At 68.4% G+C, this 56,498-nt stretch carries 52 protein-coding genes and 2 tRNA genes (1 of these 54 running past the window's edge); 28 read left to right on the forward strand and 26 right to left on the reverse strand.

Features of this window, described 5'->3' with window-relative positions:
* Positions 1-1,567: 1,567 nt before the first annotated feature.
* From OXU32_02205 to OXU32_02215, 3 genes are all read right to left on the reverse strand, one after another.
* Entirely contained in the window at positions 1,568-2,209 is a 642-nt protein-coding gene (locus tag OXU32_02205) for a hypothetical protein (GenBank protein ID MDE0072781.1), read from the reverse strand.
* 240 nt (positions 2,210-2,449) lie between these two features.
* On the reverse strand, positions 2,450-4,564 hold the full coding sequence (locus OXU32_02210; GenBank protein MDE0072782.1) for a PBP1A family penicillin-binding protein: 2,115 nt from the start codon (positions 4,562-4,564) through the stop codon (positions 2,450-2,452).
* Positions 4,565-5,247: 683 nt separating this feature from the next.
* On the reverse strand, positions 5,248-5,418 hold the full coding sequence (locus OXU32_02215) for a hypothetical protein (GenBank protein ID MDE0072783.1): 171 nt from the start codon (positions 5,416-5,418) through the stop codon (positions 5,248-5,250).
* 500 nt (positions 5,419-5,918) lie between these two features.
* Between OXU32_02215 and OXU32_02220 the strand changes: the two genes are divergently transcribed.
* The gene (locus OXU32_02220) at positions 5,919-6,503 is read left to right on the forward strand and encodes an IS1595 family transposase (protein ID MDE0072784.1); all 585 of its coding nucleotides are present in this window, start codon (positions 5,919-5,921) and stop codon (positions 6,501-6,503) included.
* Positions 6,504-7,121: 618 nt separating this feature from the next.
* Here OXU32_02220 and OXU32_02225 read toward each other — a convergent pair.
* The 3 genes from OXU32_02225 to OXU32_02235 all read right to left on the reverse strand — a co-directional run bounded on the left by OXU32_02225 (position 7,122) and on the right by OXU32_02235 (position 7,950).
* Positions 7,122-7,373 (reverse strand): hypothetical protein, encoded by a 252-nt coding sequence (locus OXU32_02225; protein ID MDE0072785.1) that lies wholly within the window; start codon positions 7,371-7,373, stop codon positions 7,122-7,124.
* 179 nt (positions 7,374-7,552) lie between these two features.
* A complete protein-coding gene (locus OXU32_02230; GenBank protein ID MDE0072786.1) occupies positions 7,553-7,750 on the reverse strand; it encodes a hypothetical protein in 198 nt (65 codons plus the stop codon).
* 29 nt (positions 7,751-7,779) lie between these two features.
* Positions 7,780-7,950: a hypothetical protein gene (locus tag OXU32_02235; GenBank protein MDE0072787.1), complete on the reverse strand. Its 171-nt coding sequence runs from the start codon at positions 7,948-7,950 to the stop codon at positions 7,780-7,782.
* 185 nt (positions 7,951-8,135) lie between these two features.
* Between OXU32_02235 and OXU32_02240 the strand changes: the two genes are divergently transcribed.
* Positions 8,136-8,873, forward strand: coding sequence for a hypothetical protein (locus tag OXU32_02240; GenBank protein MDE0072788.1), 738 nt, complete (start codon positions 8,136-8,138; stop codon positions 8,871-8,873).
* A 198-nt stretch (positions 8,874-9,071) separates the two neighbouring features.
* Here the strand turns inward: OXU32_02240 and OXU32_02245 are convergent, their stop codons facing one another.
* Both OXU32_02245 and OXU32_02250 read right to left on the reverse strand, forming a co-directional pair.
* A complete protein-coding gene (locus OXU32_02245; protein ID MDE0072789.1) occupies positions 9,072-9,572 on the reverse strand; it encodes a hypothetical protein in 501 nt (166 codons plus the stop codon).
* Between the two features lie 205 nt (positions 9,573-9,777).
* Complete coding sequence (locus OXU32_02250) at positions 9,778-10,662, reverse strand: AraC family transcriptional regulator (protein ID MDE0072790.1); 885 nt, start codon at positions 10,660-10,662, stop codon at positions 9,778-9,780.
* A gap of 302 nt (positions 10,663-10,964) precedes the next feature.
* Here OXU32_02250 and OXU32_02255 point away from each other — a divergent pair, with 302 nt between their 5' ends.
* Positions 10,965-11,852, forward strand: coding sequence for a cyanophycinase (locus tag OXU32_02255; GenBank protein MDE0072791.1), 888 nt, complete (start codon positions 10,965-10,967; stop codon positions 11,850-11,852).
* Between the two features lie 9 nt (positions 11,853-11,861).
* Here the strand turns inward: OXU32_02255 and OXU32_02260 are convergent, their stop codons facing one another.
* Together OXU32_02260 and OXU32_02265 are read right to left on the reverse strand one after the other, a co-directional pair.
* Positions 11,862-12,629: a thioredoxin domain-containing protein gene (locus tag OXU32_02260; protein ID MDE0072792.1), complete on the reverse strand. Its 768-nt coding sequence runs from the start codon at positions 12,627-12,629 to the stop codon at positions 11,862-11,864.
* A 47-nt stretch (positions 12,630-12,676) separates the two neighbouring features.
* Complete coding sequence (locus tag OXU32_02265) at positions 12,677-13,075, reverse strand: hypothetical protein (GenBank protein MDE0072793.1); 399 nt, start codon at positions 13,073-13,075, stop codon at positions 12,677-12,679.
* A 92-nt stretch (positions 13,076-13,167) separates the two neighbouring features.
* Here OXU32_02265 and OXU32_02270 point away from each other — a divergent pair, with 92 nt between their 5' ends.
* Positions 13,168-13,845: an alpha/beta hydrolase gene (locus tag OXU32_02270; GenBank protein MDE0072794.1), complete on the forward strand. Its 678-nt coding sequence runs from the start codon at positions 13,168-13,170 to the stop codon at positions 13,843-13,845.
* Positions 13,842-14,093 carry a hypothetical protein gene (locus OXU32_02275; protein ID MDE0072795.1) on the forward strand — a complete coding sequence of 84 codons (252 nt, stop codon included), beginning with the start codon at positions 13,842-13,844 and terminating at the stop codon, positions 14,091-14,093. The genes OXU32_02270 and OXU32_02275 overlap by 4 nt, the downstream gene beginning before the upstream one ends.
* Here the strand turns inward: OXU32_02275 and OXU32_02280 are convergent.
* A complete protein-coding gene (locus OXU32_02280; protein ID MDE0072796.1) occupies positions 14,080-14,631 on the reverse strand; it encodes a GNAT family N-acetyltransferase in 552 nt (183 codons plus the stop codon). The two genes, OXU32_02275 and OXU32_02280, sit on opposite strands and share 14 nt — an antisense overlap.
* Positions 14,632-14,750: 119 nt before the next feature.
* On the opposite strand from OXU32_02280, the gene OXU32_02285 reads away from it, so the two are divergent.
* From OXU32_02285 to rocF, 5 genes are all read left to right on the forward strand, one after another.
* Entirely contained in the window at positions 14,751-15,302 is a 552-nt protein-coding gene (locus OXU32_02285; protein MDE0072797.1) for a cob(I)yrinic acid a,c-diamide adenosyltransferase, read from the forward strand.
* Positions 15,303-15,498: 196 nt separating this feature from the next.
* The gene (locus OXU32_02290; GenBank protein MDE0072798.1) at positions 15,499-15,732 is read left to right on the forward strand and encodes a ferredoxin family protein; all 234 of its coding nucleotides are present in this window, start codon (positions 15,499-15,501) and stop codon (positions 15,730-15,732) included.
* A 484-nt stretch (positions 15,733-16,216) separates the two neighbouring features.
* Positions 16,217-17,392, forward strand: a complete 1,176-nt coding sequence (locus OXU32_02295) for an ArgE/DapE family deacylase (protein ID MDE0072799.1) — start codon at positions 16,217-16,219, stop codon at positions 17,390-17,392.
* Positions 17,393-18,106 carry a DUF1707 domain-containing protein gene (locus OXU32_02300; GenBank protein MDE0072800.1) on the forward strand — a complete coding sequence of 238 codons (714 nt, stop codon included), beginning with the start codon at positions 17,393-17,395 and terminating at the stop codon, positions 18,104-18,106.
* The gene (gene rocF, locus OXU32_02305) at positions 18,103-19,011 is read left to right on the forward strand and encodes an arginase (protein ID MDE0072801.1); all 909 of its coding nucleotides are present in this window, start codon (positions 18,103-18,105) and stop codon (positions 19,009-19,011) included. The genes OXU32_02300 and rocF overlap by 4 nt, the downstream gene beginning before the upstream one ends.
* 9 nt (positions 19,012-19,020) lie before the next feature.
* Here rocF and OXU32_02310 read toward each other — a convergent pair whose 3' ends face one another.
* Positions 19,021-19,440, reverse strand: coding sequence for a BrxA/BrxB family bacilliredoxin (locus OXU32_02310; protein MDE0072802.1), 420 nt, complete (start codon positions 19,438-19,440; stop codon positions 19,021-19,023).
* A 185-nt stretch (positions 19,441-19,625) separates the two neighbouring features.
* On the opposite strand from OXU32_02310, the gene OXU32_02315 reads away from it, so the two are divergent.
* The 5 genes from OXU32_02315 to OXU32_02335 are packed head-to-tail and all read left to right on the forward strand — an operon-like array spanning position 19,626 to position 25,929.
* Positions 19,626-20,135: a (2Fe-2S)-binding protein gene (locus OXU32_02315; GenBank protein MDE0072803.1), complete on the forward strand. Its 510-nt coding sequence runs from the start codon at positions 19,626-19,628 to the stop codon at positions 20,133-20,135.
* Positions 20,132-22,666: a xanthine dehydrogenase family protein molybdopterin-binding subunit gene (locus OXU32_02320; protein ID MDE0072804.1), complete on the forward strand. Its 2,535-nt coding sequence runs from the start codon at positions 20,132-20,134 to the stop codon at positions 22,664-22,666. The genes OXU32_02315 and OXU32_02320 overlap by 4 nt, the downstream gene beginning before the upstream one ends.
* A gap of 41 nt (positions 22,667-22,707) precedes the next feature.
* The gene (locus OXU32_02325; protein MDE0072805.1) at positions 22,708-23,634 is read left to right on the forward strand and encodes a DUF1460 domain-containing protein; all 927 of its coding nucleotides are present in this window, start codon (positions 22,708-22,710) and stop codon (positions 23,632-23,634) included.
* On the forward strand, positions 23,635-24,636 hold the full coding sequence (locus OXU32_02330) for an FAD binding domain-containing protein (GenBank protein ID MDE0072806.1): 1,002 nt from the start codon (positions 23,635-23,637) through the stop codon (positions 24,634-24,636).
* Between the two features lie 48 nt (positions 24,637-24,684).
* Positions 24,685-25,929, forward strand: a complete 1,245-nt coding sequence (locus OXU32_02335; protein MDE0072807.1) for an alcohol dehydrogenase catalytic domain-containing protein — start codon at positions 24,685-24,687, stop codon at positions 25,927-25,929.
* Between the two features lie 43 nt (positions 25,930-25,972).
* Here OXU32_02335 and OXU32_02340 read toward each other — a convergent pair whose 3' ends face one another.
* From OXU32_02340 to OXU32_02390, 11 genes are all read right to left on the reverse strand, one after another.
* Positions 25,973-26,440 (reverse strand): SUF system NifU family Fe-S cluster assembly protein, encoded by a 468-nt coding sequence (locus OXU32_02340; GenBank protein ID MDE0072808.1) that lies wholly within the window; start codon positions 26,438-26,440, stop codon positions 25,973-25,975.
* Between the two features lie 25 nt (positions 26,441-26,465).
* Positions 26,466-27,743, reverse strand: a complete 1,278-nt coding sequence (locus OXU32_02345) for a cysteine desulfurase (GenBank protein ID MDE0072809.1) — start codon at positions 27,741-27,743, stop codon at positions 26,466-26,468.
* Positions 27,740-28,066 (reverse strand): non-heme iron oxygenase ferredoxin subunit, encoded by a 327-nt coding sequence (locus OXU32_02350; GenBank protein MDE0072810.1) that lies wholly within the window; start codon positions 28,064-28,066, stop codon positions 27,740-27,742. Before OXU32_02350 ends, OXU32_02345 begins: the two co-directional genes overlap by 4 nt.
* 185 nt (positions 28,067-28,251) lie before the next feature.
* On the reverse strand, positions 28,252-29,616 hold the full coding sequence (gene sufD, locus OXU32_02355; GenBank protein MDE0072811.1) for a Fe-S cluster assembly protein SufD: 1,365 nt from the start codon (positions 29,614-29,616) through the stop codon (positions 28,252-28,254).
* A 66-nt stretch (positions 29,617-29,682) separates the two neighbouring features.
* Complete coding sequence (sufB, locus tag OXU32_02360) at positions 29,683-31,098, reverse strand: Fe-S cluster assembly protein SufB (GenBank protein MDE0072812.1); 1,416 nt, start codon at positions 31,096-31,098, stop codon at positions 29,683-29,685.
* Positions 31,099-31,126: 28 nt separating this feature from the next.
* Positions 31,127-31,912, reverse strand: a complete 786-nt coding sequence (gene sufC, locus OXU32_02365) for a Fe-S cluster assembly ATPase SufC (GenBank protein ID MDE0072813.1) — start codon at positions 31,910-31,912, stop codon at positions 31,127-31,129.
* Between the two features lie 159 nt (positions 31,913-32,071).
* Positions 32,072-33,070, reverse strand: coding sequence for a hypothetical protein (locus tag OXU32_02370; protein MDE0072814.1), 999 nt, complete (start codon positions 33,068-33,070; stop codon positions 32,072-32,074).
* A 37-nt stretch (positions 33,071-33,107) separates the two neighbouring features.
* Positions 33,108-34,325: an aminotransferase class V-fold PLP-dependent enzyme gene (locus OXU32_02375; GenBank protein MDE0072815.1), complete on the reverse strand. Its 1,218-nt coding sequence runs from the start codon at positions 34,323-34,325 to the stop codon at positions 33,108-33,110.
* A gap of 41 nt (positions 34,326-34,366) precedes the next feature.
* The gene (locus OXU32_02380) at positions 34,367-36,022 is read right to left on the reverse strand and encodes an amidohydrolase (GenBank protein MDE0072816.1); all 1,656 of its coding nucleotides are present in this window, start codon (positions 36,020-36,022) and stop codon (positions 34,367-34,369) included.
* 218 nt (positions 36,023-36,240) lie between these two features.
* Positions 36,241-36,402 carry a hypothetical protein gene (locus OXU32_02385; protein ID MDE0072817.1) on the reverse strand — a complete coding sequence of 54 codons (162 nt, stop codon included), beginning with the start codon at positions 36,400-36,402 and terminating at the stop codon, positions 36,241-36,243.
* 37 nt (positions 36,403-36,439) lie between these two features.
* Positions 36,440-37,357: an RNA ligase family protein gene (locus tag OXU32_02390; protein ID MDE0072818.1), complete on the reverse strand. Its 918-nt coding sequence runs from the start codon at positions 37,355-37,357 to the stop codon at positions 36,440-36,442.
* A gap of 335 nt (positions 37,358-37,692) precedes the next feature.
* Between OXU32_02390 and ligA the strand changes: the two genes are divergently transcribed.
* The 5 genes from ligA to OXU32_02415 all read left to right on the forward strand — a co-directional run bounded on the left by ligA (position 37,693) and on the right by OXU32_02415 (position 44,295).
* Complete coding sequence (gene ligA, locus OXU32_02395) at positions 37,693-39,753, forward strand: NAD-dependent DNA ligase LigA (protein MDE0072819.1); 2,061 nt, start codon at positions 37,693-37,695, stop codon at positions 39,751-39,753.
* 182 nt (positions 39,754-39,935) lie between these two features.
* Positions 39,936-40,898 carry a calcium/sodium antiporter gene (locus tag OXU32_02400; GenBank protein ID MDE0072820.1) on the forward strand — a complete coding sequence of 321 codons (963 nt, stop codon included), beginning with the start codon at positions 39,936-39,938 and terminating at the stop codon, positions 40,896-40,898.
* A complete protein-coding gene (locus tag OXU32_02405) occupies positions 40,895-42,028 on the forward strand; it encodes a DUF2157 domain-containing protein (GenBank protein ID MDE0072821.1) in 1,134 nt (377 codons plus the stop codon). Before OXU32_02400 ends, OXU32_02405 begins: the two co-directional genes overlap by 4 nt.
* A 1-nt stretch (position 42,029) precedes the next feature.
* Complete coding sequence (locus OXU32_02410) at positions 42,030-42,920, forward strand: enoyl-[acyl-carrier-protein] reductase (protein ID MDE0072822.1); 891 nt, start codon at positions 42,030-42,032, stop codon at positions 42,918-42,920.
* A gap of 4 nt (positions 42,921-42,924) precedes the next feature.
* A complete protein-coding gene (locus OXU32_02415; protein ID MDE0072823.1) occupies positions 42,925-44,295 on the forward strand; it encodes an aspartate aminotransferase family protein in 1,371 nt (456 codons plus the stop codon).
* Here the strand turns inward: OXU32_02415 and OXU32_02420 are convergent.
* Positions 44,284-45,201, reverse strand: coding sequence for an alpha/beta hydrolase (locus OXU32_02420; GenBank protein ID MDE0072824.1), 918 nt, complete (start codon positions 45,199-45,201; stop codon positions 44,284-44,286). The two genes, OXU32_02415 and OXU32_02420, sit on opposite strands and share 12 nt — an antisense overlap.
* Positions 45,202-45,270: 69 nt before the next feature.
* Between OXU32_02420 and OXU32_02425 the strand changes: the two genes are divergently transcribed.
* Positions 45,271-45,343, forward strand: a tRNA-Glu gene (locus OXU32_02425).
* A 47-nt stretch (positions 45,344-45,390) separates the two neighbouring features.
* Positions 45,391-45,463 (forward strand) — tRNA-Val (locus OXU32_02430).
* A gap of 10 nt (positions 45,464-45,473) precedes the next feature.
* On the opposite strand, the gene OXU32_02435 is transcribed toward OXU32_02430, so the two are convergent.
* Together OXU32_02435 and OXU32_02440 are read right to left on the reverse strand one after the other, a co-directional pair.
* Positions 45,474-47,570 (reverse strand): aconitase family protein, encoded by a 2,097-nt coding sequence (locus OXU32_02435; GenBank protein MDE0072825.1) that lies wholly within the window; start codon positions 47,568-47,570, stop codon positions 45,474-45,476.
* Between the two features lie 7 nt (positions 47,571-47,577).
* Positions 47,578-49,011 (reverse strand): sodium-dependent transporter, encoded by a 1,434-nt coding sequence (locus tag OXU32_02440; GenBank protein MDE0072826.1) that lies wholly within the window; start codon positions 49,009-49,011, stop codon positions 47,578-47,580.
* A gap of 180 nt (positions 49,012-49,191) precedes the next feature.
* Here OXU32_02440 and OXU32_02445 point away from each other — a divergent pair, with 180 nt between their 5' ends.
* The 6 genes from OXU32_02445 to OXU32_02470 form a co-directional block, all read left to right on the forward strand.
* Positions 49,192-50,235, forward strand: coding sequence for a BMP family protein (locus OXU32_02445; protein MDE0072827.1), 1,044 nt, complete (start codon positions 49,192-49,194; stop codon positions 50,233-50,235).
* A 5-nt stretch (positions 50,236-50,240) separates the two neighbouring features.
* A complete protein-coding gene (locus OXU32_02450; GenBank protein ID MDE0072828.1) occupies positions 50,241-51,761 on the forward strand; it encodes an ABC transporter ATP-binding protein in 1,521 nt (506 codons plus the stop codon).
* 28 nt (positions 51,762-51,789) lie between these two features.
* A complete protein-coding gene (locus OXU32_02455; protein MDE0072829.1) occupies positions 51,790-52,857 on the forward strand; it encodes an ABC transporter permease in 1,068 nt (355 codons plus the stop codon).
* A gap of 2 nt (positions 52,858-52,859) precedes the next feature.
* Entirely contained in the window at positions 52,860-53,792 is a 933-nt protein-coding gene (locus OXU32_02460) for an ABC transporter permease (protein MDE0072830.1), read from the forward strand.
* A gap of 120 nt (positions 53,793-53,912) precedes the next feature.
* Complete coding sequence (locus tag OXU32_02465) at positions 53,913-55,055, forward strand: asparaginase (protein ID MDE0072831.1); 1,143 nt, start codon at positions 53,913-53,915, stop codon at positions 55,053-55,055.
* Between the two features lie 112 nt (positions 55,056-55,167).
* Positions 55,168-56,498: the beginning of a PIG-L family deacetylase gene (locus tag OXU32_02470; protein MDE0072832.1), read on the forward strand. The gene runs 1,420 nt beyond the window's last position; 1,331 of the gene's 2,751 nt are visible here — the first part of the coding sequence; it begins with the start codon at positions 55,168-55,170; its stop codon lies beyond the right edge, outside the window.

Raw genomic sequence — 56,498 nt, forward strand, 5'->3', positions numbered from 1 at the left:
CCAGCCTCCGCAGGGGACTCACGGAGTGTGGCCCCAAGGAGTAAGCTGGCTGAACAACGAAACGGGCGTCAGAGAAGCCCGTCGGCGCCGCGTCCGAGACCCGGCGGCGACCGCCGCCGATGCGGTGGCGGCGCAACTCCGCGAGCGCTTCGGGGAACCCGTTCAGACAGACCTCGTGAAGCGCGGCTGGCAGCCGGACAGAGGCCAGCGGTGCCGGGCCGTCCATGCACTCCCAAAGCCCGAGCAATGACTGATGCCGCGAGCGTCCGCGTCGATGGACACGGGCACCAGTTCGGCCGTGGGGTGGATCAACCTGACTACGGTTCTCCTCCGGCGTTTCGCCTCGTTTGGTCGTGCTGCCCTTCATGGGCCGGTGACCCGAAAGGCGGCACCCTACGGATTCCATCCGCAACGGGTTTCACTCCAGCCGTCGGGGACGGGCCGCCGAAGCCGATCCGCGCCCATCCTCAAGGGAGTCTTTGGGGACGGGGACTGGCCCCGGAATCCAGATCGGAGGGGTCATCACGAATGACGGCGGGGATGGTGCGGGCGTGTCCCCGAGGGAAGTGTCGGCCCGCGGGCTGAACTGGTGCTTCGGCGTCTGCATGCTGGGACGCTCAAGGGTCGCCTGTAAGGGGTCAACCCTTGGGAAACGTCCTAATGTCTCACAACTTTTTCGGGATGTCTCGGAACGTATCCGGGATGTCGGCAGTCGTCGCCAGCCGCTTGTCGAACCGCTCCAGGCGGGTTCCGGCGAGGTCCAGTAGAGAGCTAGTAAAGAGCACCTGGGGTAAGGTTGGCGGAGCCGTTGTGAGCGCCCTCGCCGGTGCGCGGCGCGGACGGCCCCGGCGAGTGACTTACGGGATCGTCAGCGACTCCATCCCTCGTCGGCACGACGGGTGCGGTTCAACTCCTCGGCCGGTAGGCGCCACTGGGCATCACGCGCCCAGAATTGCTTGCCGGCCCCTGCGGGGAAGCGCTCGCGGAGACGGGCCAGGTATCACGGCGTACAGCATCGCCTTGTGGGCGTCGCGACCGGTCGCTGAGCGGACCCGGCATTCGATCCAGGCGTTGCCCCACGGGAGCACGCCCGTCGAACCGGAAGACTCGATCACGTCCAAGCCGGTGGCGCCGCTGCCTCGAAGTAGTGGCTCCTCGCCGTACACGAACTCACGGCGGGACTCGCGCGCCTGCCTCAGGAAACCGTGTCGCTTCCGCCGAATCCACGCTAGTAGGCCGCGAGGGTCGCTGCCAGCCGCACCGCCTCCTCGTCGGGGCGCGCGGCAACGCGCAGTAGTCCCTTTTTGCGGGGGTAGACGCCGAGATGCATGTGCTTGATTGCCTTGCGAACGACGACCTCGACGGAGATGCCGCCGACGTCCAGAAGGAAAGCCGAGATCGATCCGGGCTTCCGCCGGTTCCGACTCAGTGCCCCTTTAGGGAGTTGCATTACCGTGCGAGGCCCTTCTGGCCCGCTACCAGCCGGAGCGACAACAGTTTGCTGGGTCCGGGGGCGCACCCACCAAGCGAGCGGTGCCTTTCCACGGCGTACCAGAAGTCTCTGTCGCTAGTTCAGAGGCGCTTGGAACTCCAATTCCACTGCGCTGATGTCGTACCAGTCGATTCCCCGATCCGGGTAGCCGTCCGGATCGTCTGGACCGACCGGGCGTTCCACCAGAACTGCAAGCCTCGACCGCAATACGTCGAAGCCCACGGCCCTGTGGCGCACGCGAACCGAGCCGACGAGCTCGGTGGCGGCGTAGATATCCAAGTACGAGAATTCCTCCCGGTCCCGATTGGTGAGGACCCAAAGGCGGTCTTGGTCATCCACCCAGTAGTGTACGCCGTAGCGTTCCGGTGTGCTGCGAAATCTCTCAGGCTCGCACGGCATCTGAAAAAACGTGGCGGCTGGGGATCGACAGCGCTCGAGGTATCGCTCCACATCCTCTGGGCTAGGATACTCGGGCGCGAACAACGGACGTTGTACCACAACCCCGCTCTCGTCGTCGGGATCCGCCAAGAAAAACATCTGCCCCCGGCAAAGAGTAGTAAAGACCATGCTTCCCGACGCAAACCTGAGTGCGCCACCCAAGTCGGTAGAAAGCCTCCTACCCGATGGTGCCACCGGAGGCGGGCAATCGGCCTCGGCGGCCATCGATCCTGAATAAACTCTCTCCCAGAGAATCTCTCCCGTTCTTACGTCAATCACCTACGGCCTCCGCAAGTCCAGATCTAGCGAAACCAGCCGTCCTACCTTCCACAAGACCCGGCTCACGCCCGTCGCAGTCAGAGTCCGCCGCAAGCCCTGACTCAACGGCAAGCTCGGCTTCCTGCGCGTAGATCCCTAACCGCTGAATGATGGGGCTAAATCTCGAACGCGAGCGAGAGACCCATTAGACGACATGAAACCGTGAAATCGGCCCGGAACTGCGATGCCGAGGGCGCTTGTCTACCTTCTCGATCGCGGCTGTAACGTGATCATCGTAGTTGCACGACTCCCGCCAAAGATGCCGGAGGCGTCACAGGGCTCGGTAGGCTCCGTGCCCGGAATGAAGATCTCCGTGTAACGCTGGGTTTCCGGGCACCATTCGGAGGCGAGGAGCCCGGTCTTGTCGTCCACCGCGAGCCTGATCAGCTTCTCGGGCAGCGGCCAGGGGTCGGGGATCTCCCTGAGTGCCGGAATGACCGGCTCGTCCTCCTCCCCTTCCCATCCGTAATAGACGCTCCGCATGAAGTTGCCCCACACGGGAGCGGCGTCTCCCCCCCCTGTAGAGCCGGGACGGATCTCCTCGGGTTGGTCCATCCCGAACCAGACGATCGCGTGAAGGTCGGGGGTGAACCCGTTGAACCACGCATCCGTCGAGTTGTTGGTCGTCCCGGTCTTGCCGGCAGCCGGGACTTCGTACGGCAACCCCGCGACCAGCCGAATCGCCCTGTAGCCGGTACCTCTCGCGACCACGTCCTCCAGCATGTGGACCATAACCCGCGCCTCCAGACTGTCGAGCACGGCCGTCTTCTCCGGCTGGGGCTCCCATAACACCTCGCCCTCGGCGTTCTCCACACGCACGATGCCGTGGGGCTCGACACGGGTGCCCAGGGTGGCGAAGGAGGCGTAGGCCTTGGCCATGTCGATGGGGAGGACTTCCGCCGCCCCGATGGTGGTCGACGGGAAACGCGGAATCTCGGTGCTCAGGCCCAGCCGGGTGGCCATCTGGGCGACGGTCTCAATGCCCACGTCGTCCCAACCGAGCCTGATGGCGATCATGTTGCGGGACTCCCTCAGGCCTTGGCGGATGGTCATGCCTCCCTTGAAGGTCTCGTCGAAGTTCTGCGGAAGCCACGGCTCGCCGCTCACCTGCATGTAGGCAAAAGGCGCGTCAACCACGATGTGCGAAGGCGGAATTCCACTCTCGACCGCCGCAGCGTAAACGAACGGCTTGAACGACGAACCCGGCTGGCGCAGGGCTTGGGTGGCGCGATTGAATTTGGAGTGGACGAAGTCGCGGCCACCGACCATCGCCAGCACTTCTCCGGTTACCGGATCCAGCACGACCATCGCCCCTTGGACGTACGGGGTCTGGAGGGCTTCGGTGGCTTCCGCGAACTCCCCGTAGCGCGGGTGTTTGAATCCGGGCCGAACTTCGATGCTCCGGAACCCCTCTTCCATGGCCCGCTCGGCGAGGAACTGCATGTCGAGGTCCAGCGTGGTCTGGATTTCAAGGCCGGCGGTGTACAGTTGACTGCCATAACGATCGTCCAAGATCTGCCGGATCCATTCCGCGAAGTACGGAGCCGCCGGTGTCCGGTCGGGGGTCGCTGGCGTCGGGAGGGGAACGGCGGCCCACCGCTCCAAGTCGGCCGCGCTGATATAGCCCTGCTCGGCCATGCGGCGCAGCACTAGGTTGCGTCTGGATCGTGCCTGTTGGGGATTCAGGAAGGGGTTGTAGCGGCGGGGACGGTTGGGGATCGCCGCCAGGAGAGCCGCTTCTGCGGGATTGACCTGAGTGGTGGGCTTGCCGAAGTACTTCAGCGAGGCGGCTTCGATGCCGTACACCCCATCGTAGTTCACCTGATTCATGTAGGCTTCGAGAATCTGTTCCTTCGAGTAGGCACGCTCCAGCTCCAGCGCCACTTGGGCCTCCTTGAGCTTGCGCAGAAGTCGCTTCTCGTAGCCGATGTCCTCCTCCCAGATGTTGCGCGCCAGCTGCTGGGTGAGCGTGCTGCCCCCGCCGTGCTCCAGGGATCGGGTGAGAATAAGGTCGCGGGCCGCGCGCGCGATCCCGATCGGGTCCAGGCCACCGTGGTTGTAGAAGCGCTTGTCCTCCACCGCGACGAAGGCTCCCGGGACGTACGCGGGCAGAGAGCCGATCGCCACCGGCGTCCTGCGCTGGATGCCGAACTCTTGGATGAGCCGACCGTCACGGGCGAGGAGCTTGGAAGTCGTGCGCGGCTCCCAGTTGTAGATCTGGGCGATGGAGGGGCAATCGTTGCAGAGGTTTCGCCAAGAACCCCACATGAAACCCAGAACGAGCCCCGCAGTGGCCAAAAGGGTCGGGGCTATCACTGGAATTGCGAACGTCCGAAGCGTTGAACTCAAGGATTTCATCTTTTTGGGGCAACGGCGCGGAGTGCGCGGATCTAAGGCGGAGGTGACGAGCGGGTCACAAGAGTTCTGAAGCGCTCCCCGTAACCTGGTTGGACAATCTCGATCGGGCTACCCCGCGTTTCCCTTACCGGATCCGCACCCGTCCCGATCCCTGCGCTCACGGGCCACCGTCACCCGTTTCTCCACCTTTAGTCTAGATCTCGTCCGTTTTCTCGGCGTAACCGCAAGTCCTGGCGGGCGTTAGCCATGAGATCACAGGCTTCTCGGGTTGCCGGAGCGGCGCTCTTCGGTTCAGAGTAATGCCGGAAGGGCTTGGTGGGCCCGTAGGGGGCTGCGGAGCCCCCGGCTCGCCGGAGCCGGTCTTGAGAGAGCCTCCGCGATCGCGGTAAAGTCTTACGTCGGCTTGAGTTTCAGCGCGCTGCGGGCCAGCACCACGAGGTTGTGGGCGACGATCGCCGACCAGACGTAGGCTCGGAAGTGATCGAGGCCCCGCCAGGCGCACCCGTCGGAGGCCGAAGCACCGTTTGAGATACGAGATTCCCGCCTCTATGCCGGCCCGGAACCGGCGGAGCTGCTCGTAGATCCCCGGGGTGGACGTCATGTCCGCCGGCTGCAGTCCCTTCTTCCTGTGGAACATCACGTCAGTGACGCCCAATCGCCTTGGCTTCCTCCAGATTGCGCTTGTTGGCGTAGCCGGCGTCGCAGGCCACCTGCCTAGGCACTGAACCGTAGATCTGAGCATGGCGCTCGATCATGGCGATGCAGCGGCTGCTGTCCGCCGGATTCCCCTTCTCGACCACCGCGTCGAGCACCAGTCCGCTCGCCCCCGTGCTGAGATTCCTGAGCCGGGACTTTCTCGCCCCGCGGCACCCGGCGCTCCGTCTGGTCGATGACCCGCTCGACCAGTTGCCGGCAGTGCAGGGCGTGCTCCCGCCACCCCCGCAACCCTTTGCATCCGTCCGCCACTTTCAGAGCGCCCTGCAGGTAGCGCGGTGTCCGTCTCGTCATCCCGAGCAGTTCCCGGTAGGCCGCCACGCGCCGCCTTCCGCGGCGGCGTGATGCTCTCAGGGCCCACCGCTTCGCCGCCCGGCGGTGGTTGTGGAAGGGGAAGGCGTCCGCACCCAACTCCTTGCGGACCTTCACCATAAGCCGGTTCAGCACCCGAACCCCGTCGCAGACACCCGGTTGATCCGCTCCCACACCTCCGCGCGAACCGCCCCGATGCACCGCTGCAAGGCCGACTTCTTCGGTGGCCGCACCGGATTGACTCGGGCAAAGTGCTTCGCCGAAGCGGAATCGAGCAGCGCACCGCATCCGCGAGGCGCTGGCCAGCGATCCCGGGGATTTCAACGGGCCGATCGAGGTAGACGAGACCTATGTTGGCGGGCTGGAGCGCAACAAGCACAGATCCAAGAAGCAGCGGCTCGGACGCGGCCCCGTCGGCAAGGCCGCCGTGGTCGGCGCGAAGGATCGGGAGAGCGGACAGGTCGCGGCGCGCGTGATCGAGCGCACCGACCGCGAGACGCTACAGGGCTTCGTGGACGACCACGCCTCCTCGGGCGCGACCGTGTACACGGATGACGCCACCGCCTACAAGGGCATGGACAGGCCGCACGAGACGGTCAAACATTCGGCAGCCGAGTACGTCCGGGGCAAGGCGCACACGAACGGCGTCGAGAGTTTCTGGGCCACGCTCAAGCGCGCGTACAAGGGCACGTTCCACCGTCTCTCGATCAAGCACCTGCAACGCTACATCGATGAATTCGCCGCGCGGCACAACGTCCGGGAGCTGGACACGCTCGACCAGATGGCGCACGTCGCCGCCGGGATGATCGGGCGACGGCTCATGTACCGGGATCTGATCGCCGACAACGGGCGGTCCGCGATGGCGCGGTGAGTTGGATGAGTTCGGCGTACAGAACCCGTGCTGCGCCGCGCGAGCGAATCGTCAGGGGGGTGGCTCTACCGTCGGGGGCGGTGGCGGAGGGACCGCTTGCGGATCAGCGGGAGGCGAGAACCTAAAGAGCCCGCCCACGATCTCTGGCAAGGCCAAGGCCAAGAAAGTGAAGTTGCTCTGCCCGATGATGTCCATGCCGATCAGGACATCGCACCCCGCGCATTCGGCTTCGAAAACCGGAAGGAACGGAAACAGGATTTGGTTCGGAAGCCAGAGGCTGGCGTAGTAGACGTCGCACTCCCGGTTCCCCGCTGGTGTCTGGACGGTCTCTGTGCGAGCAAGAAGCAACTGGGCACCCCGCCTGACCGCTGACGTAACGGCCGTATGGGTCGCTCCGGTATCGAACAACCCTATGTTGCGTCCGAAGGACGCCGGGGCGGATACCCCTTGTTGCAATCGCACGGACGCTGGGGTCTCGCTGGCTCTCTGAACCCATTCCGGCGCTGGCAGCGGCGGCCCTACACTTACGTCACAAGTGATCTTCCGGGGGTGGCCAACTAGAAATTGCTGGAAAACATGGCCGTGACGGGGGTTGTCGGGCATGTGCGAAGCTGCTTTTTACGCGACGCGAGAGTGAAAGACCGCCGGCGGATCCTCGGTCTCGGGAACGCAGTGATGGATGGAAAACCGCCCAGGCTCCAGCTTGTGGCGGCGCACGGCTAGATCATACGCTTCGGCCTCGCCATCGCAGGCATCCACAACCCTTCCGCCATGGATGATGACATACTTGCCACGGTGGTCTAGAACAAGATCGTTACGGTTGCGCTTGAAGAACTCCACTTGCTTCCTCACCTCGTCGAACATCTCCATAACCTCTCTCCAAGGAAACGCGAAAAAGGCCGGTTCCTGTAACATTCTTTAAGGAAGATGTCAAGGGTTTGCCGATTTGTCCACCAAGCGGCTTGCCCGACCTTCCGCCCCTTGACGCGGGCTAGAGCCCCGCTTTTCCTCACCACGCCCGGGCGGATCCTCCCTTCTGGGAGGGGGCTTCACTCGTCCTTGAACATGCCTGCACCGATACCGAAACACAGCGCGACGAACAGTAGACCGTCGAGCGCCTCGGCGATGTGCATCTGCACAAGCGCCTCGCGGGTGATCTCAGCGGGTTCATCGCGAATGGAGTTGCGCTCCTTGGCGCGACGTGCGTGCGCCCGCAAGAGAGTCCTAAGCTGCTCTAGCGTCGCCATCACTTCATGCTCCCGAGTTGGGGGGACGATCAGGCTCGCTTGCGAAGCAACTTCTGTGCTACCTGCTTCGGCGTGACGCCTTCGAACTCCGGGTTGGGCGATGGCGTGTTCTCCCACTTGCGGATCAGGGCGCGCCGTTCCTTCTCGGCACGCGGCTTGTCCAGGTTTCCACGTTGTCGTCCACCGGGCTGATCGGTCATCGCCTGCTCCTTGTTTGCGGGCGTCCAACGTTCTTGGGTAGGGGGGGACACTCACCCGAATCATAACAAGTCCCGGAGCCGCGCTGCAAACCTCTAGGGCAGCCTCCCTGAGCGGGTTCTACTTGCTCCGGGCCGACGTTATGATTCTCCCGCCGTTGATCCCAGAGCAAAGGAGGAATCCCCCGATGAGCCTTGTGATTACCTTGCGGACGCCAGATGGCATCGTCTTGGCCTCCGACACCCTCACAACCCTTAATCGCGCAGACAACCCGCCACAGGGAGGCAACCAACCAGCAACGCGCACGGTTGCGAGTTTCCCGGTTTCGTTCGCCGCCTCGAAGGTGTTTCCGTTCCTCGAAACCTTCGGCGTAGGGACCACCGGCACGCCGATCATTGCTGATAAGAGCGTCGGTCGCTTGCTTCGGGAACTGGAGACGGAACTGGCTTCTGCGCCGGTTAGCTTGACCGTCGAGAATGCAGCGGACAAGATCGGTGCTCGTATCGCGCGAAGCATGAAGACGGCTCCAGACGCAGAGTCCCGCAACGCTTCCGTGGAGTTCGTGGTCTCCGGGTATGAACAGGATGGAGCTCCCATTGATGCGATCCGAAGGGTGGCGGCTGGGACCGTGACAGGCTCCTCGAAACCTGGCCAGCCGGGGTTGGGGTTGAGCGCGGTCGGCGAGGGCGGTGTAGTCGGGGCCTTCATGCAACTGGCAAAGAGCCTTCAACTGGAACCTGCGGTGCGATTTATCGCGTTGCCGGACGCGGTAGCGTTCGCTACGTTCCTCATCGAAGCAACGGGGGGCTTTCAGCGGTTCTTTCTGGCACCACAGACTGTTGGCCGAGATGTTGACGTTGGAATCATCGAGCCGGGGGAGGCATTCAGATGGGTTCGGAGAGCAAGTCAAGCGGCGTTGAAGTGATCGAACGGCTTGAGTTTCCGGTCTCGGACTCCAGCAGTTTTTCCTACTCGGTAGAGAGTGCAGGTCCGGCTGAACGCCGCGTTCGCCGCCATGAGGATCCGCCTCGGGTGCTGCACTTCCGCCCCACCCTGACGGGTATTTCTCTCCGGTAGGACGCGCTGAGCAGGGTCGTCCGGGCGGCCCTAGGTCGGCCCCCCCTTACCTTCGCCAACGCACCTGATGCGCGCCGCTGCCCAACGAGCGCCTGACGGTCGCAAGATGGACCCGGCCGTAGTAGACCTCCAGCCTCAAGGCCCGGCGCGATGTGGCCGTCCACCTTGTGCCCATACCGGTCAGGGCCTCCTCGATGGCCAGCGAACGCAGGGTGATCGCGTCAGCCATCGGGCGCGTCACCATGATGATCAGCACGGCGCCGCGCTCGGTGGCGGCGGCCTCGGTGATGAACTGGCAGAGATCCCGCGCGAGGCTGGCCGGGACGGGTCCCGTGACCGACTTGCCGGGACACGCTTCTGCGACGGCCTGCAGACGCTGCTCCTCATTTCGCCGTCGAAGCGCCCCTCGGGCCTCCTGGGCCTGTCGCTCTCTCTCCACGCGCTGACGTTCGGCCTCTTCGGCATCGACCGCAGGGTCGCTCCCCGGAGGCGCGTCCGCCTGTTCGATGGCTGAGGCGGCGCGGGCGCGGGAGATCCCGCCATTCATGTCCGGTTCTCCCGCTCTTGCGGCACGGTCCAGCAGGGTCCCGTCCAACGGCAGGAAACGCAGATCGTGCAGCCCTGTATGACTTTATACGATTTCCTGCCCGGATTCGGACTACCTACAATCCGCTGGGCGGGGATTGCCTTGGTGGGCTTCTGTGTGTCCCGGCCCTAAAGGCCTTTCTGACATTGTTTCGATGCGGCTGGAGTCACTTCGAGACGGACCTTCTAGCGGCCAGCTTCCTGGCTCTTCGGGCCGGATCTCGATGGGCTTGGAACACGCGGGACGATCGGGTCACGGAGCCACCCCTGCGCAAGTCGTGGGCCAACGCTCCGGTCGCCCGCTCCTTCTGCAACCAGCACTCGATCAGCCACTCCCATCCCAGACAACGTCGGGCTGTCGAGGGCCGAACTCCGATAAGCCGGTTCATCTGATTGCTCAGCGCGAAGCCGTCGGGATAACCCAGGCCACACGCGACGGAGTGCAGGCTCTGCGATGAGTTCTGCAGCCGGAGGACAGCGTGCAGAATCCGGCAGAACTGCAACCAGTGCGAAGGCACCGGCAGCCCTCTCGACACGAAGCGGCGTCCCAGTGCGCGGCGCGACAGGTAGATCGTCCGGGACAGGCTGGCGATCGTGGTGAGGTGTCTCGCCAGCCTCACCGTGCGACGAATGATGTCGCATGTGCCGCGGTCGACCCGCAATCCTCTCCACGCGAGATACTCGGTGAACTCAACCGGGAGGTCGGTGGGAGGTCGGCGGATGAGCGACTTCATGTCGCCCGGATCGATGTCGTTGTGGTGAGGAACGATGGCTGTCGGCCTACATCGCCCGATGACGTGGAGAAGATCCGTCTCCGCCGTCAGCGACGAAGCGGGCGGAAGAATGAGAATCAGGACGACGCCCGCCGGTCGCCGGCGTGCGACCCTCAGGTCGTCGGCCAGCTCCCCCGTCCCCAGACGCCAGATTAGAGCCGAGCCCCTGAGTCCCCTCTCACGTTCAATGAACTCGGCCGTAGCCGTGAGCGGAACAAGCTTCCGGTACGGGACGGAAAAGAGCAGAAACGGCGGCTGGGGGCGCTTTGAGCGGGGCATGGGCGGTTCCTTTGCAAGATGCAGGCGACGGACAACAGTAGTCGCCCACGATCAGCGACCTATCAGCAAATGACGAACGCAACACCCCGGAGGGTTCGAGGGTTGGCCGTACCCGGTCGTGGTGCTGCGCCCGGGTGACGGGCTGACGGCCCCGGTGGACGACGGCTGAACGGGCCCTTCGCCACACCTGCTCGCGGCTGGCGCAACAAGGCTCAAGGCCGAATGATTCCAGTCCGGGTTGCACGCCAACCCGGCGACGATCGGGAACCCACACACCCGGACGAACGTCCAGGAGGCCGCAGATGAACCGGAGCACAACCGTGATCGCCATCGGGATCGCTCTCGCCATGGGAACCGCCGGAGACGGTACGGCGACGCATCTCGCGGCCCAGGAGGTGGGTCCCGCCAACGGCTCGCTGGTCGTGGTGGGGGGCGCCATGCAGGATCTGGGCATCGTGCGCCGCTTCATCGACCTGGCGGGGGGCCCCGACGCCCCCATCGTCGTGATCCCGACCGCGGGCGGCGCGGCCGAGTACGACCAGTTCTACCCCGGCCTGCGCCAGTTCCGGGCGGCGGGCGCGACCAACCTGACGGTGATCCACACCAACGACCGTGACGAGGCCGACGGCGAGGCCTTCGTCAGGCCGATCCGGGAGGCCGGCGGCGTCTGGTTCCCGGGCGGGCGGCAGTGGCGCATCGCCGATTCCTACCTGGACACGCGCACCGAGGAGGAACTCCACCGCCTGCTCGAGCGCGGCGGCGTCATCGGCGGCTCGTCGGCCGGAGCGTCCATACAGGGGTCGTACCTCATCCGCGGGGACACGCAGACCAACACCATCATGATGGGCGACCACGAGGAGGGGTTCGGCTTCCTGCGCAACGTGGGCATCGACCAGCACCTGCTCCGCCGCAATCGCCAGTTCGACATGCTCGAGGTGATGGAGGCGATGCCCGACCTGCTGGGCATCGGCATCGACGAGAACACCGCGATCGTGGTTCAGGGCGATGAATTCGAGGTGATCGGCGAGAGCTACGTCGTCATCTACGATACCTCGGTGCAGATCGACACCGGCGGCGACTTCTACTTCCTGGCCCCCGGCGACCGGTTCAACATGGCCACCCGGGAAGCGCGGCGGCCGGCGAACACGGCGCGCCCGCTCGACCGCGTGCAGCGGCGGCCGGGGGGGTAGCGGCCCGGGCTAGCCCCCCGACCCCGCGGCCTCGGCCAGCGCCTCCAGTTCGTTGTCCAGGATGTCGCGGAAGAGCTGCGTGGGCAGGGCGCCCTGGACGGGGAACCCGTTGATCAGGAAGCTCGGGGTTCCGCGCAGGCCGAGCGCGCGGGCGGCGCGTCCGCCGTCGGCGATGCGGCGTCCGGGCCGCTCCTCGGCGATGCAGGACTCGAACTGCTCCGAGTTCAGGCCCAGCTCGGCGGCGTAGCCCAGGAAGTGGGGCATGGGATCGCCACTGTCCTTCCAGGTGCGCTGATCCTCGAACAGCCGCACCATCATCCCCTCGAAGTCGTCCTGCTCACCCGCGCACTCGCCCGCGAGCGCCGACAGGTCTCCGTGGGGGAACATGCCGGTCACGATCGGGATGTACTTCCACAGCACGGTTCCGGCGTCGATGTACTCCTCCTGGAGTACGGGGAAGGTCTGCTGGTGGAACTGGCGGCAGAAGCCGCAGCCGAAGTCGCTCAGTTCGGCGATGCGCAGCGTTGCTTCCGGGTCTCCGAAGTCGTAGCCCAGGCCCGGGAAGTCGATCTGCTCGCCGGGGAGCGTTTCGGGAGGGGTGATGACGAGGCTCCGGGTGAGGGACTGCGTAGATGCGTCCTCCGCGGGAGGATTCGCGTCGCCCTCTCCGCCCGCGCAGCCGGTCGCCAGCGCGAGAACGAGCGGGGCCAGGGCCCGGCGGCGAAGCCTTGCGGCGAGCCGACTCCCGCCGGGCGGCGTGGGGTGCTGTAGCTTCATCGTTACTTTCCGATCTTTGGCTGAAGTTGTGCGTGGAAGGAGCCGTGTCACCGGCGGCGCAGGAGGCGCGAGATCAGCATCCCCGCGACCACTCCGAGAACCAGGGAACCGGCCAGCGCTCGCCCGCTCCATACCCGCGGCTCGCGGATTGGGGCCGGTTCCGGGATGTGCGGGGCAAGTGCGGTGGATGGTACCGGGTCCGTCGGCTCGCCGACAAGGGCGCAGGCGGCGCATTCGGCAAGCCCGCGGTCGCGGGCCGTCCGGTTGCCGAAGCTCAGCGACGAACCGCAATCGGGGCAGGTGCCGTCGGCGGGCGCCGGTTCGATCATGCCGTAGAGGGCGCCCTTGGAGAGATCGAGCTGGTCGGCGATCCGGTTGACACTCTCGTCGGAGTCCCAGTACATGCGGTTTACCACCTTCGCCAACTCGGTCGGTCCGACGGTCATCGATCCTGGTCCTCCGGCTGCCCTTGACCCGGTTCGCGGCAGGCGGACAGAATAGCCCCGCCCCGAACGACATGCGAACAAACCGGATTTCCATGCCCCCTGCATCGACGGGAGGCTATCTCCCGATACCCGTCTCGCACGGCCTGCTGGAGGCTGTGCTGCGCCGGCCGCCAGAGGCGCTGCGCGGGGCCGCGGTCATGTGCCACCCGCATCCCCTGCACGGGGGCACGATGCACACCAAGGCCGTGTACCGCGCCGCCCAGGGCATGACCGAGGCCGGACTGGCGGCGCTCCGCTTCAACTTTCGCGGCGTGGGGCGCAGCACCGGTTCCTACGACGGAGGGCTTGGCGAGACCGAGGACGCGCGCGCCGCGCTGCGGCACGTCGAGCGTCTCTTTCCGGGGCTGCCGCTGGTGGCCGGCGGATTCTCGTTCGGGTCGCTGGTCGCGCTGAGGGCGGGCGCGGGCCATTCGCGCGTCGCGGCCATGGTCGGCGTGGGGCTCGCCTTCGACCGCCACGACTACGGGTTCCTGGCGGAGGCGCGCTGCCCCGTGCTCATCGTTCAGGGCGAACGCGACGAGTTCGGTTCGGGAGCAAGGGCGGTGGAATTCGCCCGCCAACTGGGCGAGCCGGTGGAGGCGGTCGTCATCCCGGGAGCGGACCACTACTTTCACGGGCACTTCGACGAACTGCGCCGCGGCATACGGGAGTTCCTCACCCGGCCGGCGGTCGCGCGGGCGCTGGAACGGAAGCGGGTTGAGACAGGATGAGAGATCGCAGCCGCATTGTCGGCAATCTGGAGGCTATCTACACCAGCGCCTTCAGCAGGGCCGAACGCGAGAACGACCGTGCCGAGATGGATCGGCTGGACTTCGCCTTCCAACGCGACCAGCTCTACCTGGAAACGCTGCTCGACATCCGCGATCTCCTCCTTCCGGAAGCGGAAGGCGCCGTGGACAAGGCCACGAGCCTGATCGACAAGGCGAAGGTCATCAGGAGGGCCGTCAAGCTGCGGTAGCCGACTTGGACATGTAGATGTCCGGCCGGCCCCGGCCGTTGGCGTCCGGCATGCACCCGGTGACCACGTAGCCCAGGCGGCGATAGAAGAGAAACGGGTGCCGGCCGCCCAGGTCCCGCAGTGCGGCGAGGTGACGCGGGACATCCTCGTAGAGGTCCGCCCCCGCCAGAGAGGTCTGCGCGCCGTCGTCGTCGGTACCGAGCGTGAACGTCAGCGCGCCGCGGCGCCGCGCCTCATCCTCGAATGCGGCCACCAGCGCCCTTCCCACCCCGCGAAGCCGATGCTCCCGCCGTACGACGAGCGGGTGCAGCTCCCACACGCGGCCCTCGTATTGCGGCAGACCGCCGATCCACCCCAGGAGACGGGCGTCGTCGAGGGCGGCGAAGGCGAAGCCCTGGCGAAGGACTTGCGACACCTCCTTCGCGGCGGCCTCCAGATCCGGCCACCCCCGCGGATGATCGTCGAAGCCCTCAACCAGCAGCGCCGCGGCCTGCCCGTGCACGGCGTCGGACTGGCCGCCCAGCTCTGTGATCGTCACATCCCTCTCCCTGTGTGCGGTTCGCACGGCGCTCGGCCCCGGAGCAGGGGTCATGCACCGGTATTATACTCCGCACTGGATGCACGCTGGCGTCGTGCACGGACCTGCGATGGATGCGGATGAAGATCTATACCAGACGAGGCGACGAGGGAGACACCGGCCTGCTGGGGGGCGGGCGCGTGGCCAAGGACCATCCCCGTCTGCACGCGTACGGCACGGTGGACGAACTCAGCTCGTGCCTCGGGCTCGCCCGCAGCCGGACCGGGGTTCCGGCCACCGCCGCCCGGCTGGCCTGGATCCAGCGCGATCTCTTCGCCATCGGCGCCTCCCTCGCCCGTCCGCCGTCCGCGGAGGGACGCAGGCGGCCACCGGTGCCCGAGGTGCCGGTCGAGCGGGTCGGCGAGATGGAGGCATGGATGGACGAAGCGGACGCCGGGCTGCCCCCGCTCCGCAACTTCATCCTGCCGGGCGGTGCGCCGGCCGCCGCGACGCTGCACCTCGCTCGCTCCGTGTGCCGGCGGGCGGAGCGGGTCACCGTGTCGCTCGCGGCGCGCGAAGCGGTCGACGAAGGCATCGTCCGCTACCTCAACCGGCTGTCGGACCTGCTCTTCGTGCTGGCCCGGGTCGAGAACCACGCCGCGGGAACCGCCGACCAGACCTGGGAGAAGTGAGCCGCCTCGCCGGCGAGGTTACAAGGGAACCGCAGGGCGCGAGCCCGGCACTTCCGGGGGACGTGGTCCTTGCAACCGCTATTGGCTTCCTGCATCATTCAGCGCGATATGGAGCCGGAATAACGCTCGGTGGGCCCGCGGTGTGCAGGTCGGCAATGCGCCATGCCCCGGGCCACTTCGAGTCTCAGGAGGGACCATGACATACATCATCACGGAGCCGTGCATCGGGACCAAGGACGCGAGTTGTGTCGAGGTCTGTCCGGTGGACTGCATCTACGAGACCGAGGATCAGTATCTCATCCATCCGGATGAATGCATCGACTGCGGAGCGTGCGAGCCGGAGTGTCCCGTGCAGGCCATCTTCCCGGACACGGATGTCCCCGACGAGTGGACGAACTACATCGAGAAGAACAAGGACTACTTCGAATGATCCCCGGCGGACGGCCGGTATTTGCCTGAGGGTCACCCCTTCCCGGCAGGGGCGCGAGCGGGTCGCGCCGGGGAATCGGGGCGTCAGATGATCTAGATGCCCAGTTCCCGCAACTGCTCCGGGGTGAGCGCTCGCCGGTAGGCGTCCCGAGCCCGCGTGCGGTGGCGGGACCGGGTGCCGACGAGGATGAGGGTAGCCACGGCAGCGGCACCCAGCAGGCCAACGGTAAAGGCTCGGATGATCCCCTCCCCATTTTTCAGATCCCTGATTCCAAACAGCCTTCGCCGCCCCTTCATAGCATGAACCGTGCCTCGCGCAATTCGGGCGCCAATCCTCGCCTGAGGGCGGCAATCTCCCCACTTCGGGCGCACATGCCCGAATCATGTCAGGTGCGTGCAATCGGAAAACCGGCAACGATCTTGCCGGAGCCACTGAAAACTGATGCCCGCCCGGGCCGTGGGCCACCCCTCGGCGGGACTCCGCGATGACCCCGCGGGAGAGCGTGGAGGGCCGCGCGAGGGAGGGCGACGCGCTCGCGCTGGCGCGCCTCCTGGTGGCCGTGCCGTCCGTCAATCCGCGCATCGAGGCTTCCGGCGGCGGAGAGGGGGAGATCGCCGCCTGCGCGGCCGGGTTGCTCGAAGGCTGGGGATTCGATGTCTTGCTGACGGAGCCCGAGGCGGGCCGCCCCAACGTGGTCGGACGCATCGGCGACGGGCCCCGCAGCCTGATGTTCAACGGCCACCTGGACACCGTCGGTGTCGAGGGGATGACCATCGACCCGTTCGGCGCGCAGGTTCGGGACGGACGCCTGTGGGGGCGCGGGTCGTGCGACATGAAGGGTGGCGTGGCGGCCCTCCTGAGCGCCGCGGCCGCGCTGGCGCGCCGGGGTCCGCCTGGTGAACTCATCGTCGCGCTGACCGCCGACGAGGAGCACGCCAGCACCGGAATGGCCGGGCTCACCGATGCCGGCGTGGGCGCCGATGCCGCCGTAGTGTGCGAGCCCACCGGGCTCGCGGTCATGCCCGCCCACAAGGGATTCGTGTGGGTCGAGGCCGCCTTCGCGGGACGCGCCGCGCACGGTTCCCGGCCCGATCAGGGGGTGGACGCGATTCTGCACGCCGCCGAGTTTCTCGTCGCCATGGCCGAGTACGAGCAGAGCCTGTTCGAGCGGGCGCCGCATCCCCTGCTGGGCTGGGGGTCGATTCACGCGGGGACCATCTCCGGGGGGGCTGCCCCGTCAGTCTATCCGGAGCACTGCGAGGTCGTGGTGGAGCGGCGAACCCTGCCCCACGAGTCGCCCGAGGCCGTCATGCAGGAGCTCGCGGCCGTGGTGGCGGGGCTCGGCGAGGAGGCACGGTCCGGCGCCGCGCTGCGCATGACGCTGGAGCGTCCGGGGACCGAGGTGCCGGAGGCGTCACCACTGGTGCAGGGCCTGCTCGGGGCGATCGCCGCCAGCGGACGGGATCCGACCATCGAGGGCATGACCGCCTGGGTCGACGCCGCCTTCCTGAACCGGTCCGGGACTCCGGCCGTATGTTTCGGTCCGGGGTCGATCGCGCAGGCACACTCCGCCGACGAGTGGATCGCGGTCGACGAGATCGAGGCCTGCGCGCGCATCCTGGAGGGTTTTGGCCGGGAGTTTCTGTCCGGAGGAAGGTAGATGAAGAACGATCCCGCGACCGGCGGCACAGCGCTCGACAAGGTGCGCCAGGCCACAATCGACCGGTTGTGCGAGCGGTTCGCCGAGGATCGCCTGTCCATGCGCGACTTCGAGCGCCGCCTTGATCTCGCGCATCGGGCGACCTCGACCCGTCAGCTCCCGGCGCTCGTGGCCGGTTTCCCTGCCACGACGCAGCAGCCGGCCGGCGGCACCCCCGTCCCGGCGACTCGCGCGCACCAAACCCTCCCCGCGGATGTGGTGCCTCTGGAGAGGGTGCCGGCCCGGCAGTTCATGGCAGGTGTCCTGGGAGCGAGCACGCGGGGTGGGGCGTGGATCGCGCCCCGCGAGATGTACGCCCTCGCGCTCATGGGGGGCGTCGAGCTCGATTTTCGGGAAGCCGGCTTCGGGCCGGGCGTGACCGAGGTCACCGTCTTCGCCCTCTGGGGCGGGGTGGACATCATCGTCCCGCCGGGCCTCCAGGTCGAATGCAGCGGCGCGGGCATCATGGGAGCGTTCGAACGGACGCCCGACGAGCTCGCGGACGCGCCCGTGGCTTCCTCGGATCCGGGATCTCCCGTGTTGCGGGTCAACGGGGTGGCCCTGATGGGTGGCGTTGACGTGACCACGCGGCTGCCGGGCGAGAGGGAGAAGGACGCGGCCCGCCGCCGCAAGCTGGCGCGGAAGGCGCGCCGCAAGGAGCTCCGCGGATGGTGAAGGAGCTTGCGCTGGTGTCGGTGCAGATGGATCTCGGCGCCGGGCGGCGCGGCGTGGACATGGGACCGTCCGCGATGCGCATCGCCGGCCTCAGGGACAAGCTGGAGCGACTCGGCTATCGTGTCCGCGAGATGGGAACGGTGGTGGCGACCGATCCCGAACGCACCGAGCAGCGGGACCTGCAGGCGCGCTACCTGCCCGAAGTCGAATCCGTGTGCCGCCGCGCCCGCGACATGGTCGAGGATGCGCTGGTGCGGGGATGGATGCCGCTCGTGCTGGGCGGCGACCACAGCATCGCCATCGGATCCGTGGCCGGCGTCAGCCGCTTCTACGCGCGCAGCAGGGAGAGGATCGGCCTCATCTGGGTGGATGCCCACTCGGACATGAACACGCCCGAGTCCAGCCCGTCCGGCAACGTGCACGGGATGCCGCTCGCGGTGCTGACCGGCCACGGGCCGCAGGTGCTGAGATCGCTGGCGGACCGGCACCCGGCGGTGCGGCCGGAAAACGTGAGCATGATCGGGGTGCGCGAAATCGACCGGGCCGAACGGGAGGTGGTCAGGTCATCCGGCGTGCGCGTGTTCACCATGTCGGAAGTCGACGAGCGCGGCATCGCCTCCTGCGTGGACGAGGCGATCGCCAGAGCGAGCGCCGGCACCGCGGGGTTCCACCTCTCCTACGACCTGGACAGCCTCGATCCCATGATCGCACCGGGCGTCGGCACGCCCGTGGCCGGGGGGCTGACCTTCCGCGAAGGACACCTGATCTGCGAGAAGGTGGCGCGGTCGGGAAGGCTCGTCGGCCTGGAAATGGTGGAGCTCAACCCCGTCCTGGACGCGCGCAACCGCACCGCCCGGATGGCGGTGGGGCTGATCGCCTCCGCGCTGGGGCAGACGATCCTCTGAGGGCCCTGCCTACGCGCAGTGCTCGTCGAAGGCGCTGCCCAGGTCGGCGGCGATCTGGTAGGCCGAATGCCCCTCGATCTGGTGGCGTTCCATCATGTACACGAGCTCGCCGTCCTTGAACAGCGCGACCGACGGCGACGACGGCGGGTAGCCGGCGATGTACTCGCGCGCCTTGGCCGTGGCGTCCATGTCCTGACCGGCGAAAACGGTGGTCAGGATCTCGGGACGGTTCTCGTTTTCCAGCGCCAGGGCGACGCCGGGGCGCATGGCGCCGGCCGCGCAACCGCAGATGGAGTTGACCACCAGCAGCAGCGGGCGGTCCTCACCGTCCACGACCGCTTCCACCTGGTCGGACGTGCGCAGTTCCTGAAAGCCCAGGCGGACGAGTTCCGCGCGCATGGGGGCGACAATCATCTCCGGGTATGGCATCGGGAAATCACTCCGCTCGCGGGGGACGACGGGGAACGGGATGCGCAGCCGGCGATGGTACCTCACCGGATCGCTGCTTCGGACATCCCGCTGGGCGGAAAGTAACGAGGAGCGAACTGTCGCCTCAAGTCCTGGTACTATTGGTTTCGGGAATCTCACACGAAGCGGGAGGCTGCCGCGCTCGCATGGTGAAGGCCACGACCTGCATCGTCCATCTGCGCGTCAACGGAGACGATTACGCGCCGGGCGTGCCCTCGCACTACACGCTGCTGGAGACGCTGCGGTACGTCATCGGGCTCACCGGCTCCAAGCAGGGCTGCGACAAGGGCGATTGCGGGGCATGCACGGTCATTCTCGATGGAGAGCCGCACCTGTCGTGCATCACCCCGGTGCTGGCGGCGGAGGGGCGCGAGATCCGAACCGTGGAAGGACTGGCAGGCGCGGGCCGTCCGCACCCGCTGCAGGACGCCTTCGACCTCAACGGGGCGGCGCAGTGCGGGTTCTGCACCCCCGGCATCCTGTGCTCGGCGGCCGCCCTCCTGGAGCGCAACGATGCGCCGAGCCGGACGGAAATCCGGGAGGCGCTCGCCGGCAACCTCTGCCGCTGCACCGGCTACACCAAGATCTACGACGCCGTCGAGTCGGCGGCCGCGGTGTTGCGCGGGCAGAGCGGCGGGACGGAGAACGGGGAATGAGCGATTCTCCGCGGCGTGACCCGGCCCTTGGGGAGCTTGCGCTGTGGGCTGAGACGGACGACGGGTCCCGGCCGGATTCGGGGGCGGCGTCCGGCGACGCCGCTCATCCGGCACCCGGGGTGGGGTCCGGCTTCACGCTCATAGGCAAGCCCCAGCGCAAGGTGGACGGGCTGGCCAAGGCCACGGGCAAGGCGGCGTACACCGACGACATCTCGCTCCCCGGGATGCTGCACGGGAAAATCCTGCGCAGCCCGCACCCCCACGCCCGCATCCTCTCCATCGATGCCTCCCGGGCCCTCGCGCTCGAGGGCGTGCACGCGGTCGTCACGGGCCGCGACATGCCGGTCCGCTACGGCATCATTCCCTGGACGCCCGACGAATACCCGCTGTGCGTGGAGCGGGTGCGCTACATCGGCGACGGGGTGGCGGCGGTGGCGGCGGTGGATGAAGACACCGCAATCCGGGCGCTTTCGCGGATCCGCGTCGAGTACGACGAGCTGCCCGCCTGTCTCGATCCCGCAGAGGCGCTCGCCGCCGATGGGAGCGAGGAGCATCCCTTCATCCACGAGCCGCGCCGGGAGGGACGGAACGGCAACGTCACCAAGCGGGTGCAGCTCAGCTTCGGCGAGGTGGACGAGCGCATGGCGGACGCCGACGTGGTGGTGGAGGGCGAGTACTTCTTCGAGGGCACCACCCACACCCCCATCGAACCGCACTGCGCCATCGGCCGCTACGACGAGAACGGGCGCCTGACGGTGTGGTCGGCGACCCAGGTGCCGCACTACCTGCACCGCGAGCTGGCCTCGGTTCTGGGGCTGGACCCCGCGACCATCCGGGTCGTGCAGCCGCCGGTGGGCGGGGCGTTCGGCGGCAAGTCCGAGCCCTTCGACCTGGAGTTCTGCGTCGCCCGGCTGTCCATGGTGACGGGGCGCCCGGTCAAGATCCTCTATACCCGCGAAGAGGTGTTCTACGCCCACCGCGGGCGCCATCCCTTCCACATGAAGTACCGCACCGGCGCCGACGAAGAGGGTCGGCTGCAGGCCGTCGATGCGGAGGTCGTGCTGGACGGGGGCGCGTACGCGTCCTTCGGGCTCGTGACCACGTATTACGCGGGCCAACTGCTCACCGCCCCCTACGCCATGCCCGCGTACAGCTTCGATTCCACGCGCGTCTACACCAACAAGCCCGCCTGCGGCCCGAAACGCGGCCACGGCTCGGTGCAGCCGCGCTTCGCCTTCGAGGTGCAGCTGGACAAGCTCGCCGAGAAGCTGGCGATGGACCCCATCGAGCTCCGGCGCGTCAACTTCATGGGCGGCAACACGCGCACGGTGAACGAGCTGCGCGTCACCTCGAACGGCTTCCTGGAGTGTCTGGATGCCGTGGAAAAGGCGAGCGGATGGCGGGAGCGCCATCGACGGCTGCCGCCGGGGCGGGGACTCGGCGTAGCCGGTTCCTGCTACATCTCCGGAACCAACTACCCGGTCTATCCCAACGAGATGCCGCAGTCGGCGATCCAGTTGCAGGTGGACAGGTCGGGGCGGGTGGCGGTGCTGAGCGGAGCATCGGAGATCGGGCAGGGGTGCGACTCCATGGTGGCGTACATCACCGCGGAGGAGCTGGGCGTGCCGCTCGAGTACGTGCGCGTATTGGCTGGCGACACCGACTTCACCCCGGTGGACCTGGGCGCCTACTCGTCGCGCATCACCTTCATGCTCGGCAACGCCTGCATCGATGCCGCCCGCAAGCTGCGCAGGAAGGTGCAGGAGGCCGTAGCGGAGGACTGGGAATGCCCGCCGGGCCAGGTTCAACTGGCGGGAGGGTGGGCGTATTACGCGCCGGACACCGGGCGCAGGATGCCCATCGCCCAGGCCTTCAACCTGGCCGAGGCGCGCTTCGGCACGCTGGGGGCCACCGGCTGGTACAACACGCCGCGCGACAACCACGGCGACTACCGCGGCGGGACCATCGGCGCATCGCCAGCGTACTCCTTCACGGCGCACGTGGCCGAGGTCGACGTGGATGTGGAAACCGGGGTCGTGGACGTGGTCCGGATCTGGGTGGCGCATGACTGCGGGCGCGCCCTGAACCCGCTGCTGGTGGAGGGTCAGATGGAGGGGTCCGTCTACATGGGCTTCGCCGAGGCGCTCATGGAGGAGCAGATCTTCAAGTCCGCCGCGCAGGGGCGCGCGGGGCTCCACAACGCGCCCTCGCTCCTCGACTACCGCATTCCCACCAGCCTGGACACGCCGGAAATCGAATCGCTGATCGTCGAGTCGATCGACCCGGAGGGCCCCTACGGCGCCAAGGAGGCGGGCGAGGGGCCGCTGCATTCCTCGATCCCGGCGATCGCCAACGCCATCCACGATGCCACGGGGGTTCGCATGGACCGTCTGCCCTTCTCCGCCCCGAACGTGTGGAGAGCCATCCAGGAGGCCGGGGGGCCGAAGGCGCTGGAGCCGCCGCGGCGCCGGACCGCACCGCCTCGGGAGCCCGCGAGGGTCGACAGGACGGCGGTCGGGGTGGGCCGATGAGCGCCGCATTCAGGCACGTAATACACGCGAATTACAGGCGCTTGGCGCGCCCCGCCGCGGCCATCGCGGCCCTTCTCGCCCTGGCATCCTGTGATTCCGGGTCTTCCGTCGAGGAGGCCCGCCTGCTGGCGCTGTCGGAGGGGACGGCGGAGGACTGGGGCATCGTGCGCTCGACGCTTGCCCGGGCCTGGGACGAAGAACTGCACCGCCTGCCGCTGGGCGAGACCATGGCGCGCATCGGCGTGACCTTCGTGGGCACCGCGTACGTGCCGCAGACCCTCGAAGTGGAGGGCCCCGAGCGCCTGGTGGTCAACCTGCGCGAGCTCGACTGCGTCACCTTCGTCGAGAACGTGCTGGCGCTGGGCCGCTTCGTTCATCTCCACGACCCGTCGTTGCTCGACGATGAAGCGCGGCTGCGCGCCGAGTACCGGCGGCTGCTCACCGAGATCCGGTACCGGGGCGGCGACCTGGAGGGCTATCCGAGCCGGCTGCACTACTTCTCCGAGTGGATCGCCGACAACGAGGCGCGCGGGCTGGTGCGCGACATCTCCCGGGAGTTGGGCGGGATGGCCGACGACACCCCGATCGACTTCATGTCGGCGCACCCGGATGCCTACCGGCAGCTCGCCGAGCCCGGCGTGGTCGACGAGATCGCGCGCGCGGAGGCCCGGCTGAGCGCGCGGCCCCGCTACTTCATCGGCGAGGCGCACATCGAGGACACGGCTCCGGGTATCGCCAACGGCGACATCATCGCCGCCACCTCCACGGTGGACGGGCTCGACATCGCGCACACCGGGCTGGCGCTGGTGCGCGACGGCGGCGTGTTTCTGCTCCATGCTCCCCTGGTCGGGTCCGCTGTCCAGATCAGCGAGGTTCCGCTCGCCGAACGCGTCCAGCGCATCGGCGGCCAGGACGGGATCATGGTGGCGCGACCCCTGGAGCCCGGCACTGCCGGCGGAGATCGCTGAATGCTGCGCCTGCCCCCGTTCCGCTACCACCGGCCCCGAACCATCGACGAAGCCGTGGGGCTGCTGGACCGATGGGGAAGCAGGGCGCTCCCGGTCTCGGGGGGCACGGACCTCATCCCCAACATGAAGCATCGGCTCTTCACCCCCGAACACCTGGTCGCGCTCAGGCAGATCCCCGGCATGAGGGGGTTCCGGCGCGACGGCAGCGCGCTGGTGATCGGCGGGGCGGAGACGCTGGCCTCGGTGGCGCGCCATCCCGAGGTGCGGCGCCGGTTCCCGTCGCTGGCGGCGGCCGCAGGGCAGGTGGCGGGACCGCAGCTGCGCAACATGGGCACCCTGGGCGGCAACATCTGCCTGGACACCCGCTGCACGTACTACAACCAGACGGAGTTCTGGCGCGACGCCCTCGGGTACTGCCTCAAGAAGGATGGGGATGTGTGCCACGTCACCCGCGTGGGGAAGAAGTGCGTGGCCGCGCATTCGGCCGATACCCCGCCCGTGCTCATGACACTGGGGGCGACCATCGAGCTGGCCGGACCCGAGGGGCGCCGGCAAGTGGGCCTGAACGACTTCTTCCTGGCGGACGGCATCTGGAACAGCCGCAGAAAGCCGGGGGAAATCGTGACCCGGGTGCGCATTCCCTTCCCCTCGCGTGACAGCCGCGCCGCGTACACCAAGCTGCGCCAGCGGCGCTCCATCGACTTCCCGCTGCTGTCGGTGGCCGTCTCCGCCGACTTCCAGCGCTCCGGGCGGGTCTGCCAAATCATGGGCGTGGTGACCGCGCTCGGCGCCCGGCCACGGCTGCTGACCGGATGGGCCCGCATCGCGCTGGGCCGCACGCTCTCGAACGAGGTGGTCGAGGCGCTCGCGGAGCGGGCCCACCGCCAGTGCCATCCGCTGGAAAACGCGATCGTCGATGCGGACTGGCGCCGGGCGATGGTGCCGGTGCAGGTTCGTCTGGCGCTGGAGGCGCTGCGGCCCTCAGCCGCGAGTGCTTCGTAGGGCCGGCCACACACCCCCAATCCGCATCCGCCCAACCTCGAGCCAGCCATGCGCGCCGTCCGCTTCCACGTTTCCATCCCCGGGTACCTGATCGCCAAGTCGCTCGGCCGGGTGACCGACTGGGCGCTCTTCGGGGCCGCCGGGGGCGTCAAGATGGAGGAACTCCCCGTCCCCGCGCTGCCGGGTCCGTCGTGGGTGGGGCTTGAGGTGCTGCAGTGCGGCATCTGCGGCTCCGACATCAGCAACGTGACCTACGCCGCCAGCCCTTCGATGGAGCCCTTTGGCTCCTTCCCGGCGGTGCTCGGGCACGAGATCCTGGCGCGGGTTGTGGAGACCGGGCCGCGAGTGCGCGCGGTGGAGGTGGGGCAGCGGGTGGTGGTGGACCCGATGATCTCGTGCACCACGCGCGGCTTTGGGGCTGACGACCACTGCCGGTCGTGCGACGAGGGCCTCCATTCCACGTGCGAGCGGGCGGGGGAGGAGGGCGCTCCCCGCGAAGACGGCAGCTGTCTGGGGCGCGGGCTCACCATCGGCTACCACGGCGACCTGCCGGGGGGCTGGGGGGAGCGAATGGTGGCGCACGAGAGCCAGCTGTTTCCGGTTCCGGACGCCATCCCCGACCGCCGCGCGGTCCTGACCGAACCGGTCTCCATCGGGTTGCACGGCGCACTCCGCAGTCCCCCGCACCCGGACGAGCCCGTGCTGGTGATCGGCAGCGGCCCCATCGCGCTGGGCACGATCTGGGCGCTGCGCGCGCTGGGCTTCGACGGGTTCCTGCTGGGCCAGACCAAGCGCCCGCACGAGGCGGAGCTGGCGCGGGCGTTCGGGGCCTCCGACGTGGTGTCACCGGGTTTCGAGGCCCGCAACGCGCTGGTCGATACCGGGGCGGTGGCCTATCAGCCCATCGTGGGCCCGGAGGTCTTCGAGCGCGGGGGGTTCCCGCTGATCTTCGATTGCGTGGGCAGCGCGGGAAGCCTGGCCCAGGCGCTGAGCTTCGCCTCTCCGCGGGGACGGGTGGTGATGCTGGGGTGTACGGGCCAGACCAGGCTCGACCTCACCTGGATGTGGGCCCGGGAGCTCGACCTTAAGGGCTACGTGGGCTACGGCCGGGAGCGCTGGCGGGGCGGGACCCGCCACACCATGGCGATCGCGCACGAGCTGATGGAGGAGACGGGCACGCCCCTGGAGAAGATGGTCACGCACGTCTTCCCGCTGCGGCAGTTCCGCACGGCGCTGGGCGCTGCCGCCAACCATCGCGCGAGCGGGGCGGTGAAGGTGTTGCTGGAGCCGTGAGGCTTGGCGAACGGGGCCCCGGTGGACTGGGGCGGCGTCCGCGTCAGCCGCGGTCCGAGCCGTCCGCCTGGTCCCGGACCCGCTTCGCGGCCTCCTGGAGCGCGTCGAAGCCGAGCAGCGCGCACTTGATGCGCACCGGGAACTTGCTCACCCCCTGAAGCGCGCGCAGTTCGCCCAGTTTCCGGTCGCGGGCGGCTTCCCTGCTTCCGTGCATCATCTCCGTGAAGCGCTCGGCGAGCGCCAGGGCCTCGTCGAGGCTTTTCCCCTTCAGGCGCACGGTCATCATCGAGACCGAGGCCTGGGAGATGGAGCAGCCCTGGCCGATGAAGGTGGCGGCCTGTACGCGCTCCTCCCCGTCCAGCTTCAGGTGCAGGCGGATTTCGTCGCCGCAGACGGGGTTCGCCATGTGCACTTCGACCGTGGCTCCCGGGAGCACGCCCTTGTTCCGTGGCTTGCGGTAGTGTTCGAGGATGAGCTGCTGGTAGAGCGAACTCAGGGCGATCTCGGTCATGGTGCGCGGTCTGCGATGTGTGGCGTCATCCGAAGATGGCCTTCACCCGGTTCAGCCCCTCGATGAGCCGGTCCACGTCTTCGGTGTCGTTGTACAGGTAGAACGATGCGCGCGAGGTGGCGGGCACGCCGAAGTGCTTCATGACCAGTTGCGCGCAGTGGTGGCCCGCCCGCACGGCCACCCCGTCCGCGTCCAGGATGGTCGCGACGTCGTGGGCGTGGGCATGGTCGAGCAGGAACGACACCACCCCGCAGCGCTCGCCGGCGGGCGGCCCGAAGAGGCGAATGCCGTCGACGGCCGCCAGGCGGTCGAGCGCGTACTCGAGCACGGTGCGCTCGTGCTCGGCGAGGGCGGCGTGCCCGATGCCGGCGAGGTAGTCGGCGGCTGCCCCCATCCCCACCGCGCCGGCAACGTTGGGGGTGCCGGCCTCGAACTTGTGGGGCACCTCGGCCCAGGTGCTGTAGTCGCGCTCGACCACCGAGATCATCTCGCCGCCGCCCTGGTAGGGCTCCATCCGTTCGAGCAGCTCGCGCCGCCCCCACAGCGCGCCGATCCCGGTGGGTCCGCACATCTTGTGGCCCGAGGCGGCGTAGAAGTCGCACCCGAGCGCCGCCACGTCGATGGGGAGGTGAGGGGCTCCCTGGGCGCCGTCCACCAGCAGGAGGGCGCCGGCGGCGTGAACCTGCTCGGCGATCTCCGCGACCGGGTTGACCGTGCCCAGCGCGTTGGACACGTGGGAGAGCGCCACCATGCGGGTGCGCGGCGAGAGCAGCTCCGGCAGCCGGTCGAGCCGGAGCCGGCCTTCGTCGTCGAGTTCCAGGTAGCGCAGGCGGGCTCCGGCGCGCGCGGCGGCGAGCTGCCAGGGCACGAGGTTGGAGTGGTGCTCCTGGGTCGAGAGCACGATCTCGTCGCCCTCGCCGAGGAAGGTGTGGCCCCAGGCGCTCGCCACCAGATTGATCGCCTCGGTGGTGCCTCGCGTCCAGACCACCTCGGCGGGGTCGGCGGCGCCCAGGAAGCGGGCCACCTTGCGGCGCGCGCCCTCGTAGGCTTCGGTCGCCCGGCGCGCGAGCTCGTGCATGCCCCGGTGGACGTTGGCGTGGTCGTGCCGGTAGTAGTTCGCGATCGCGTCGATGACCGCGTCGGGCTTCTGGGTGGAGGCGGCGTTGTCCAGGTAGACCAGCGGCTTGCCGCCCACCTCCTGCTGCAGGGCCGGGAAGTCGCGCCGGGCCCGGGAGGCGAAGGCGTTCGCGCGCGAACGCCGGTCGCTGGCGCGGGCTCCGGCCGCCGCCGCCGGGCCGTTCATTTTCCCACCAGCACGAATACCGCCGAGTCCCTCACCTCGGTCGGGTAGGAGCGCACCGGGCGGATCGCGGGCAGGCACCTGGCACGCCCGCTGGCCAGGTCGAAGCGGGCCCCGTGATACATGCACTCGACCTGATCGCCCTCCAGCGTCCCGTCGGAGAGGGGATAGTCGGCGTGGGAGCAGCGGTCGCGCAGCGCGTAGAAGGTGCCGTCCACGTTGGCCAGCACGACAGGGGTGTCTCCCGCCATCACCGCGAGCAATGACCCCGGAGGGCAGGAGTCCGCATCCGCCACGCAGTGCCACTCGGGCTTCTTCCTAAACACCAGCCTTCGTCCTGGCAGCCCGTGGACGAACTCCCCCCGGCATTCGAACGGCGATGCATCCGCGCTGGATCGCTTCGCTCTGCGTTGCTTTTCGGCCCAATAGCCCTGCTATTCGGCCTTCAAAGCGCCTTGCCAGCCCGGCGCCTCGCCGCTCTCGGTGCGCGGGCGGATTCATCCACGGACCGCTAGTGGGCACGGAGCTTTTCCTCGATGGCGCGCGTCACCTTTTCGGTAACGCTTCCCGGCGGACGCCGCTGCAGCACGTCCTGCAGGAAGCCACGCACCACCAGGCGCTCCGCCCGCCGCCGCGACAGCCCCCGGCTCTGCAGGTAGAAGAGGGCCTCCTCCTCCAGTTGGCCCACCGTGGCCCCGTGCGAGCAGCGGACGTCATCCGCTTCGATCTCGAGGTTGGGCAGCGCATGCGCCGAAGCCTCTTCCGAGAGGAGGAGGTTGCGGTTGGTCTGGTAGGCGTCGGTGCGCTGGGCGCCGGGCGAGACCCGGATGATGCCGCGGAACACCGACCCCGACGCGTCGTCGAGCGCCCCCTTGTAGAGCAGATCGCTGGTGGCGTGGGGCGCCGCGTGGTTCTGGCTGGTGCAGTGGTCGAAATGCTGGTCCTCGTTGCCGAAATAGAGGCCGAGGATGTGGCTGTGCGCTCCGGGCGCGGCCAGCTCCGAGTTCAGATCCAGCCGCGCGGTGCTCGCCCCCAGGGTCACGTGCAGCGAATCCGTGCGCGCGTCACGGCCGACCAGCGAGCGGTAGAGCGCCATGTGGAAGGCGCCCAGGCCCATCCGCTGCACGGAGGCGTAATGGGTGGCGCTGTTGTCCCCGGCCAGAACCTCCGCCGCGGACAGGAAGAAGGTCTGCTCGTCGAAGTGCGGCGAGAGGATCTCCTCCACGACGGACAGCGTGGACCAGTCCTCTCCGATCACCAGGGTGCGGGCGAAGTAGGCGGCCGCCGGATCGGAAACCCAGCGCGTGATCCGCACGGGCAGGGGAAGAGTCACGTTGCGCGGCACGAAGAGCACCGTGCCATCGGTCCAGAGCGCCGCGTTGAGCGCCGAGAACTTGCCCTGGTCCGGTGGAATGGCCCGGGCGGCCAGGTGCTCGCGCAGCAGATCCGGATGAGCGTGCACCGCCTCCCGCAGCGAGGCCAGCACAACCCCCTGCGCGGCGGCTTCGGCGGTCAGGTCGGCGTGCACCACCCGGCCGTCGATCTCGACAATGTGCCCGGCGGCGTCCCAGTCCTCGCGCATCGCCTGCCGCAGCTCGGGGGGCCAGGCGTCCGCGGAGATCCCGCGCGCGCCGCGGGCCGCGGGGCTCAGGGCGTCGAGGTCGAGCTTGCGCGACAGGTCGGTGTAGCGCCACTCCTCGAGCCGGGTCGTGGGAAGGGGGGTCCGCTCGTAGGCCTCCCAGGCCTGCCAGCGCCGCTCGGCCAGCCAGTCCGGCTCGCCGGCGGCCAGGCGCTCCACGGCCGCCGCGTTGATGGTCGCCGTCACTCCCTCCAGCGGCCCGGCGGCTGGAGCCTGCAATGTCGATGTCCGGGACATGCCGTTGCTTCTATGCTCAACGCCCGCGGGCGGGCGCGGATGTACGTGTGATGGTGCCGTTCCTCGTTATCCTACCGACCCTTCCATCTCCAGCTCGATCAGCCGGTTCAGCTCCACGGCGTATTCCAACGGCAACTGCCGGGCGATGGGCTCGATGAAGCCGCGCACGATCAGCGCCATGGCTTCCTCTTCCGGCATTCCCCGGCTCATCAGGTAGAAGATCTGCTCCTCCCCCACCTTGGAGACGCGGGCTTCGTGCCCGACCGTGGACTGGTTCTCGTCGATCTCGATGTAGGGATAGGTGTCGGTGCGCGCCGCCTCGTCGATGAGCAGCGCGTCGCACTCCACGTTCGACTTGGCGTCCGTGGACCCCTCGTAGACCTTGCACAGGCCGCGGTAGCTCGCCCGTCCGCTCCCCTTGGAGATGGACTTCGAGACGATGGAGGAGCTGGTGCGGGGCGCGGCGTGGATGACCTTGCCGCCGGTGTCCTGATGCTGGCCGTTGCCGGCGTACGCGATCGACAGAATCGAGCCGTGCGCCCTCTCTCCCACCAGGAAGCACGACGGGTATTTCATGGTGAGCTTGGAGCCCAGGTTCCCGTCGAGCCATTCCATGGTCGCGTTCTCGTGCACCAGCGAACGCTGGGTCACGAGGTTGTACATGTTGTTGGACCAGTTCTGGATGGTGGTGTAGCGGAAGTGCGCGCCCGGCTTGACCACGATCTCGATCACGCCGGAATGGAAGGACTCGGTCGAGTACACGGGCGCGGTGCATCCCTCGATGTAGTGGGCGCGCGAGCCCTCGTCGGCGATGATGAGGGTGCGCTCGAACTGCCCCATCTGCTCCTGGTTGACCCGGAAGTACGCCTGCAGCGGGGTTTCGAGTTCGACGCCGGGCGGGATGTAGACGAAGGATCCCCCCGACCACACGGCCGAGTTCATGGCCGCGAACTTGTTGTCGCCGGGCGGCACCACGGTGGCGAAGTGCTCGCGGAAGAGTTCCGGGTGGTTGCGCAGGCCGTCCTCGATGGAGTCGAAGATGACGCCCTGGGCCTCCCACTCCTCCTTCAGGGAATGGTAGACCATCTCCGACTCGTACTGGGCGCCGACCCCGGCCAGGATCTCGCGCTCGGCCTCGGGGATGCCCAGCCGGTCGAAGGTCTCCTTGATGTTCGCCGGGACGTCGTCCCACGAGCGCTCCATGCGCTCCTGCGGGCGGACGTAGAAGAAGATGTCGCCCAGCACCGACTCCAGTTGCGAGAGGTCGCCGCCCCAGGTGGGCATCGGCTTGGCGTTGTAGATGTCGAGCGACTTGAGGCGGAAGTCGAGCATCCACTCCGGCTCGCCCTTCTGCGCCGAGATCTCGCGCACGACCTTCTCGTTCAGCCCGCGTCCGCTGCGGAAGACGGGTTCGTCCTCGGTTATGAAATGGTACTTGTAGTCGTCGAGCCCGATGTCTTGTACGGCTTCGTTGGTGGGCATTGTGGACCTCGCGGGTTGGCCGTCCCGCCTAGGCGGCGGAAACGGACGACTGCAGCTGCCGGTACTCCCGGTAGCCGCCTTCTTCCAGGCTGAGCGCGACTTCGGGACCGCCGGAACGGACGATGCGCCCGTCCACGATGACGTGAACGAAGTCGGGCTGAATGTAGTTGAGCAGCCGCTGGTAGTGCGTGATCAGCAGCACGGCCATCTCGGGCCGCTCCTTCTGCAGGGTGTTGACCCCGCGCGCCACGACCTTGAGCGCATCGATGTCGAGGCCGGAGTCGGTTTCGTCCATGATGGCCAGCGCCGGCTCCAGCACCGCCATCTGCAGGATCTCGTTGCGCTTCTTCTCCCCCCCGCTGAAGCCGTCGTTGACCGCGCGCTCGGCGAAGGAGGGGGACATCTCGAGCAGCTCCATGCGCTCCAGCAGGATGTCCTGGAAGTCGAACAGGTCGAGTTCGTCGCCGTCCTCCAGACGCGCCTGTAGAGCCGTGCGGAGGAAGTTGGCGATGGAGACGCCGGGGATGGCGACGGGATACTGGAAGGCCATGAAGACGCCCGAGCGGGCGCGCTCGTCGGTCTCCAGCTCAAGCAGGTCCTGGCCGTCGAAGAACGCGCTGCCGCCAGTTACTTCGTAGCCGGGATGGCCGGCGAGGATCTTGGCCAGCGTGCTCTTTCCGGACCCGTTCGGGCCCATGATGGCATGTATCTCACCGGGGCGAATCGCCAGGTCCACACCCTTGAGGATCTCGATTTCCTCGTCGGTGACTCTGGCGCGCAGACCGGCGGTCTTCAGGATTGGCGCGTCGCTCATTGCTATCGATCTGGAGGGATTCCGGCCCGGGCGGATACGGAGCCCGGGGGTGGGAGACGACTGGGGGCTCCGTCCGGGAGCCCCTTGTAATCAAGAATGATTCTCCGTTTCAAGCAATCTAGAATTGGGCGTCCCAAGGGTCAAGCAATCGATGCCTGATCAGCCGGCCTCCAGGCGCGCCATCTCGGCTTCGGCCGCGATGTAGCCGAATCCGGCCCAGCCCGAGCCCTCGAGGATGCGCCGGTACATCTCCCGCGCCTGCTCTTCGCGTCCGTTGTAGAGGTGCCAGGTCGCCACGCCGTACGCGATGGCCACGCCGGACGGGTCCTCCTGCTCCGGATCCCACAGCTCGTCCGCTTCGATCTCGCCCTTGTACATCAGCAGGAGCTGGTGGTAGGAGGTGTTCTCGATGACGTCCAGGTCGGCGGTCACGGGTTCGAGAACGGCGGCCGCCTCGTCGTCGCGTCCCAGGCGGCGGAGCGCCATGTACCACCAGTGTGAGATCGCGACCAGCTGGTCGGGGTTGTTGGTGACGGCGATGTAGTCCTCGTACGCCGGGACGGCGGCTTCGAAATCGCCCTTCAGGTAGTGCGCCAGCGCCAGGTGGTAGTGGATGTTGGACTGGAGGGTGCTGGTGGGGATGCCGCGCTCGTTGGGCTGGCCGTCCGGCTCCACCTCGTCGGGCTCGCCTTCCTCCAGGGAGGCTGCATGCGAGAGGTCGTCGATGGCCCGGTCGAATTCGCGCACGCTGATCCAGCGGTGGCCCCGGTGCCGATACATGCGGGCGTCCCCGGGATGCTTCTCGATCCCCTCGCTGAAGACGTCGACGGCCTCGCGATAGAGCCCCGTGTAGCCGATGCGGCGGCCCAGCCAGATGATGGCGTCGGCATCGTCGGGATCGGCGTCGTAGTCGGCGCGGGCGATGTCGATGTCCTCGGCCTGCTGCGCCGCGATGTCGGGCGGAGCCGCGTTGGGGTACAGGGTTTCGCCGAGGAGAGAGAAGGCCTGGGCGCCTTCGGGAAGCGGGCGGGTTGCTTCGCTCGCTGCCGGGTCGTCCGCGGGGGCATTCCCGGGGCCTGGGGTGTCCCCGGTGCAGGCGGCGAGGGCGAGCGCCGGGAAGAGGACGGTGCAGGCGGCGAGGGGTCGATGGTGCTTCATCGTGCTCTCCCGAGGATCAAGAGGATGTGGTGTTGAACTAACCCGGTCCGTCCCGGAGGAACTCGCGGACCGCTTCCGCGAGCGTCTCGATTTCGGCCCTGGTGTTGTAGTAGTGGGGAGAGACGCGCAGGGTGTTTTCGACGCCCTTGGCGTCCAGGTCGATCAGGGCGTAGCCGTGGGGCGTGGCGGAGGTGTTGATGCCCCGCTTGCGCAGCGCGGGGACGAACTCGACCGCGTCATGGCCCGCCAGGTGCAGCGAAACGATGGCGGAGCGGACCCGTCCCTGGTCCAGGACGGTTGCGCCATCCAGCGCGCCCAGCGTTTCGCGCGCGAAGTCCGCGAGGTCCCAGGCCCGCTCGCGAATGGGTTCGAGACCCAGCCGGGTCGCGTAGCGCACCGCCTCGCCGGTGGCCAGCACCAGCGCGTACGCGAACTCCCAGTTCTCGAAGCGGGTCGCGTCCGGGGCGGGCTGGTAGAGGTCGGCGTCGATCCAGTGGGCGCCCCTCAGGTCCGGCATCAGGGGTTCGAGGTCCATGTCGAGGACGCGGTCCGAGGCGTAGAGGAACCCCGCTCCGCGCGGCCCGCGCAGGAACTTGCGGGCGGTGGCCGACAGGAAATCGCATCCGATGGCGCGCGCGTCCACCGGCATCTGCCCCACCGACTGGCAGGCGTCGACCAGGTAGAGGACGCCGCGCTCCCGGCAGGCCTGCCCCACCTCCGCGACCGGCTGCACGAGTCCGGAGCTGGTGGGCACGTGGGTGAGCGCGACCAGGCGCGCGCCCCGCCGGTGGATGATGCGCGACACAGCGGCCGGGTCGACGCCCCCCTCGGGAAGGTCGGGCGCCCGCACCACCTCCACCCCCAGGCGGGCCTGCAGCGAAAGGTAGGCGATCTGGTTGGAGACGTAGTCGTTCGTGCTCGTCACCAGCACATCCCCGCGCTGGAAGGGGACGCACGAGAGCGCCTGGTTGAAGGCGGCGGTGGCGTTCTCCATGAAGGCGATGTTGGCGGGCGCCACCCCGAGCAGCCCGGCGACCGCGTCGTAGGCGGCGGCGACCTGGTCGGCGCGCGCATCGGCGGCCTCGTAGCCGCCGATGCGGGCCTCGAGTTCCAGATGGTCGCGTGCGGCACGCAACGCGGGCGCCGGCATGAGGCCGGCGCCCGCGTTGTTCAGGTGGATGCGGTCCCGGCAGCCGGGAGTGTCCGCGCGCAGCCGGGCAACATCGAGGGGCACGCGGCTGGCGGCGGCGGTCATCGTGCCGGGAACAGCCGTTTCGCGGAGGTCTCGCCTCGCAGCTACCGCCCGCTGCCGTCCGAGACTGCGGCCCGTTCCGCCTTCGCCTGACGCACCATCTCGCGCACGTCCTCCAGAAGCTGCTGGGCGTCGTAAATGATGCCGTCCTTGATGGTGTACTTGATTCCCCCGACGCGCCCGGGCACGCCGGTTTCGTCGTCCAGCTTGGGCGCGCCGTTGCCGTACAGCACCTTCAGGTTCTCGAGCGGATTCTCATCCACCAGAACCAGGTCGGCGCGCGTATTCGGACGAATGATGCCGAAGTCGGCGGGAGCGTCGTCGTACTTGGTGAGCATCTGCGCGGGGTACAGGGTCGCGGAGCGGATCACCTCCACGGGATGGAAGCCCGCCTCGCGCAGCAGCTCGAACTCGCGGATGTAGTCGAAGCCGTAGAGCTTGTAGATGAAGCCCGAGTCCGAGCCCGTGGTCACGATCCCGCCGGCGTTCTTGTAGTCGTTCAGGAAGTGCATCCACTTCTGGTAGAACCTGCGCCAGTGGTACTCGTCCTCGGTGGTCCAGTAGAACCAGTAGGATCCGTGCGCCACCCGGCTGGGCTGGTAGAAGTCCTCCTGCGACGGAAGCGTGTACTCCTCGTGGTAATCCGCTTCGCGCGCGCGCATGACGTCGCGGCTGGCCTCGTAGATGGTCATCGTGGGGTCGAGCCCGAAGCCCAGCTCAAGGAACTCGTCGATGAGGTCCTCCCACTGCTCGCTGCCGGGCTCCGCGGCCTGGTACCAGAGGCGTCCCACGTTGCCGAAGCGGTGCTGCTCGTCGTTGTAGTTGTAGTTGAGGGGCCAGTCTTGGACCGAGTAGTCGGTGAGCATGGACTCCATGAGGCCGTAGTAGTGCGTCATCATGTCCAGTCCGACCCGCGCCGCCTCGACCGCCGTCATGCGCGCCATGCCCATCTGGTCGAGGTGGGCGACGGTTTCCAGGTCGAAGCGATGCGCCTCGTCGATGAGCGCGGCCATGATCTCGGGGTCGTAGGCGCCCAGCTTGAGGCCGTCGATGGTCTGGCCCTCGATTTCCTGGGACGCGGCCCAGCGCACCCACTCGCGCGCGTCCTCGGGAGTGATGATCAGGCGTCCGCCCCAGCCCTCGCCGCTTCCGGGACGCGCATACGAGTACATGTGAGGCGCGACGATGGTGTTCTGGGCCGCCAACGCCTTCTCGCGCAGCTGCCACTCGAATCCCCCGTGGGGCACGCCGCGCGACGTGGTGATCCCGTGGCCCAGCCAGAGCTTGTAGACGTATTCGCCCTGCGGGGCCTTGGGAACGCCTCCCGTGTGGGCGTGCATGTCGACGAAGCCGGGGAGCAGGAACATGCCCTCGCCGTCGATCTCGTGGTCGCCCGCCTCCGGGCGGCGCTGCTCGTTGATGTCCACCAGCGGGTAGCCCACCGAGGCTATCTCGACGATGCGGTTGTTCTCGATGACGACGTCCATCGGCCCCCGGGGCGGCGAGCCGGTGCCGTCGATGACGGTCACCCCGCGGATGATCAGGCGATCGAAGGGGCCCTGGCCCTCGTCGGCGCCGCGGGGGGTAGTGGGCTCCATCTGAGCCTGCGCGGCGATGGGCGCGAGGGAGACCGCCAGCGCACAGAGCAGGCCGTGCAACAGGAACGGGAACGGGCGCCGGGACGACCTATGATGCGTCATGGGGTTCCTCCAGGGATGAACGGATCCGGTACGGCGCTGGAAATCTAGGGAAAGCGCGGGCGGGGTGCGAACGGGAGAACGCCGTCCCGGGCCGGTGGGGACGGACGGTCCCGCCTCGTGAACCTCCTCCTCGATCCCCCCGTCTGGCTCTGGAGCCTCTTGTCGATAGCCGCCGTCAACGGCCGACACCCAGCCGCTCGCGTCAACGACCAGGGGCTTCAACCTGGTTCGAGCCGATTCCGATCGGCTTCAAGGTGCTCGAGCGCGGTGGGCCCGGGCGGCGCCTGTTCCATCGCGGCATGGCAGTCCCTCAACCACGCGCGGAGCCATTCCTCAGGCGTCTGCTGGTCCGCCGCTTCATTCTCGATGGTGGCTTTCATGTCGCTTTCATGGCCAGCGCGCCCAGGCAACAGGTCGTCAATCCCCGAACGCGGCTTCCGCCAGCCGCTTCTTGTACCACTCGGGGAACCCCTTGGTGACCGCGCCGTCGAAGCGCTTCTCGAAGTGCTTCCACAGGCGGTCCTTGAGGTCGTCCAGGCACTCCTCGCGCACGTCCTCGCGGATGTGGCGGATGATCCTGCCGATCTCGACCGGGGTGCCGCCTTCGATCAGCCCCTCGGCCAGGAGCCCGGTCACCACCTTCTCCCAGCGGGCCGGGCCGGACACCGATTCCGCCAGGACCTTCAGGAACTCGGTCTGCCTGAGGCGCTTCCAATCGGGGTTGCCGGCGTGGGCCTCCTTGAACTTCTCCGAGACGAACTTGGCCCGGATTGGGAGACCGTCCTCGCCGAAGAGGGGAACCTCGTGGGCACGCTTGATGACCACGCCCTCGATCCTGGGCCCGCCCAGGAACGACTCGAGTTCCAGCAGCTTCTCCAGCCGGGCCGGGCTCGACAGCATCCCCTCGAAGAGGATGGGCACCGCCTCGATCCCCAGCCGGGTCGCCACCCGGGCCTTTTCCTCGTAGCCGAGGTAGTCCTCGGTGCCGGCGTCGACATCGAACAGAGCGATGTAGCCCTGCGGCACGCGGCCATAGGCGAGCGTGTTGTGGCGCGGCCGGCCCACCGCCTCACCGCGATAGACGACGCCCGGCGACAGCAGGCCATCTGCGGCCATCCGCCGGATCGACGCGACCGACGGGGCGAAGAGGTTCGGCGGCTCGTCCAGATCGAGCGTGAGCCGTTTGGAGCGGGCCGACAGGCGCGGCGGATCGCCGACCAGACCCCAACTGATCTGCGAGCCGTCCACCTTCTCTTCCACGACGACGGGCTTGTCGAGCAGTCCCTTCGTCGCACGGTGGCCGAGGGCGAATATCTTTCCGTAGCGTCCCAGCATGGTTCTCGTCCGCGTGGAGTTCCGGCTCGCGACAGGTTGTCGAGAGCTTCTCGCGGCGCGAGAACCGGGATGGGCGGCCGACGGAAGTCGGCTGTGGCTTCGCGTGATGATGCGCCGGGCTGCAGCGAGACGGAATAAGCATGGCCGGGGCCTTCCGGTCAAGAGGGCCATGGGCGCTCTCGGCCGCCAGAAAGCGAAGCTCTCCGTCGGCGGCGAATCCCCCGGAGCGTGGCCATTGCGTTGGGGTTATCGTTGTGTCATTCGTCACCGCTGGCGGGCACAATCCGCATCCGGCCCGGCCCGAGGAGCCTCCCCGACCCCTTGAGAACCACGACGTGACCCCGACCGAGGGGGAAGTTCGGCGCCGAGCCGACCGCCTGCGCGCCGAGATCAGGCGCCACGACCACCTCTACCATGTCGAGAACCGGCCGGAGATCTCGGACGGCGCCTACGACAGGCTGTTTCGCGAGCTTCAGGCCATCGAGGAGGCGTTTCCGCACCTCCTGACCCCCGACTCGCCCACCCAGCGGGTCGGGGCGGATCCGCTTTCGGAGCTGCCGGTGGTGCCGCATGTGGTGGCCATGCTCTCGCTCGACTCATCCGAATCGGAGGAGGATCTGCGCCGCTTCGACGAGCGCGTACGCAAGGCGGTGGACGGGCCGGTCGAGTACCTCGTGGAGCCAAAACTGGATGGGTCGTCGCTGGAAGTGGTCTATGTGGATGGGGTGCTGGACCGCGCCGTGACGCGGGGGAACGGGGTGGAGGGCGAGGGCGTCACCGAGAATGCCCGCACGATTCCTTCGGTGCCGCTGCGGCTACGCGCCGGGCGTGACCCGCTCCCGATCCCATCCCTGCTCGCAGTCCGCGGTGAGGTCCTCATGTACCTCTCTTCCTTCGAGGAACTCAACCAGGGCCGGGTCGAAGCCGGTCTCGAACCCTACGCCAACCCGCGTAACGCGGCGGCGGGCGCGCTGCGCCAACTGGACTCGCGCATCACTCGGACGCGGCCGCTGGAGTTTTTCGCCTTCGACATCCTCGACGTCACCTGGACGGCCTCCGGCACCGGGGACGGAGAGCCCTCCGCCCCCGAAAAAGCGATGGGCTTCGACACCGACGAGCAGGCGGTGGAAGTGCTGCACAGGTGGGGGCTGCGGCTGCCGGACCGCACCCGCAAGGTGGCGGACATCGACGAAGCCATCGCCTATCACGCCGATTTCGCGCGGGACCGGGACGACCTTGACTACGAGATCGACGGGGTGGTGCTGAAGCTGAACGCGCTGGCTCCGCGTGCCGCGCTGGGGAGCACCTCCCATCATCCCAGGTGGGCGTTCGCATTCAAGTTCGCGCCCCGGCAGGAGGTGACCCGCCTGGAGCGCATCACCGTGCAGGTCGGCCGCACGGGAAAGCTGACTCCGCTCGCCCTGCTGCGCCCCGTCGAGGTTGGGGGCGTGACCGTGTCGCGCGCCTCGCTGCACAACCGCGAGGAGCTGGAGCGCAAGGATGTGCGCGCGGGTGACCTGGTCCGCATTCAGCGCGCGGGCGACGTCATTCCGCAGGTGGTCGAGCGGGTGGAGGAACCCGGGCGGGCGCGCAGCGAACCCTTCCCGATGCCCGAGGAGTGCCCCCGGTGCGGCGCGGCCGTGGTGGAAGAGGGGCCGTTCGTGGTGTGTTCGAACCGCCTGGGCTGTCCGGCCCAACTGGAACGCGGCATCGAGCATTTCGTGTCGCGGGGCGGGCTCGACATCGAGGGCCTGGGTTCGGAGACGGTCGCGCTGCTGGTCGGTGAGGGCCTGGTGCGCGAGCCCGCCGACCTCTTCGATCTGACGCCGGACGACCTCCTCAAGCTCGAGGGGTTCGCGGAAACCCGGTCGCGAAAGCTGGCGGCGGCGATTCTGAGCGGGAAGAAAACGGAACTCGCGCGCTTCATCTACGGCCTGGGCATCCCCGAGGTGGGGGCCACGGTGGCGCGCGTACTGGCCGCCGAGTTCCGCGATCTCGCGACCCTGCGCGAAATCACGGCGGAGCGGCTGGAGGAGGTGGAGGGGATCGGGCCCATCATGTCGAAGAAGATCACGCGGTTCTTCAACGATGATGCCCGCGCCGCTTCCGTCGATGCCATTCTGTCCAAGGGCTTCGACCTGATTCCTCCGCCCGAGCGGGAGAGCCGCGCGCTGGAGGGAAAGAGCTTCGTGTTCACCGGAAAGCTGGACTCGATCACGCGATCCGAGGCGAAGAAGCGCGTGGAGAGCCTGGGTGGGCGCGTGGTTTCTTCCGTAAGTTCCGCCACCGGCTACCTGGTCAGGGGGGAGCGACCGGGATCCAAGGCGAAGAAGGCCGAAGAGCTGGGTGTTCCTGTGCTGGACGAACAAGCCTTCCTGAGGTTGCTCGAGGAATAGCCGAGCGGAATCCGGGACTACCGGCCGTGCCGGAGCTGCGGGTGACGGTGTCCGCAATCCCGCGGGGGCCCGGATGGCATTCACCGGTGCGCGATTTCAGCGGTACGTTTATCGTTCGTGACATGAAACCCCCGAATCGCGCCCCCAGCCGCCGCTCCGTGGCCCCTCCCGGATAGCCGGATTTGATCCTCCCCGCACTGGGCCTGTTCGGCGGCGTGATCGGCCTCTATCTCGGCGCCCATTGGCTCGTTTTCGGCGCGGCCGGCCTGGGCAGGACGATCGGGGCGCGGCCCATCGTGGTGGGGCTGACCGTGGTCTCGCTGGGCACGTCCGCGCCCGAACTGGTGGTGTGTGTGCTCGCCGCCATCGGGGGGAGTTCCGACCTGGCGATCGGCAACGCCCTCGGCTCCAATCTCGCCAACGTCGGCCTGATCCTCGCGGTCACCGCGATCGTCCAGCCGCTCGGCGTCAACCGGCGCATGGTGGTACGCGAGATTCCGGCAATGCTCGCGATCACCGTGCTGGCCTATCCGCTGATCGCCGACCAGTACGCATCTCGACTGGACGGGGCGGTTCTCCTGGGCGTGCTCGTGATCTACCTGGGCGCTCTGCTGCGCTCGGCGCGCCGCGAGACCCCCGAGATCCTCAAGGAGTTCGAGGCGTTTTCCGAGGATGATGCCCGTACGAAGCCGACATCGGTCACGAAGAACGTGCTGCTGGTCCTCCTGGGATCGGGACTTCTGGTGCTGGGCGGGAGGCTGATCGTAGTCAGCGCAATCGATATCGCCACGGGGATGGGCATCTCGGAGCTGCTCATCGGCGGAACCGTCGTCGCCATCGGCACATCGCTGCCCGAACTGGCCACCTCGGTGGTCGCGGCGACGCGCAATGAGGCGGATATCGCCGTCGGCAACGTCATCGGCTCCAACATCTTCAATCTGACGGCGGTCCTGGGCACCGCCGCCGTCATCGAACCGCTCTCGGTCGCCTCGGGCGTGCTGGGCCGCGAATTCCTCGCGATGTTCATCCTGTCGGCGCTGGTGTGGCCGATGGCGTGGTCCGCGCTCAAGGTTCGGCGCTGGGAAGGACTTACGCTCCTCGCGCTCTACGCCGTATTCTGGCTGTGGCTGGGGGGGAGCGCATGAGCAGATCCGACATGGAATCCGCGCTGGAGCGCTGGCAGGAGGCCGGGCTTGTCTCCGGCGAGCTGGCCGAGCGGCTGCGCGAGGAGCACGCGCACAGCCAACGGCGCGCGCGTCGCCGGTTTCTGCAATACGCCGTCGCGGGAATGGCAGGCATTCTGCTGGTGATCGCGGCGGTCACCTTCTTTGCCTGGTCGTGGCCCGACCTGGGGCCCGCGGCGCGCACATGGGTGATTGCCGGGACGGGGATCGCGATCGTGCTGCTGGGGATGCGGCTCGAGGCGGCGCGGCGCTACGTGCCGGTGACGTACGCGCTCCAGACCAGCGGTCTGATCCTGCTCCTCACGGCGTACGTGTACTCGATGGAGGCCTGGGAAAACACGACGCCAGGCGGCGTCGTGGTCGGCCTTCTCGCCCTTGCAACTCCGGCCGCGACCATCCCGGTCTTCGTGCGCCGCAACCCGATCATGCCGGCGGTGGGCACGGCGCTCGGCTACGGCTTTCTGGCGGCGTTTCTCTTTCGAGCCTTCGATCTGGACACCGACGTCATCATCTGGATCCTCGACGGTGCGCTGGCGGCTGCCCTGGTGGTTCTTGCCCTGCTGATGCGGACGGGAAACACCCGGTCCGTCTCACGTCGAACCCTGTACGCCTTCACCGTCAGCCTCTACGTGGGCTATCCTATGGCGGGCCTTACCGTGGCCGGGCCCTTCGAGCTCGGCGCGGAGGCGCTCCTGGCGCTGGACGCGTGGCTGTTGCTGGTCACAGCGCTGGCCCTCTGGGGCATCTATCGAGCTCCGGCGATGCTGCGGAGCGCACGCTACAGCCTGCACCTCGCGGCATCGGTCCTGATTGCCATTCCTCTGGGGTTCGGAACCGCGCTCGATGTGTACGATCTTCCGCCGCTGGGCGCCGCAGCTGTGGTGGCGGGAGCCGGGGCGTGCGGACTGTCGTACGGACTGCGCACGAACGCGCGGCCGCTCGTGCTGTGTTCCTGCGTGACCATCGTGTGCGCCGCATGGTATCTGGCTGTCGACGCCGGCGACAGACTGGGTTCCGTAGTCGCGCTGGCGTTTACGGCGGCGCTGTTCTTCTGGGTGGCTACCCGGTTGGGCAGGGAGAAGGAGGCATGAAATGCTGGGGATAGATCTGAGCGGCAAGCGCGCGTTCATCGCCGGGGTCGCGGACGACAGGGGGTACGGCTGGGCCATCGCCCGCGCGCTTGCTGCGGCCGGTGCCACGATCTGCCTGGGCACCTGGCCCCCGGTGATGCGCATCTTCCGGATGAGCCTGAAGCGGGGAAGGCTGGATCGCTCGCTTCCGGGCGGAGGTGAACTCGAGATCGAGAAGATCTATCCCCTCGACGCCATCTTCGACACCCCGGACGACATTCCCGCGAAGTATCGGGACGACAAGCGCTATCGTGCGGTCGACGGCTACACCATCCAGGAGGTCGCGGACACCCTTCGCGCCGATTTCGGGGATGGGTGCCTGGATATCCTCGTGCACTCGCTCGCGAACGGCCCCGAGGTGCGCAAGCCGCTCATCGAGACCAGCCGCAGCGGCTACCTGGCCGCGATCAGCGCCAGTTCCTACTCCCTCGTGAGCATGGTTCAGCGCTTCGGTCCCCTCATGCGACCGGGCGCGGCGGCGGTCTCGCTGAGCTACCTGGCTTCCGAACGCGTCATCCCCGGGTACGGCGGGGGAATGAGCGCGGCCAAGGCGGCGCTCGAGAGCGACACCCGCGTGCTCGCCTTCGAGGCGGGGAGGCGGTGGGGGATGCGGGTGAACACCATCAGCGCGGGCCCGCTGCCCAGCCGGGCGGCGTCCGCGATCGGCCTGATCGACCGCATGGTCGAGTACTACCGCACCAATGCGGCCCTGCCGGAGGTGAATACCGCCGACGACGTGGCCAACGCCGCCGCCTTCCTGTGCTCGCCGCTGGGGGCGGGGATCACCGGCGCGACCCTCCATGTGGACAAGGGCTACCACGTCATGGGCATCGCTGCGGAGCCGCAGCTCTAGGGCGATGAGCGGCGGGCGTCCCTTCGGCGATGCCCTGCCGCACCTGCGGGTCACGCCCCCGGGGCCGCGCTCGCGGGCGCTCGGGAAGCGGTTGCGGCAGGCCGAATCCCGCAACGTGACCTTCATCGGCGACCGCTTCCCGGTCTTCTGGGAAGAGGCCCTGGGGTCCAACGTGCGCGATGTCGACGGCAACGTGTACGTCGACCTCACGGGCGCGTTCGGGGTCGCCTTCGCCGGCCACCGCCATCCGCGAATCGTGCGGACGGCGGCCGAGCAGCAGCACCGGCTGACGCACGGGATGGGCGACATCCACCCTCCGGCGGCCAAGGTCGAACTGCTGGAGCGGCTGACGGGGCTCGCTCCCTGGCCGGAGGCGCGCGCGGTTCTGGCCTCTGCGGGGTCCGAAGCTGTGGAAATTGCGCTGAAAACCGCCGAATTATCCACAGGACGAGCTGGTATCCTCGCCTTTGAATGTGGATATCACGGTTTGACCCTCGGTGCTCTCGCTACCACCCACCGCGACGACTTCCGCGCGCCCTTCCGCAGGCGTCTCTACGATGGCGTGGTGTTTGCTCCGTTCCCCGGCCGCCCGGAAGAAGTGTCGCCGAGCCTCGCGGCGTGTGAGCGGGCGTTCGAGGATGGCGCCCGCCGTGGAGCCGCGATCGGCGCGGTGCTGGTGGAGCCGGTGCAGGGCCGCGGGGGCGTGGGCATCCCGCCTCGCGGGTTCTTTCCGGCACTGTGCGCGCTCGCCCGGCAGCACGGGGCGGTCGTAGTGGCCGACGAAGTGTTCACCGGCCTCGGCCGCTGCGGGAGCATGTTCGCGGGGCCCGCCCTCGGGCTCGACGCCGACCTCATCTGCCTGGGCAAGGCGCTGGGCGGCGGCTTCCCGCTGAGCGCGTGCCTGGGGACGGCGGAGGTCTTCGACGCCTGGCCGGAGTCGGCCGGCGAGGCCCTGCATACCAGCACCTTCCTCGGACACCCGGTCGCCTGCGCCGCGTCACTGGCCTTCCTGGACCTTGTGGAGTCGGAGCGCCTCCACCGGCACGCGGCGAGCTTGGGGGAGCACCTCCTCGCCCATCTGCGCGAACGACTGGATGGCGTCGCGCACGTGAGGGAGGTACGGGGGCTGGGTCTGCTGGCCGGAATCGAGATCGTTCGTCGCGCGCCGGCGTCCCCTGGGCCCGCTCAAGCCGTGCCCTGGGAGGGAGCGGGGGCCCGCATCGCCGCTAGGCTCCTGGCGAAAGGCGTGATGGTGCTGCCCGCGGGCGAGCAGGGTCAGGTGATCGAGCTGACCCCTCCCGCAACCATGTCGCACGAGCTGCTTGACCACGCGCTGGACCGACTGGTTCGCGCCGTCATCGATCTACCGGAATAGACCGCTCGCCTTCAGATAATCGAGCGTTGCCGCCGCGCACGCCTCCGGCTGCTCCAGTTGCACGAGGTGCGTCCCTCCGCGGATCCAGGCATAGTCCACGGTCGGGATATGATGGAGTTCGGTGGTCGGGAAATACGTGTAGGGGATGCCGGGGTCGGCCCCGATGACCATCGTCGGACAGGCGAGCGCCCCGAAGTCGATCAACGCCGCATACTGTCCGCCGTACCGGTAGATCCGGGCCTCATACTCGCGGGGACAGCGAAGGCCAAACCCATCCCCGTCCGCGGTTCGGCGCAGCGTCGTCCGGGCCATGAGCCGGCGTACTCCGCGTGCCACGTACTGGAACGCGGGCATGTACAAGAGCACCTCCGCGAACTCCTCCCGCGTCGAATACCGGTCCGCGCGCGCAAGCGTCATCGTGGCCGCGCGCCTCGCCACGTCCGCGCACTCCTCCCGCGCGGGTCCGAACTCGCACAGCGGCGGGTCGAAGAGCACGCGGGCCGTGAACTCCCCCCCGCGCGTGGGAGACAGCAGCGAGACCAGGCCCGAGAGAGAATGGAACACGCCGGCTTGCGGCTTCTTCCCGAAGCCCCTCGTGATGGCTTCCTGGATGCGGATGTGGTCGTCGATGAGCGTGGGCACATTGTGGCTGCCGAGCGGCCCGGGCGTATTCCAGCCGTGGTTCCGGAGGTCGTAGAGCACGAGATCGAAGTCGTTCGCGAACAGCGACCAGAACGGGTAGTAGAGATCGATCGCGAGGCTGTTGCCGTGGCTCATCACGATGCGCGGGCCGGAGGGGTTCCCGTGGCGCCGGAGCGTGGTCGACGCGCCGTCGCACAGGCGCACATCGCAGACGGAATGAGGCTCGGGCACCTGCCAGACCTGCGTCCCTTCGGGATCACTCATGGCGGAACCGGGCGGGGGTTGATTCAACGCGGGGGAAGTCGGTATCTTACCGGCCCTTTGCTTGAAGACGCCCCCATCGTCTAGTGGCCTAGGATACTTGGTTCTCAGCCAAGAGACCGGGGTTCGACTCCCCGTGGGGGTATCGCGGAACGCGGGCCGTCGCTTTCGGGTGCGGCCCGGGTTTCGTTTGGCCGCTTAGCTCAGTTGGCAGAGCACTACGCTCACATCGTAGGGGTCGCTGGTTCGAGTCCAGCAGCGGCCACTCCTCCGCTTCATCCCGCCAGCCGCCTCGTCATCTCCACGGGCCGCGGCCGGGCCCCCGGCTTCCACGCGGTCACGTAGCCCGCCACCGCGCTCGCCGCGACGGAATACGGCGAAGCCAGGTACAACTGACCCGGCCCCGAGCGTCCCGGAAAGTTCCGGTTCTGGGAGGAGATGCTCACCTCGTCGGGGCGGCGCGTGACCCCCGGTCCGGCGTTGATGCAGGCGCCGCATCCCGGCTCGATGAAGGTGGCGCCGATGCGCCGGAAGAGGTCCAGGTAGCCCCGCTCCCGGCAGTACTCGCGCACATCGGTCGAGCCGCACTGGATGAAGCACTCCACGTCCGGGTGCACGCCCAGTCCCCAGCGGTCGTGCATCTCGCTGAAGACACGGGCGTACATGTCCATGTCCTCCTTCTTGCCCGCCGTGCACGACCCCGCGTAGGCGATGTCGATGCGGATGCGGTCGGGCTCGAGGTCGTCGAGCGGCACCCCGTTGCCGGGGTCGTTGGGGAGCGCCGCCATGGGCTGGATGTCGGACGCGTCGATCTCGATCACGCGGACGTAGTTGGCGCCGGGGTCGCTGTGCATGTCGCGCGCCAGTGCCTCCGCCCGCTCCCGCTCCATCCCGCGCTCGGCGACCAGATATTCGACCGATCGCCCGTCCGCCGCGACCAGCCCGGTGAACGCGCCCACCTCCGCGGCCATGTTGGTCATGGTCGCACGCTCGTCCACGGGGAGAGCCTCCACGGCCGGCCCCGCGTACTCGATGATCTGCCCGATCGCATGGCCATCGCGGATGTAGGGGTGGCGCAGGATCTCGAGCATGTAGTCCTTGGCCGTCACCCCCTCGGCGGGCGTCCCCGAGATCTCGACCTTGAAGGAGGGCGGGACCTGCACGCGCACGTCCCTGGTGATCCAGGAGTTGAAGATGGCCGTCGTGCCGACCCCGAACGCCAGCGCCCCGATCGCGCCTGCGTGGGGCGTGTGCGAGTCCGAGCCGATGATGAGCATCCCCGGCTCCGCGTAGTCCTCCAGGATCTTGGAGTGGCAGATGGCGACCGATCCCATCCGGTGGCCCATCTGCTCCCCGTAGAGCCGGATGCCCTGTTTCTCCGCGAACTCGCGCTGCTTCACCTCGAGCTGGTTGGCGACCTCGAGCAGCCCCTCCTCGATGCGCTCCTGGCTCATCGCCTTGTGCAGGAAGGTCAGATGGTCGCGGAAGAAGAGGACGCTGTCCGGGTCCCGCACCCTGCCTGCGGGCCCCATCTTCTGCTCGAAGAAGATGGCCGCCATGGGGGTCACGTACTCGTGCGAGAAGCGGATGTCGGTGCGGAAGAAGCCGGCCTCGCCCGGGGTGACCGCGTCGACGCCGACTTGGCCCCCTGCCGGATCGACCACCCAGTGGCGGGCGAAGATCTTCTCCGCGAGGGTCATCGGGGGGCTTGCGCCCGAAGCGCCGGGGTCGGCCGAAGGCGCAGGCACCGTCGCCCTGCCCTGCATGCGGGCCACGTTGAACTCGAACAGCCCGCCGTACTCGATGATCTGGCGGGTGATATCGTCCTTGCCGCGCGTGAACTCCTCGAGCCGCAGCGGCTCGCCCCGCGCGATGCGCTCCGCCACGCCGAAGTCGGTAGTGGTCAATACCCCCAGGTTCTGGCAGTTCTCGTTGTAGATGCGCTCGATGCTCTCGCTGACGACGACCCGGATGCCGGCCATCAGCTCTGCGTACGGGCTCTGTTCCCGGCTGGAGCCCTTGCCCCGACGCCTGCCCGCGACCGAACAGACGAAGCCGCCGTTCTTGACGCTCGCTCTTGTGACGGGGTATTCCTCCGCCCCGCTCTTCGTGTTCGTGGTGCGCAGCCCGAGGTAGGGGAATTCCCCCAGCGTCTCGTCGTAGAAGAAGCAGACGTACGCGGGCGTGATCTCGTCGGTGGAGATCTGGTCGCGCAGGCGGGCGCGCAGTTCCTCGCTCAGTTCCAGGTCCAGTCCCTCGTAGAGCTGGGCGCGCACGAGGGCGGTGTCGTCGGCCAGGTACAGCACTCGCCCGCGCACGTCGAGGGTCGCGGGTCGCTTGGGCGTCGGGCGGGTGAGGAGGTCCCCGGCCATCCGCGCCTCAGCTGAAGTCGACGCCGAAGAGCACCGCGATGATGATCGCGGCCACGGCGAAGGGCGCCACGAAGCGGATGAAGAAGCGCCACGCGCCGTAGTGGAACCAGCGCGGTTGGGTGCCGTCCTCGAGCTCGCCTCGGGTCGCCTCGCGGGTCATGAACCATCCCGCCGCCAGCGTGATAAAGAACCCGCCTGTTGGCAGCATCCAGTTCGACACGAAATGGTCGGCGTTGGCAAACCACCCCACCTTCCCGCCGCCAAAGAACGGGACGCTCATGGTCGAGAGAAGCCCTCCGCCCTCGACACCCAGGAGCCCGGGGATCGATAGCACGGCGAGAGTGGTGAACGCGAAGATGGCCGCCCCAGCGCTGATCGTGGCCTTGTGGCGAGTCAGGCGCCGCTCGTCGATCAGGTACGCCGAAACCACTTCGAGCAGCGAAATGGTCGAGGTGAGCGCGGCCAGCGCCACCAGAACATAGAAGAGTGGACCGAGCACCACGCCGAAGGGAACCTCGCTGTAGAAAAGCTGGGGCAGCGAGATGAAGAGCATCCCCACCGTTGAGCCGCCTACCTCGTCGCGCATCCCGGCCACCGAGAAGATCACCGAGAACATGACCACGGTTGCGACCAGGGCAATCAGCGTGTCGAGCGCCACGATCGCGCCGGACGCCTTCACGACCGAGTGCTTGCGCGAGATGTACGACCCGTAGGTGATCATCGCGCCCATTCCGAGCGAAAGAGTGAAGAATGAGTGGCCGAGCGCCTCGAGGATCGCCCCCCTCTCCAGCTCCGCGAAGTTGGGCCGAAAGATGTGGTTGAGCGCCTCGCCCGCTCCGCTCATGCCCAGTGCGCTCACCAACATGAGGAGCAGGATGCCGAAAAGGATGGGCAGGAAGATCCGCGCGATCCGCTCGATCCCCTTGCTCACGCCGAAATAGACCACTGCGATGGTTCCGAGGCTGAACCCCAGGGAGAGCAGCAACTGCAGGCCGGTGTTGAGCGCCTGCGCGTTGAAGAGGTCACCGGCCGACATGTCGGCGGGGTAGCCGCCGAGGGTCCACCCGACCGTCTGCGTGAAGTAATAGAGCGACCACCCGGCGATGACCGTGTAGTAGCTGAGCAGGATGAAGCCGGCCAGCACGCCCCAGCCTCCCACCAGTGCCCCGAGCTTGCGTCCGCCGGGCCACTTCGACGCCACCGCTTCCTTCAGCGCGCCCACCGCGCTCTTCTGGCTGCGCCGCCCGATCAGCAGCTCGGCGATCATGATCGGCAGGCCGACTGCGGCGATGCAAATCAGGTACACGAGGACGAAGGCCCCGCCGTTGTTCTCCCAGGTGATGAACGGAAACTTCCACAGGTTGCCGAGGCCGATCGCGCTGCCGGTGGCGGCAAGCACGAGGCCTGCGTTGGAGCTCCAGTGGTCTCGCTGCTGTGACATGGCGTCTGCTCGGGGCTGGTCGTCCCGGTCATCGGGACGAGGGGTCGGGTCGAAGTTGCCGCGGGACGGCTCTATATTGCGCGCGGGACAAGGCGGTGCGCCAGTCATGACAGGCTGCGACGAGCGGGGACGCTCCCGCTCCGGCTGAGAGGTCCCGGCGTCCGGAACAGGGAGATACTCATGAGCCATTCGAGGGTTCGGCATGCGGCCCGCGCGCTTGGCGCGGCGTGCTTCCTGGGCGGGTTGGTCATCGGTTGCGGGGGAGGAGAGAACGACTCTCCGGACGACGCGTTGCGCGTCGCGCTGCTGACGTCCGGGCCTGTGAGCGACGCCGGATGGTACGCGGGGGCGTACGAAGGCCTGCTGCTGATCGAGGAGTCGCTCGGGGCGCGGATCAGCCATCAGCAGACCCGCTCGCCCGCCGAGTTCGACGAGGCCTTCTTCTCGTATGGTTCCTCGGGCTACGACCTGGTTTTCGCCCACGGCTTCGAGTACCAGGACGCGGCGTTGCGCGCCGGCGAGGAGTTCCCGGACCTGACCATCGTCGTCTCCAGCGGGGGTCGGATTTCGGACAACGTGCGGTCGCTGATCTTCCGCCTGGAGGAGGGCAGCTATCTCGCCGGCATGATGGCGGGAGGCCTCACCCGGTCACGGGTGGTGGGGATGGTCGGGGGCGTGGCGATTCCGCCCGCCCAGGGGACCTTCCGCGCCTTCGAGGCGGGGGCGCGTTCCATCGACCCGGACATCGAGGTGCTGGAGGCCTTCATCGGCAGTTGGGACGACGTGGCGGCCGCCAGGGAGGCGGCAACGGCGCAACTGAACCGGGGCGCCGATGTCCTGGTGCACAACACGGACGCGGCCAGCTTCGGCGTGTTTCAGGCGGTTCGGGAGGCGAACGGGGACGAGAACCCGGTGTGGGCCATCGGCATGAACCGGGATCAGAACGACGTGGCCCCCGAGGTCATCGCGGGAAGTGCCGCCATCGACATCCCCAGGGCCTTCCTGGACGTGGCGAGCCGGTTCACGGCCGGGACGCTCCCCCCGGGGGCGCTCGATCTCAGTCTCGGCGAGGGCGTTGTGGACTTCATCGTCAACCCGGTGGCGCTCGACCGCATCCCCGCCGACCTGCTCGCGCGCATCGACGAGGCGAGGGTGGCCATCCGGGAGGGCATGCTGGAGGTGCCCCGGATCGAGTTCCTGGAGGAGGAACCCGGAGGCCCTTGAGGCCCATGGGCGGCGCCGCCGTCGAGATGCGGTCGGTGAGCAAGCGCTTCGGATCCATCGAGGCGCTTGCCGACGCGAATCTCAGCGCCCGGCCCGGGGAGGTTCATGCGCTGCTGGGAGAGAACGGCGCCGGCAAGACCACGCTCATGCGGGTGCTGTGCGGTGTGCTCCGTCCGGACGGCGGCGAAGTTCTGGTCGAGGGTCGCCGGTTGCGGCCGGGCGGTGCCCGCGCGGCGGCCGCGGCCGGGATCGGGATGGTGCACCAGCATTTCACCCTGGTGCCCAGTCTGACGGTCGCCGAGAACGTGGCGCTGGGGACGCGGGAGGGCAGCGGGTTCCATCTGGCGCTCGATCGCGTGCACGCCCGGCTCGCGGAACTGGAGCGGGTCACGGGGCTGCCGGTGGACCCCGGGGCTGCCGTGGCCGGTCTGTCGGTGGGCGCGAAACAGCGGGTGGAGATCCTGAAGGCGCTCTACCGGGATCCGCGCGTGCTGGTGCTGGACGAACCGACGACGGTGCTGGGACCGCAGGAGGTGGACTGGCTGTTCGGCGTGCTGCGCTCGCTGGTGGAGGAGGGACGCACGGTCCTGCTGATCGGGCACAAGCTGGACGAGATCCTGCGGGTAGCCGACCGGGTGACCGTGCTCCGGCGAGGGCGAACCGTGCTGGCGGAAGGGCGCGAAGCGGTGGACGCGCCCGGGCTGGCGCGGGCGATGATCGGCCGGGAGACGACCCCGGCGGCCCGGCCGGTACGAGTCGAAAGAGGGGAGCGGGTTGCGCTCCTGGAGGCGGTGGGGGTCCGGGGCGAAGACGGCCGCACGGCGGTGCGGGAAGTCACGCTGGAGGTGCACCGGGGCGAGATCGTGGGCATCGGCGGGGTGGAGGGCAACGGCCAGCGCGAGCTCGCTCTCGTGCTGTCGGGGAGGCTGCGCCCGGCTGCCGGCAGTGCGGACCTGCCGGCCACCGTCAGCCTGATCCCGCAGGACCGGGGCGCGGGCGGGCTGGTCCCGGGTTTCGACCTGGCCGAGAACACCGCGCTGGCCTTCCACGACACCGACGCGTACCGTCGCGGGCCGCTCATCGACTGGGCGGCGATGCGGCGCACCGCGCACGAGATCGTGACCGGATTCGATGTGCGGGCGCCGGGGTGGCGGGCGACGGCGCAGTCGCTCTCGGGCGGCAACCGGCAGAAGCTGCTGGTGGGCCGCGAACTGGCGCGCGCCCCCGACCTGCTGGTGGCGGAGAATCCGATGCGCGGGCTCGACATCGCAGCGGCCGCTTTCCTGCGCGACAAGCTCGTGGAGTTGAAGAGAGGCGGTCCGGGGATGGAGGAAGGCGGTGGGGCAGGTAGTCGGCCCGCGCGTGCGCCGCCGGGCATCGTGCTCTTCTCCACCGATCTGGACGAGGTGCTCGACCTGGCCGACCGGGTCTTCGTGCTCGTGCGCGGCCGGCTGATCGCCGTGCCGGAAGAGGAGCGCAACCCGGCGGGGATGGGCCGGCTGATGCTCGGCTCGGAGGGGGCGTGATCCACGCCGGGCGGACGGCGCGCCTGCCATGATCCGCCGGCTGTTGCGGCCGCGCCTCCGGTCGCGCTGGATCGGCCCGCTGGCGGCCGGCTCAGTGGCGCTCCTGACTGCGGCGCTGCTGGCGGCTGCTGGGCTGGCCCTAGCCGGATACGAGCCGGTAGCCGCCGGGCGGGCGCTGGTCTCGGGCGCCTTCGGCTCCTGGGAGCGGTTCGCCTCCATCACCCTGGTGCGCGCGACCCCGCTCATTCTGACCGGGCTGGCCGTTGCGCTCGCCTTCCGCGCGGGCGTGTGGAACATCGGAGCGGAGGGGCAGCTCTACGCGGGCGCGGTGGCGGCCGTGTGGGTGGGGCTCACCTTTCCGGGCGCGCCGGCGTGGCTGCTCCTCCCCGGGGCGATGGCGGCCGCCGCGGTGGCGGGAGGCCTTTGGACGCTCGTACCGGTGGGGCTCAAGTTCCGCGCCGGGGTCGGAGAGGTCATCACCACCATCCTGATGAACTTCGTCGCCATCCACACGGTGGCGTGGCTGGTGCACGGCCCCCTGCAGGAGGCGCGCGGGGTCTTTCCGCAGACCGACCCGGTAGCGCTCGCGGCCCGGCTCCCGCGCCTCGGGGCCGGTCGGCTGCACGCCGGCTTCCCGGTCGCGGTCGTGCTCGCGGGGGCGCTCTGGTGGCTGCTGAGGCAAAGCGCCTGGGGATTCCGGGTGCGGGCGGTGGGCGCCTCGGTCCGCGCGGCAGCCGTGTCCGGCCGCATCCACACGGGAAGCGTGGTGCTGGGGGCGTTCCTGCTCTCCGGGATGCTCGCCGGGCTGGCGGGCGGGGTGGAGGTGGCGGGGGTGACCTTCGCGCTCTACGAGAACCTCTCCCCCGGCTACGGCTACACGGCCATCGCGGTCGCCCTCCTCGCGGGCCTGAACCCCCTCGCGGTACTCCTGGCGGCCGGGTTCTTTGGCGTCCTGCAGGCGGGAGCGGCCGCCATGCAGCGCGACGTGGGAGTGCCCGCTGTCTGGGTCAGCGCCATCGAGGCGCTCGTCATTCTGGCCGTGGTGGCGGCGGACCGGTTCCTGCGCCGGGGCGTGGCCGGGAAGGGTGGAGGCTGACGGTGGACGCGGCGGCTCTTCAGGCCTTTCTCGAGGCGTCGGTGCGGCTGGGCGCGCCCCTTGCCCTCGCCGCCCTGGGCGAGACCATCAGCGAGCGCGCCGGCGTCATCAACATCGGCCTGGAGGGCTCGATCATCGGGGGTGCCTTGGGCGGGGCGCTCGGGGCGCTGCTCACCGGATCGCCGGGCGCGGGCGTTCTGGCGGGGGCAGCCGCCGGAACCGCGATCGCCGGCGTCTTCGCGCTGTTCGCCATCACCCTGAACGCCGACCAGATCATCGTCGGCACGGCGGTGACCCTCGGGGGACTGGGCATCACGGGTGTCGTCTACCAGAGCGTGTTCGGCGCCACCGGCACGGCGCTGACCCTTCCCACCCTGCCCGCGCTCCCGCTCCCGGGCCTGTCGGCGCTGCCCGCGATCGGACCGGCGCTCTTCAGCCAGGCATGGACCACCTACCTGGCCTATCTGCTGGCGCCCGCGCTCTGGTACTACCTGTTCCGCACCCGCTGGGGACTCGAACTGCGGGCCGTGGGCGAAGAGCCGGACGCAGCCGACGCGGCCGGCATCCGCGTGCGCCGCACCCGCGTCCTGGCGGTGCTCGGCGCGGGCTTCCTGGCGGGAATCGCGGGAGCCCATCTGGCGCTCGCCCACGCCGGCACTTTCGCGGAGGGGATGTCGGCGGGACGGGGCTTCATCGCCATCGCAGTGGTCGTGCTGGGCCGCTGGAATCCCCTCCTCGTCCTCCTCGCCTCCCTCTTCTTCGGCGCGGCTTCGGCGCTCCAGTTCGAACTCCAGGCGGTGTTCGCGAACGTGCCCTACCAGCTCCTCCTGGCGTTCCCCTACCTGCTCACCCTCGCGGCGCTCGCGGGATGGATCGGCCGTTCCAAAGCGCCCGCGGCCCTCGCGCGTCCGTGGCCCCCTCGCTCGGGCGAATAGCGGGCGCAGGAGTCGGCAAAACGCCGCGGACCGAGTATCCTTGAAGGGGATTCGGCGCACCCTGCTCCACGCGCGCCCAACCCGACCCGGCGAGCACCTGAAATCGAAGGAGAGAGGCCCATGAGACGGTTTATATTCGCCTGCATTCAGGGACTCGCGGTCCTCGCCGCGAACACGGCGTGCGCGGCGGCGGCACCGGAGATGGCTGCAACGCCGGCACCGGCCCCCGCGATGCAGTCCACGGAGCCATCGCCCCCCGCCGATGCGGCGGAGGAGGCCGGGGCGCTTCCCCGGGTGACCATCGTGGCCACGGGAGGAACCATCGCGGGGGTGTCCGACACCCGCACCAGCTTCCAGAGCTACCGGGCCGGGTCGCTCGGCATCGACGAGATGCTCTCGGAGCTCAGGCCCCAGATCGACGAGGTGGCGGACGTCACCACGGTCCAGTTCGGCAACCGGCCCTCGGGCGGCTACGCGATCGCCGACTTCTTCGACTTGACCCGCGCCGTCGAGGACGCGCTCGAGACGGCGGACGCCGTGGTCGTGACCTCGGGAACGGGCAGCATGGACGAGTTCGTCTACTGGCTCGACCTGACCGTGCAGAGCCGGAAGCCCGTCGTCATCACCGGCGCGATGCGGCCCTGGACCGTGATCGGCACCGACGCGCACGCCAACCTGTTCAACGCCATCGTCCTGGCCGCCAGCGGCGAAACCCGCTGTTTCGGCACCGTGCTCATGCTCAACGACGAATTCCACGCCGCCAAGGAGGCATGGAAGGGCGATGCCTACCGGATGGACACCTTCGTGTCACGCGAGCTCGGCAACCTGGGCTTCATCGACGAGCTGGACGTGCGAACCTATCGGGCTCCCCCGCGGGTACAGCATTGTGCCGAACCCGAGCGGTGGATGACCCCGTTCGATCTGAGCGCGATCTCGAAGGATGACCTTCCCCGGGTCGAGGTCCTCATCGGATACCAGGGCGCCGGGCTGGACGAGGCCATTACGGCGTGGGCCGAAGCCGGGGTCCGGGGCATCGTCCTCGCCGGGGGCCGCGGGTCCCGGGAGGTGCAGGAGAAGGCCGAGGAGATTGGGGTGGTTTTCCGGCGCACCCATCGCTTCCGCACCGGCACCGACAACCTCTACCCACAGAAGGCGAGGCTGCTTCTGCTGCTGTCGCTCGCGTTCACGGACGACCCCGAGCAGGTGGACGCCTGGTTCGAGGAACTGGGCGGGGCTGAATTCGAGATCGATCCGGGGAGGTAACAACCCGGCGGCCGGTCCGCGTGTCCTTGGAGGAGACGCGCTTTTCCCCGCTTGCGTGCCGGGCTACGTTGCGGGCTCGATTGCCGTGCGCATGACCAAAGGATGTCGCCAGATGCCTCGATTTCCGCTTCTGATTCCCGCTGCCCTGGTGGCTGCATTGGTCGCCGGATCCGTCCCGGCCGCCGTCCCCGCGCTCGCCCAGGCGCCCCCCGACGATCGGGGCACGGTCGCGGTCGGGCTTCTGCTGCGCGAGCTGGACGGCGTGAAGCGGGTGCTGATGACCGCCGCGCACCCGGACGACGAGGACACCAACACGATCACCACCCTCGCCCGCGGCATGGGCGCGCGCACGGCCTATCTGGCGCTCACGCGCGGTGAGGGCGGACAGAACCTCATCGGCACCGAGTTCTGGGAAGGGCTGGGGATCATCCGCAGCAACGAGCTCGTGGCCGCGCGCGCGATCGACGGCGGTGAGCAGTTCTTCACGCGGGCCATCGATTTCGGCTTCTCGAAGTCCGCGGACGAGACGCTGTCCAAGTGGCCCCGCGAGGAGATTCTCGGGGATGTGGTTTGGGCCATCCGGCGTTTCCGGCCGCAGGTCATCGTCTCGGTGTTCAGCGGCACGCCCAGGGACGGTCACGGTCAGCATCAGGTAGCGGGCATTCTCACGCACGAGGCCTTCGACGTGGCCGCGGACCCGAGCCGCTTCCCGGAACAACTCGGCGACGGCATCGAGGCTTGGCAGGCCGACAAGCTCTACCTGGCGCGGGGTGGATTCGTAGGAGGTGAGTCGGTCACGCTGCAACCGGGAACCTTCGATCCGCTCCTGGCTCGCTCCTATCTCCAGGTGTCGATGGATTCGCGCAGCCAGCACCGTTCCCAGGACATGGGATCGGCGCAGCCGATGGGACCGCGGCAGTCGATCCTGGCGCTGGTGAAGACGGCGGAGGGCGTCGACGGCACCGGCGGCTTCTTCGCAGGCGTCGATACGACCTTCGCGGGGCTCATCGCGCAGGCCGTACCACCGAGCGAGGCATCCCAGGAGGAGATCGAGACCTATCGGGCGGCCATCGGCGTCACGGAGGCTTCGCTGGATGCGATGGCGCCGGAGCAGGCCGCCCCGGCGCTCGCGCGCGCCCTCGAGACGCTGGAGCGGATCATCGAGCGCGCCGGCGGCCCGAACGCGCCCCCCGAGGTCACCGAAGCGCTCGCACGCCGGCATGACCTGGTGCGCCAGGCCCTCCTGGCCTCGTCCGCGGTGCTGACGCAGGTGCGCGCGAGCGACGACCTGGTCGTGCCCGGGGAGTCCTTCGAGGTGCGGGTCGATCTCTGGAACGCCGGACCCTATCGGGTCGAGGGAGCCGGACCCGGGCTGGCGCTCCCGGAAGGCTGGAACGCGGACCTGCTGGAGGGCAGAACCATCGACACCGGGGGCTTCGGTCC

The organism is Gammaproteobacteria bacterium, assembly GCA_028819075.1.
GTDB lineage: Bacteria > Gemmatimonadota > Gemmatimonadetes > Longimicrobiales > Gaopeijiaceae > BD2-11.

What these genes read in the sequence shown, in the direction of transcription:
- OXU32_02225 (MDE0072785.1), bottom strand. Translation starts at nt 7,373, where the DNA reads ATGGAGATGTTCGACGAGGTGAGGAAGCAAGTGGAGTTCTTCAAGCGC.
- OXU32_02230 (MDE0072786.1), bottom strand. Translation starts at nt 7,750, where the DNA reads ATGGCGACGCTAGAGCAGCTTAGGACTCTCTTGCGGGCGCACGCACGT.
- OXU32_02235 (MDE0072787.1), bottom strand. Translation starts at nt 7,950, where the DNA reads ATGACCGATCAGCCCGGTGGACGACAACGTGGAAACCTGGACAAGCCG.
- OXU32_02240 (MDE0072788.1), top strand. Translation starts at nt 8,136, where the DNA reads ATGAGCCTTGTGATTACCTTGCGGACGCCAGATGGCATCGTCTTGGCC.
- OXU32_02245 (MDE0072789.1), bottom strand. Translation starts at nt 9,572, where the DNA reads ATGAATGGCGGGATCTCCCGCGCCCGCGCCGCCTCAGCCATCGAACAG.
- OXU32_02250 (MDE0072790.1), bottom strand. Translation starts at nt 10,662, where the DNA reads ATGCCCCGCTCAAAGCGCCCCCAGCCGCCGTTTCTGCTCTTTTCCGTC.
- OXU32_02255 (MDE0072791.1), top strand. Translation starts at nt 10,965, where the DNA reads ATGAACCGGAGCACAACCGTGATCGCCATCGGGATCGCTCTCGCCATG.
- OXU32_02260 (MDE0072792.1), bottom strand. Translation starts at nt 12,629, where the DNA reads ATGAAGCTACAGCACCCCACGCCGCCCGGCGGGAGTCGGCTCGCCGCA.
- OXU32_02265 (MDE0072793.1), bottom strand. Translation starts at nt 13,075, where the DNA reads ATGACCGTCGGACCGACCGAGTTGGCGAAGGTGGTAAACCGCATGTAC.
- OXU32_02270 (MDE0072794.1), top strand. Translation starts at nt 13,168, where the DNA reads ATGCCCCCTGCATCGACGGGAGGCTATCTCCCGATACCCGTCTCGCAC.
- OXU32_02275 (MDE0072795.1), top strand. Translation starts at nt 13,842, where the DNA reads ATGAGAGATCGCAGCCGCATTGTCGGCAATCTGGAGGCTATCTACACC.
- OXU32_02285 (MDE0072797.1), top strand. Translation starts at nt 14,751, where the DNA reads ATGAAGATCTATACCAGACGAGGCGACGAGGGAGACACCGGCCTGCTG.
- OXU32_02290 (MDE0072798.1), top strand. Translation starts at nt 15,499, where the DNA reads ATGACATACATCATCACGGAGCCGTGCATCGGGACCAAGGACGCGAGT.
- OXU32_02295 (MDE0072799.1), top strand. Translation starts at nt 16,217, where the DNA reads ATGACCCCGCGGGAGAGCGTGGAGGGCCGCGCGAGGGAGGGCGACGCG.
- OXU32_02300 (MDE0072800.1), top strand. Translation starts at nt 17,393, where the DNA reads ATGAAGAACGATCCCGCGACCGGCGGCACAGCGCTCGACAAGGTGCGC.
- OXU32_02310 (MDE0072802.1), bottom strand. Translation starts at nt 19,440, where the DNA reads ATGCCATACCCGGAGATGATTGTCGCCCCCATGCGCGCGGAACTCGTC.
- OXU32_02315 (MDE0072803.1), top strand. Translation starts at nt 19,626, where the DNA reads ATGGTGAAGGCCACGACCTGCATCGTCCATCTGCGCGTCAACGGAGAC.
- OXU32_02320 (MDE0072804.1), top strand. Translation starts at nt 20,132, where the DNA reads ATGAGCGATTCTCCGCGGCGTGACCCGGCCCTTGGGGAGCTTGCGCTG.
- OXU32_02330 (MDE0072806.1), top strand. Translation starts at nt 23,635, where the DNA reads ATGCTGCGCCTGCCCCCGTTCCGCTACCACCGGCCCCGAACCATCGAC.
- OXU32_02335 (MDE0072807.1), top strand. Translation starts at nt 24,685, where the DNA reads ATGCGCGCCGTCCGCTTCCACGTTTCCATCCCCGGGTACCTGATCGCC.
- OXU32_02340 (MDE0072808.1), bottom strand. Translation starts at nt 26,440, where the DNA reads ATGACCGAGATCGCCCTGAGTTCGCTCTACCAGCAGCTCATCCTCGAA.
- OXU32_02345 (MDE0072809.1), bottom strand. Translation starts at nt 27,743, where the DNA reads ATGAACGGCCCGGCGGCGGCGGCCGGAGCCCGCGCCAGCGACCGGCGT.
- sufD (MDE0072811.1), bottom strand. Translation starts at nt 29,616, where the DNA reads ATGTCCCGGACATCGACATTGCAGGCTCCAGCCGCCGGGCCGCTGGAG.
- sufB (MDE0072812.1), bottom strand. Translation starts at nt 31,098, where the DNA reads ATGCCCACCAACGAAGCCGTACAAGACATCGGGCTCGACGACTACAAG.
- sufC (MDE0072813.1), bottom strand. Translation starts at nt 31,912, where the DNA reads ATGAGCGACGCGCCAATCCTGAAGACCGCCGGTCTGCGCGCCAGAGTC.
- OXU32_02370 (MDE0072814.1), bottom strand. Translation starts at nt 33,070, where the DNA reads ATGAAGCACCATCGACCCCTCGCCGCCTGCACCGTCCTCTTCCCGGCG.
- OXU32_02375 (MDE0072815.1), bottom strand. Translation starts at nt 34,325, where the DNA reads ATGACCGCCGCCGCCAGCCGCGTGCCCCTCGATGTTGCCCGGCTGCGC.
- OXU32_02380 (MDE0072816.1), bottom strand. Translation starts at nt 36,022, where the DNA reads ATGACGCATCATAGGTCGTCCCGGCGCCCGTTCCCGTTCCTGTTGCAC.
- OXU32_02385 (MDE0072817.1), bottom strand. Translation starts at nt 36,402, where the DNA reads ATGAAAGCCACCATCGAGAATGAAGCGGCGGACCAGCAGACGCCTGAG.
- OXU32_02390 (MDE0072818.1), bottom strand. Translation starts at nt 37,357, where the DNA reads ATGCTGGGACGCTACGGAAAGATATTCGCCCTCGGCCACCGTGCGACG.
- OXU32_02405 (MDE0072821.1), top strand. Translation starts at nt 40,895, where the DNA reads ATGAGCAGATCCGACATGGAATCCGCGCTGGAGCGCTGGCAGGAGGCC.
- OXU32_02410 (MDE0072822.1), top strand. Translation starts at nt 42,030, where the DNA reads ATGCTGGGGATAGATCTGAGCGGCAAGCGCGCGTTCATCGCCGGGGTC.
- OXU32_02415 (MDE0072823.1), top strand. Translation starts at nt 42,925, where the DNA reads ATGAGCGGCGGGCGTCCCTTCGGCGATGCCCTGCCGCACCTGCGGGTC.
- OXU32_02420 (MDE0072824.1), bottom strand. Translation starts at nt 45,201, where the DNA reads ATGAGTGATCCCGAAGGGACGCAGGTCTGGCAGGTGCCCGAGCCTCAT.
- OXU32_02435 (MDE0072825.1), bottom strand. Translation starts at nt 47,570, where the DNA reads ATGGCCGGGGACCTCCTCACCCGCCCGACGCCCAAGCGACCCGCGACC.
- OXU32_02440 (MDE0072826.1), bottom strand. Translation starts at nt 49,011, where the DNA reads ATGTCACAGCAGCGAGACCACTGGAGCTCCAACGCAGGCCTCGTGCTT.
- OXU32_02445 (MDE0072827.1), top strand. Translation starts at nt 49,192, where the DNA reads ATGAGCCATTCGAGGGTTCGGCATGCGGCCCGCGCGCTTGGCGCGGCG.
- OXU32_02450 (MDE0072828.1), top strand. Translation starts at nt 50,241, where the DNA reads ATGGGCGGCGCCGCCGTCGAGATGCGGTCGGTGAGCAAGCGCTTCGGA.
- OXU32_02455 (MDE0072829.1), top strand. Translation starts at nt 51,790, where the DNA reads ATGATCCGCCGGCTGTTGCGGCCGCGCCTCCGGTCGCGCTGGATCGGC.
- OXU32_02465 (MDE0072831.1), top strand. Translation starts at nt 53,913, where the DNA reads ATGAGACGGTTTATATTCGCCTGCATTCAGGGACTCGCGGTCCTCGCC.